Origin of the sequence: Pseudomonas sichuanensis (genome assembly GCF_024749065.1) — a bacterium.
Lineage (GTDB): Bacteria > Pseudomonadota > Gammaproteobacteria > Pseudomonadales > Pseudomonadaceae > Aquipseudomonas > Aquipseudomonas sichuanensis.
On record NZ_CP087185.1, the window covers coordinates 1,703,718 to 1,759,775 of the forward strand.

Annotated in this window: 52 protein-coding genes and 7 tRNA genes (2 of these 59 running past the window's edge); 48 read left to right on the forward strand and 11 right to left on the reverse strand. The window is 64.1% G+C overall.

The genetic code is table 11. The features are described 5' to 3' along the window. Together LOY51_RS07915 and LOY51_RS07920 are read left to right on the forward strand one after the other, a co-directional pair. Window positions 1–905, forward strand: the 3' portion of a protein-coding gene (locus LOY51_RS07915) for an ABC transporter ATP-binding protein (protein ID WP_125857883.1). It extends 28 nt beyond the left edge of the window; 905 of the gene's 933 nt are visible here — the last part of the coding sequence; its start codon lies off the left edge, out of view; it ends in the stop codon at window positions 903–905. Further along, window positions 902–1,681 (forward strand): ABC transporter permease, encoded by a 780-nt coding sequence (locus LOY51_RS07920; protein ID WP_125463214.1) that lies wholly within the window; start codon window positions 902–904, stop codon window positions 1,679–1,681. Before LOY51_RS07915 ends, LOY51_RS07920 begins: the two co-directional genes overlap by 4 nt. Here LOY51_RS07920 and LOY51_RS07925 read toward each other — a convergent pair. After that, a complete protein-coding gene (locus LOY51_RS07925) occupies window positions 1,565–2,191 on the reverse strand; it encodes a DUF2062 domain-containing protein (protein WP_258645595.1) in 627 nt (208 codons plus the stop codon). The two genes, LOY51_RS07920 and LOY51_RS07925, sit on opposite strands and share 117 nt — an antisense overlap. Before the next feature lie 144 nt (window positions 2,192–2,335). Between LOY51_RS07925 and LOY51_RS07930 the strand changes: the two genes are divergently transcribed. From LOY51_RS07930 to murB, 8 genes are all read left to right on the forward strand, one after another. Next, entirely contained in the window at window positions 2,336–4,555 is a 2,220-nt protein-coding gene (locus tag LOY51_RS07930) for a DNA internalization-related competence protein ComEC/Rec2 (protein ID WP_258645597.1), read from the forward strand. 413 nt (window positions 4,556–4,968) lie between these two features. Continuing rightward, window positions 4,969–5,604: a flagellar polar localization protein PocA gene (gene pocA / locus LOY51_RS07935; protein ID WP_138221286.1), complete on the forward strand. Its 636-nt coding sequence runs from the start codon at window positions 4,969–4,971 to the stop codon at window positions 5,602–5,604. Beyond that, on the forward strand, window positions 5,601–6,035 hold the full coding sequence (pocB, locus tag LOY51_RS07940; RefSeq protein ID WP_258645599.1) for a flagellar polar localization protein PocB: 435 nt from the start codon (window positions 5,601–5,603) through the stop codon (window positions 6,033–6,035). The genes pocA and pocB overlap by 4 nt, the downstream gene beginning before the upstream one ends. Beyond that, window positions 6,035–7,039 carry a tetraacyldisaccharide 4'-kinase gene (gene lpxK / locus LOY51_RS07945; protein WP_125857887.1) on the forward strand — a complete coding sequence of 335 codons (1,005 nt, stop codon included), beginning with the start codon at window positions 6,035–6,037 and terminating at the stop codon, window positions 7,037–7,039. Before pocB ends, lpxK begins: the two co-directional genes overlap by 1 nt. A gap of 40 nt (window positions 7,040–7,079) precedes the next feature. Beyond that, window positions 7,080–7,265, forward strand: coding sequence for a Trm112 family protein (locus LOY51_RS07950; protein ID WP_125463219.1), 186 nt, complete (start codon window positions 7,080–7,082; stop codon window positions 7,263–7,265). Continuing rightward, window positions 7,262–8,026, forward strand: a complete 765-nt coding sequence (gene kdsB, locus LOY51_RS07955; protein WP_125857888.1) for a 3-deoxy-manno-octulosonate cytidylyltransferase — start codon at window positions 7,262–7,264, stop codon at window positions 8,024–8,026. Before LOY51_RS07950 ends, kdsB begins: the two co-directional genes overlap by 4 nt. Further along, on the forward strand, window positions 8,026–8,490 hold the full coding sequence (locus LOY51_RS07960) for a low molecular weight protein-tyrosine-phosphatase (RefSeq protein ID WP_125857889.1): 465 nt from the start codon (window positions 8,026–8,028) through the stop codon (window positions 8,488–8,490). Before kdsB ends, LOY51_RS07960 begins: the two co-directional genes overlap by 1 nt. Beyond that, window positions 8,487–9,506 carry a UDP-N-acetylmuramate dehydrogenase gene (murB, locus tag LOY51_RS07965; protein WP_125857890.1) on the forward strand — a complete coding sequence of 340 codons (1,020 nt, stop codon included), beginning with the start codon at window positions 8,487–8,489 and terminating at the stop codon, window positions 9,504–9,506. The genes LOY51_RS07960 and murB overlap by 4 nt, the downstream gene beginning before the upstream one ends. A 187-nt stretch (window positions 9,507–9,693) precedes the next feature. Here the strand turns inward: murB and rne are convergent, their stop codons facing one another. Continuing rightward, complete coding sequence (gene rne / locus LOY51_RS07970; RefSeq protein WP_258645602.1) at window positions 9,694–12,924, reverse strand: ribonuclease E; 3,231 nt, start codon at window positions 12,922–12,924, stop codon at window positions 9,694–9,696. 808 nt (window positions 12,925–13,732) lie between these two features. Here rne and rluC point away from each other — a divergent pair. Genes rluC through sppA form a run of 3 tightly spaced genes read left to right on the forward strand, consistent with a single transcriptional unit; the run spans window position 13,733 to window position 16,359 of the window. Beyond that, window positions 13,733–14,689: a 23S rRNA pseudouridine(955/2504/2580) synthase RluC gene (gene rluC, locus LOY51_RS07975; protein WP_110995687.1), complete on the forward strand. Its 957-nt coding sequence runs from the start codon at window positions 13,733–13,735 to the stop codon at window positions 14,687–14,689. A gap of 3 nt (window positions 14,690–14,692) precedes the next feature. Continuing rightward, entirely contained in the window at window positions 14,693–15,373 is a 681-nt protein-coding gene (locus LOY51_RS07980) for an HAD family hydrolase (protein WP_258645604.1), read from the forward strand. A 2-nt stretch (window positions 15,374–15,375) separates the two neighbouring features. Next, the gene (gene sppA, locus LOY51_RS07985) at window positions 15,376–16,359 is read left to right on the forward strand and encodes a signal peptide peptidase SppA (RefSeq protein ID WP_125857894.1); all 984 of its coding nucleotides are present in this window, start codon (window positions 15,376–15,378) and stop codon (window positions 16,357–16,359) included. A 66-nt stretch (window positions 16,360–16,425) separates the two neighbouring features. Here the strand turns inward: sppA and LOY51_RS07990 are convergent, their stop codons facing one another. Beyond that, window positions 16,426–17,004, reverse strand: coding sequence for a Maf family protein (locus LOY51_RS07990; protein WP_258645605.1), 579 nt, complete (start codon window positions 17,002–17,004; stop codon window positions 16,426–16,428). Window positions 17,005–17,099: 95 nt separating this feature from the next. On the opposite strand from LOY51_RS07990, the gene LOY51_RS07995 reads away from it, so the two are divergent. From LOY51_RS07995 to LOY51_RS08050, 12 genes are all read left to right on the forward strand, one after another. Beyond that, the gene (locus LOY51_RS07995) at window positions 17,100–17,627 is read left to right on the forward strand and encodes a YceD family protein (RefSeq protein WP_110995683.1); all 528 of its coding nucleotides are present in this window, start codon (window positions 17,100–17,102) and stop codon (window positions 17,625–17,627) included. Between the two features lie 13 nt (window positions 17,628–17,640). Further along, window positions 17,641–17,823 carry a 50S ribosomal protein L32 gene (rpmF, locus tag LOY51_RS08000; protein WP_008096416.1) on the forward strand — a complete coding sequence of 61 codons (183 nt, stop codon included), beginning with the start codon at window positions 17,641–17,643 and terminating at the stop codon, window positions 17,821–17,823. A 3-nt stretch (window positions 17,824–17,826) separates the two neighbouring features. Next, window positions 17,827–18,837, forward strand: coding sequence for a phosphate acyltransferase PlsX (gene plsX, locus LOY51_RS08005; RefSeq protein ID WP_125463228.1), 1,011 nt, complete (start codon window positions 17,827–17,829; stop codon window positions 18,835–18,837). Between the two features lie 188 nt (window positions 18,838–19,025). Continuing rightward, window positions 19,026–19,964, forward strand: coding sequence for an ACP S-malonyltransferase (gene fabD, locus LOY51_RS08010; protein WP_125857897.1), 939 nt, complete (start codon window positions 19,026–19,028; stop codon window positions 19,962–19,964). Between the two features lie 16 nt (window positions 19,965–19,980). Then, window positions 19,981–20,721, forward strand: coding sequence for a 3-oxoacyl-ACP reductase FabG (gene fabG, locus LOY51_RS08015; RefSeq protein ID WP_125463230.1), 741 nt, complete (start codon window positions 19,981–19,983; stop codon window positions 20,719–20,721). A gap of 204 nt (window positions 20,722–20,925) precedes the next feature. Further along, window positions 20,926–21,162, forward strand: coding sequence for an acyl carrier protein (gene acpP / locus LOY51_RS08020; protein ID WP_125857898.1), 237 nt, complete (start codon window positions 20,926–20,928; stop codon window positions 21,160–21,162). A 174-nt stretch (window positions 21,163–21,336) separates the two neighbouring features. Next, window positions 21,337–22,581, forward strand: coding sequence for a beta-ketoacyl-ACP synthase II (gene fabF, locus LOY51_RS08025; protein WP_125857899.1), 1,245 nt, complete (start codon window positions 21,337–21,339; stop codon window positions 22,579–22,581). Continuing rightward, on the forward strand, window positions 22,581–23,396 hold the full coding sequence (gene pabC / locus LOY51_RS08030; RefSeq protein ID WP_125857900.1) for an aminodeoxychorismate lyase: 816 nt from the start codon (window positions 22,581–22,583) through the stop codon (window positions 23,394–23,396). Before fabF ends, pabC begins: the two co-directional genes overlap by 1 nt. 3 nt (window positions 23,397–23,399) lie before the next feature. Further along, the gene (gene mltG / locus LOY51_RS08035) at window positions 23,400–24,569 is read left to right on the forward strand and encodes an endolytic transglycosylase MltG (protein WP_258645614.1); all 1,170 of its coding nucleotides are present in this window, start codon (window positions 23,400–23,402) and stop codon (window positions 24,567–24,569) included. A 9-nt stretch (window positions 24,570–24,578) separates the two neighbouring features. Then, window positions 24,579–25,211, forward strand: a complete 633-nt coding sequence (tmk, locus tag LOY51_RS08040) for a dTMP kinase (protein WP_125857902.1) — start codon at window positions 24,579–24,581, stop codon at window positions 25,209–25,211. Continuing rightward, a complete protein-coding gene (locus tag LOY51_RS08045; RefSeq protein WP_258645616.1) occupies window positions 25,204–26,190 on the forward strand; it encodes a DNA polymerase III subunit delta' in 987 nt (328 codons plus the stop codon). Before tmk ends, LOY51_RS08045 begins: the two co-directional genes overlap by 8 nt. A 30-nt stretch (window positions 26,191–26,220) precedes the next feature. Then, window positions 26,221–27,003, forward strand: coding sequence for a TatD family hydrolase (locus LOY51_RS08050; RefSeq protein WP_125463236.1), 783 nt, complete (start codon window positions 26,221–26,223; stop codon window positions 27,001–27,003). Between the two features lie 238 nt (window positions 27,004–27,241). Here the strand turns inward: LOY51_RS08050 and LOY51_RS08055 are convergent, their stop codons facing one another. After that, complete coding sequence (locus tag LOY51_RS08055) at window positions 27,242–28,375, reverse strand: aminotransferase class V-fold PLP-dependent enzyme (protein ID WP_258645621.1); 1,134 nt, start codon at window positions 28,373–28,375, stop codon at window positions 27,242–27,244. 73 nt (window positions 28,376–28,448) lie between these two features. Here LOY51_RS08055 and LOY51_RS08060 point away from each other — a divergent pair, with 73 nt between their 5' ends. The 5 genes from LOY51_RS08060 (at window position 28,449) to LOY51_RS08080 (ending at window position 31,947) form a co-directional block, all read left to right on the forward strand. Continuing rightward, window positions 28,449–29,084, forward strand: coding sequence for a TetR/AcrR family transcriptional regulator (locus tag LOY51_RS08060; RefSeq protein ID WP_110995672.1), 636 nt, complete (start codon window positions 28,449–28,451; stop codon window positions 29,082–29,084). A 129-nt stretch (window positions 29,085–29,213) separates the two neighbouring features. Further along, entirely contained in the window at window positions 29,214–30,182 is a 969-nt protein-coding gene (locus LOY51_RS08065; protein WP_125463238.1) for a GTP 3',8-cyclase MoaA, read from the forward strand. A 66-nt stretch (window positions 30,183–30,248) separates the two neighbouring features. Next, complete coding sequence (locus LOY51_RS08070; protein WP_125463239.1) at window positions 30,249–30,854, forward strand: DUF4823 domain-containing protein; 606 nt, start codon at window positions 30,249–30,251, stop codon at window positions 30,852–30,854. An 11-nt stretch (window positions 30,855–30,865) separates the two neighbouring features. Further along, a complete protein-coding gene (locus tag LOY51_RS08075) occupies window positions 30,866–31,426 on the forward strand; it encodes a DUF1285 domain-containing protein (RefSeq protein WP_258645625.1) in 561 nt (186 codons plus the stop codon). A gap of 98 nt (window positions 31,427–31,524) precedes the next feature. Further along, a complete protein-coding gene (locus LOY51_RS08080) occupies window positions 31,525–31,947 on the forward strand; it encodes a cupin domain-containing protein (RefSeq protein WP_258645628.1) in 423 nt (140 codons plus the stop codon). Between the two features lie 22 nt (window positions 31,948–31,969). Here LOY51_RS08080 and LOY51_RS08085 read toward each other — a convergent pair whose 3' ends face one another. The 3 genes from LOY51_RS08085 to LOY51_RS08095 all read right to left on the reverse strand — a co-directional run bounded on the left by LOY51_RS08085 (window position 31,970) and on the right by LOY51_RS08095 (window position 34,826). Beyond that, entirely contained in the window at window positions 31,970–33,226 is a 1,257-nt protein-coding gene (locus tag LOY51_RS08085; protein ID WP_125463242.1) for a cytidine/deoxycytidylate deaminase family protein, read from the reverse strand. A 266-nt stretch (window positions 33,227–33,492) separates the two neighbouring features. After that, a tRNA-Asn gene (locus LOY51_RS08090) sits at window positions 33,493–33,568 on the reverse strand. A gap of 61 nt (window positions 33,569–33,629) precedes the next feature. Then, a complete protein-coding gene (locus LOY51_RS08095) occupies window positions 33,630–34,826 on the reverse strand; it encodes an amino acid aminotransferase (protein WP_125857908.1) in 1,197 nt (398 codons plus the stop codon). Window positions 34,827–35,115: 289 nt separating this feature from the next. Between LOY51_RS08095 and uvrB the strand changes: the two genes are divergently transcribed. Next, window positions 35,116–37,131, forward strand: coding sequence for an excinuclease ABC subunit UvrB (uvrB, locus tag LOY51_RS08100; RefSeq protein WP_125857909.1), 2,016 nt, complete (start codon window positions 35,116–35,118; stop codon window positions 37,129–37,131). A 135-nt stretch (window positions 37,132–37,266) separates the two neighbouring features. Here uvrB and LOY51_RS08105 read toward each other — a convergent pair whose 3' ends face one another. Together LOY51_RS08105 and LOY51_RS08110 are read right to left on the reverse strand one after the other, a co-directional pair. Beyond that, a complete protein-coding gene (locus tag LOY51_RS08105) occupies window positions 37,267–38,817 on the reverse strand; it encodes an MDR family MFS transporter (protein ID WP_508134342.1) in 1,551 nt (516 codons plus the stop codon). After that, the gene (locus LOY51_RS08110) at window positions 38,807–39,862 is read right to left on the reverse strand and encodes an HlyD family secretion protein (protein ID WP_125463247.1); all 1,056 of its coding nucleotides are present in this window, start codon (window positions 39,860–39,862) and stop codon (window positions 38,807–38,809) included. Before LOY51_RS08110 ends, LOY51_RS08105 begins: the two co-directional genes overlap by 11 nt. 143 nt (window positions 39,863–40,005) lie before the next feature. Between LOY51_RS08110 and gltX the strand changes: the two genes are divergently transcribed. The 12 genes from gltX (at window position 40,006) to LOY51_RS08170 (ending at window position 46,267) form a co-directional block, all read left to right on the forward strand. Further along, entirely contained in the window at window positions 40,006–41,487 is a 1,482-nt protein-coding gene (gltX, locus tag LOY51_RS08115; RefSeq protein WP_125857910.1) for a glutamate--tRNA ligase, read from the forward strand. Window positions 41,488–41,766: 279 nt separating this feature from the next. Continuing rightward, window positions 41,767–41,842: transfer RNA gene (locus LOY51_RS08120), tRNA-Ala, on the forward strand. Window positions 41,843–41,913: 71 nt separating this feature from the next. Continuing rightward, window positions 41,914–41,989: transfer RNA gene (locus tag LOY51_RS08125), tRNA-Glu, on the forward strand. A gap of 53 nt (window positions 41,990–42,042) precedes the next feature. Then, window positions 42,043–42,118 (forward strand) — tRNA-Ala (locus LOY51_RS08130). Between the two features lie 41 nt (window positions 42,119–42,159). Then, window positions 42,160–42,235, forward strand: a tRNA-Glu gene (locus tag LOY51_RS08135). Between the two features lie 66 nt (window positions 42,236–42,301). Then, window positions 42,302–42,377, forward strand: a tRNA-Ala gene (locus LOY51_RS08140). 41 nt (window positions 42,378–42,418) lie between these two features. After that, window positions 42,419–42,494, forward strand: a tRNA-Glu gene (locus LOY51_RS08145). A gap of 171 nt (window positions 42,495–42,665) precedes the next feature. After that, window positions 42,666–43,205: a TetR/AcrR family transcriptional regulator gene (locus LOY51_RS08150; RefSeq protein WP_110996448.1), complete on the forward strand. Its 540-nt coding sequence runs from the start codon at window positions 42,666–42,668 to the stop codon at window positions 43,203–43,205. A 25-nt stretch (window positions 43,206–43,230) separates the two neighbouring features. Then, on the forward strand, window positions 43,231–44,064 hold the full coding sequence (locus LOY51_RS08155; protein ID WP_125463249.1) for an alpha/beta fold hydrolase: 834 nt from the start codon (window positions 43,231–43,233) through the stop codon (window positions 44,062–44,064). Between the two features lie 44 nt (window positions 44,065–44,108). Continuing rightward, entirely contained in the window at window positions 44,109–44,543 is a 435-nt protein-coding gene (locus LOY51_RS08160; RefSeq protein WP_125463250.1) for an acyl-CoA thioesterase, read from the forward strand. 52 nt (window positions 44,544–44,595) lie between these two features. After that, on the forward strand, window positions 44,596–45,567 hold the full coding sequence (locus LOY51_RS08165; protein WP_125463251.1) for a tRNA dihydrouridine synthase: 972 nt from the start codon (window positions 44,596–44,598) through the stop codon (window positions 45,565–45,567). 256 nt (window positions 45,568–45,823) lie between these two features. Then, window positions 45,824–46,267 carry an Hsp20 family protein gene (locus LOY51_RS08170; protein ID WP_110996452.1) on the forward strand — a complete coding sequence of 148 codons (444 nt, stop codon included), beginning with the start codon at window positions 45,824–45,826 and terminating at the stop codon, window positions 46,265–46,267. Window positions 46,268–46,444: 177 nt separating this feature from the next. Here LOY51_RS08170 and LOY51_RS08175 read toward each other — a convergent pair whose 3' ends face one another. Both LOY51_RS08175 and LOY51_RS08180 read right to left on the reverse strand, forming a co-directional pair. After that, window positions 46,445–49,741, reverse strand: coding sequence for a PAS domain S-box protein (locus tag LOY51_RS08175; RefSeq protein WP_125463252.1), 3,297 nt, complete (start codon window positions 49,739–49,741; stop codon window positions 46,445–46,447). A gap of 62 nt (window positions 49,742–49,803) precedes the next feature. Continuing rightward, window positions 49,804–50,682 carry a LysR family transcriptional regulator gene (locus tag LOY51_RS08180; protein ID WP_125857912.1) on the reverse strand — a complete coding sequence of 293 codons (879 nt, stop codon included), beginning with the start codon at window positions 50,680–50,682 and terminating at the stop codon, window positions 49,804–49,806. A gap of 130 nt (window positions 50,683–50,812) precedes the next feature. Here LOY51_RS08180 and leuC point away from each other — a divergent pair, with 130 nt between their 5' ends. The 5 genes from leuC to asd form a co-directional block, all read left to right on the forward strand. Continuing rightward, on the forward strand, window positions 50,813–52,246 hold the full coding sequence (leuC, locus tag LOY51_RS08185) for a 3-isopropylmalate dehydratase large subunit (protein WP_125463254.1): 1,434 nt from the start codon (window positions 50,813–50,815) through the stop codon (window positions 52,244–52,246). Then, window positions 52,243–52,887, forward strand: coding sequence for a 3-isopropylmalate dehydratase small subunit (gene leuD / locus LOY51_RS08190; protein WP_258645638.1), 645 nt, complete (start codon window positions 52,243–52,245; stop codon window positions 52,885–52,887). Before leuC ends, leuD begins: the two co-directional genes overlap by 4 nt. A gap of 149 nt (window positions 52,888–53,036) precedes the next feature. Beyond that, the gene (locus tag LOY51_RS08195) at window positions 53,037–53,801 is read left to right on the forward strand and encodes a class I SAM-dependent methyltransferase (RefSeq protein WP_258645639.1); all 765 of its coding nucleotides are present in this window, start codon (window positions 53,037–53,039) and stop codon (window positions 53,799–53,801) included. Between the two features lie 53 nt (window positions 53,802–53,854). Further along, window positions 53,855–54,937: a 3-isopropylmalate dehydrogenase gene (leuB, locus tag LOY51_RS08200; protein ID WP_110996458.1), complete on the forward strand. Its 1,083-nt coding sequence runs from the start codon at window positions 53,855–53,857 to the stop codon at window positions 54,935–54,937. A gap of 60 nt (window positions 54,938–54,997) precedes the next feature. After that, a protein-coding gene (gene asd / locus LOY51_RS08205) for an aspartate-semialdehyde dehydrogenase (RefSeq protein ID WP_125463257.1) crosses the window boundary here: on the forward strand, window positions 54,998–56,058 show its 5' portion. Its footprint extends 52 nt past the window's final position; the window shows 1,061 of its 1,113 coding nt (coding positions 1–1,061); its start codon is at window positions 54,998–55,000; its stop codon lies off the right edge, out of view.

Here is a 56,058-nt window from a genome sequence, read left to right on the forward strand (position 1 = left end):
TGACCAAGACCTACGGCAACGGCTTCCAGGCCCTCAAGGGCATCGACCTGGACGTCGCCGAAGGCGACTTCTTCGCCTTGCTGGGCCCCAACGGCGCCGGCAAGTCCACCACCATCGGCATCCTCTCGACCCTGGTTAACAAGACCAGCGGCACGGTCAACGTGTTCGGCCACGACCTGGACCGCGAGCCGGCTGCGCTCAAGCGCTGCCTGGGCGTTGTACCCCAGGAGTTCAACTTCAACCAGTTCGAGAAGACCTTCGACATCGTCGTCACGCAGGCGGGCTACTACGGCATCCCGCCGAAGCTGGCCAAGGAGCGTGCCGAGCAGTATCTGACCCAACTGGGGCTGTGGGACAAGCGTGACGTGCAGTCGCGCTCGCTGTCCGGGGGCATGAAGCGCCGCCTGATGATCGCCCGGGCGCTGATCCACGAACCGCGCCTGCTGATCCTCGACGAGCCGACCGCGGGGGTGGACATCGAGCTGCGCCGTTCGATGTGGAGCTTCCTCACCGAGCTCAACCAGAAGGGCATCACCATCATCCTCACCACTCACTACCTCGAAGAGGCCGAGCAGCTGTGCCGCAATATCGGCATCATCGACCACGGCACCATCGTCGAGAACACCAGCATGCGCCAGCTGCTGGGCAAGCTGCATGTCGAGACCTTCGTGCTCGACCTCAAGCACGACCTGCCCGCTGCGCCTGAGCTGCATGGCTACCCGTGCCGGCTGATCACCCCGCACACCCTGGAAGTGCAGGTGGAGAAGGAAATCGGTATCACCGCGCTGTTCGGCCAGCTGGCGCTGAAGAACATCGAGGTGCAGAGCCTGCGCAACAAGACCAACCGACTCGAGGAGCTGTTCGTGTCCCTGGTGGAAAAAAACCTGTCGAAGGTGGCCGTATGAGTGTGGAGCTGCGCACCAACTGGGTGGCCCTGAACACCATCGTCTACCGCGAAGTGCGGCGCTTCCTGCGTATCTGGCCGCAGACCCTGCTGCCGCCGGCGATCACCATGGTTCTGTACTTCGTGATCTTCGGCAACCTGATCGGCCGGCAGATCGGCGACATGGGCGGTTTCACCTACATGGAGTACATCGTGCCAGGGTTGATCATGATGTCGGTGATCACCAACTCCTACGGCAACGTGGTGTCGAGCTTCTTCGGCAGCAAGTTCCAGCGCTCCATCGAGGAGCTGATGGTGTCGCCGGTGTCGCCGCACATCATCCTGGTCGGCTACGTATTGGGTGGTGTGCTGCGTGGTTTGGCGGTGGGGGTGATCGTCACGATCCTGTCGCTGTTCTTCACCCACTTGCAGGTGCATCACCTGGGCGTGACCGTGGTGGTGGTGTTGCTTACCGCGACCATCTTCTCGCTGCTGGGCTTCGTCAACGCGGTGTTCGCGCGCAATTTCGACGATATCTCGATCATCCCGACCTTCGTGTTGACGCCGCTGACCTACCTGGGTGGGGTGTTCTACTCGATTACCCTGTTGCCGCCGTTCTGGCAGACCGTGTCGTTGGCCAACCCGGTGCTGCACATGGTCAACTCGTTCCGCTACGGCATCCTAGGGGTGTCGGACATCAGCATTGGCACCGCGATCACCTTCATGCTGGTGGCCACCGCGCTGCTCTACCTGCTGTGCATCCGCCTGCTGGTCAGTGGCCGCGGCATGCGGGCGTAGGCAGCGGCACTGGCGCCGGCGCCACTGCCGGCCCACCCACCAGCGCCAGTAGAACTGGGTGGTGAAGTAGGCGAGTACGCCAAGCACCACCCCGCACACCACCGAGCCCAGCAGGAAGGGTTGCCACAGCGTTGCCAGCTGGTCGGTGACCCAGTCGACGGTGATCTCTTCGGGCAGCGTGCGCGGCGGTACCTGCATCAGCCAGGCGCCGGTCATGTAGGTGACGAAGAACACCGGCGGCATGGTCAGCGGGTTGGTCAGCCACACCAGGCTCACCGCGATGGGCAGGTTGCCGCGCACCGGGATCGCCAGGGCGGCGGCCAGCAGCATCTGCATGGGGATGGGGATCAACGCCGCGAACAGCCCGACGCCCATGGCCCGCGCCACCGAGTGACGGTTGAGGTGCCAGAGGTTGGGGTCGTGGAGCAGCTTGCCGAAAAAGCGTAACGACTTGTGTTCCCGGATGCTGGTCGGGTCCGGCATGTAGCGTTTGAACAGACGGCGCGGCATGTGGGCTCCCGGCGGGGTTGAAGGGCGTCAGTATGCCTTGATTGAATCGCAGCCTCGTTCAGAGTTTGTGACAATTGTTTAGCAGGATTTCCCTCTTGATCAGCTAAGCCTCAGGGGCGTTTTTCGCTTCTGGAGCTCTATCTCATGCGCACAGGGATGCTTGCGCTCGTGCTCGGGCTGTTGAGCCTGCGCTTTCTGCCTGCTCTGCCACCGGTCGGGTGGTTGCTTGCACTGCTATTGCTGGGGCTGGCCTGCCTGCGTACGCGGGGCTGGCCGCTTGGCTGTTACCTGTTGGGGCTGTGCTGGGCGTGCTGGTCGGCGCAGCAGGCACTGGATGATCGGCTGGCCGTGGCACTGGACGGGCGCACCTTGTGGCTGGAGGGGCGGGTGGTCGGCCTGCCGGCGCGCACCGAGCACGGTGTGCGCTTCGAGCTGGAGCAGACCAGCTCGCGTCGGGCCGAGTTGCCGCAGCGGTTGCAACTGAGCTGGTTCGATGGCCCTGGGTTACGCGGCGGGGAGCGCTGGCGGCTGGCGGTCAACTTGCGGCGCCCGCATGGGTTGCTCAACCCCCATGGCCCGGACCGCGAGGCTACCCTGCTGGCACGGCGGACCGGCGCGAGCGGCACGGTCAAGGCGGGTGAGCGGCTGGGCGCTCCCGCCCATGACTGGCGTGACGGTATCCGCCAACGCTTGCTGGCAGTCGATGCCCATGGGCGTGAGGCGGCCCTGGCGGCGCTGGTGCTGGGCGATGGCGCGGGGCTGGCGCGCCAGGACTGGCAGGCCCTGCAAGCCACCGGCACGGTCCACCTGCTGGTGATCTCCGGGCAGCATATCGGGCTGCTGGCCGGGTTGGTCTATGGCGGGGTGGCCGGGCTGGCCCGCCTGGGCGCCTGGCCGCGACGCCTGCCTTGGTTGCCCTGGGCCTGCGGCCTGGCCATGGGGGCGGCGCTGTTGTACGGCTGGCTGGCGGGCTTTGGCGTGCCGGTACAGCGTGCCTGCCTGATGCTGGCGGTGGTACTGCTGTGGCGCCTGCGCTTTCGCCAGCTGGGCGTGGGGCTGCCCTTGTTGCTGGCGCTGCTGGGGGTGTTGCTGGTCGAGCCGCTGGCCAGCCTGTTGCCGGGCTTCTGGCTATCGTTCGCCGCCGTGGCGGTGTTGGCGCTGTGTTTTTCTGCCCGGCTGGGTGCCTGGCGGCCTTGGCGGGCCTGGACGCGGGCGCAGTGGGTGATCGCCGTGGGCCTGCTGCCGGTGCTGCTGGCGCTGGGCCTGCCGATCAGCCTTACGGCGCCGCTGGCCAACCTGCTGGCGGTGCCGTGGCTGAGCCTGGCGGTGCTGCCCTTGGCCTTGCTCGGTACCGCGCTGTTGCCGCTGCCCTGGCTGGGGGAGGGGCTGTTGTGGCTGGCGGGCGCTTCGCTGCACGGCCTGTTTGGCTGGCTTACCCAGGTGGCAAGGCTTGTGCCGGCGTGGATTGCCGAGCCACTGCCGCTGTGGGCCGGGCTGCTGGTGGGGCTTGGCGCGTTGCTGGTGCTGTTGCCTCGGGGCGTGCCCTTGCGTGCGCCGGGTGCGGTCCTGATGCTGGCCCTGTGGGCGCCACGTGAGCAGGTGCCGCATGGCCAGGTCGAAGTCTGGCAACTGGACGTTGGCCAAGGGCTGGCGGTGTTGCTGCGCACCCGCCAGCACAGCCTGTTGTATGACGCCGGCCCCGCGATGGGGGCAAGCGACCTTGGGGAAAGCGTGGTGCTGCCGACCTTGCGCAAGCTCGGGGTGCGGCAGTTGGACCTGATGCTGATCAGCCATGCCCATGCCGACCATGCCGGGGGCGCCGTAGCCGTTCATCGTGGGCTGCCGGTGAAACGGGTGTTGGCCGGCGAAGCGACGGCGTTGGCGGCAGGCTTGCGTGGCCAGCCCTGCAAGAGTGGCGAGCGCTGGCAATGGGATGGTGTCGATTTCGAGCTCTGGCAATGGCCGGCCGGGCCCAATAGCAACGAGCGGTCCTGTGTGCTGCGGGTCGAGGCCAATGGCGAGCGGCTGTTGCTGGCAGGCGACATGGAGGCCGGGGCCGAGCGGGCCTGGCTGGCCGCGACGGAGGATCCGCGCATCGACTGGCTGCAGTCGCCGCATCATGGCAGCCGCACGTCGTCCAGCGAGGCGCTCATCAGGGCCATGGCCCCGCGCGGGGTGTTGATATCGCGCGGGCGGCACAATGGGTTCGGGCATCCTCATCCGCAGGTTATCGAGCGCTATCGGCGGCAGGGTATGAGCATTCATGACACGGCCTTGGAGGGCGCACTGCGGTTGTGGTTGGGGCGCCATGGTGGGGTGGAAGGGGGGCGGGGGCAGCGGCGGTTCTGGCGCGATCAGGAATGAATATTTGCTGGATGTTTGGGGTGCATGCCTTGGGTGTTGTGGTGGGGCACAAATCGAGCGCCGCCCGCGCGGCGCATCGCTGGCAAGCCAGCTCCCACATCTGTTTCGGGCCAATGAGTCCTGTGAAAGTACCGCTGCCCGTTTTGGCGCATGTCTTGAGTCATGTGAAGCAGCGTTAGCGACCACGCCAGAACCGCGTCGTACCAACAAGGCGGACCAGGTAATGGCACAGGAGAGACTGGCCCGAAACAAATGTGGGAGCTGGCTTGCCAGCGATGCGCCGCGCGGGCGGCGCTCGATTTGCGCCACCTCGCAAGTCCCAAGTCGAACCCTGCGATTTCCCTGACCTCCGGCAGATGAGCCCCCCGCGTGCGTATGGTAGAGTGGCGGCCTTTTCCGAGGGGATGCTTACTGTGTGGGAATTGGTCAAGTCCGGTGGCTGGATGATGCTGCCGATCATCCTGAGTTCCATCGTTGCCATGGCAATCGTCGTCGAGCGCCTGTGGACCCTGCGCGCCAGCCGTGTCACCCCGCCGCACCTGCTGGGCCAGGTGTGGATGTGGATCAAGGACAAGCAACTCACCAGTGACAAGCTCAAGGCCCTGCGCGCCGATTCGCCGCTGGGCGAGATCCTCGCCGCAGGCCTGGCCAACTCGCGCCATGGCCGCGAGATCATGAAAGAGTGCATCGAGGAAGCCGCCTCGCGGGTCATCCACGAGCTGGAGCGCTATATCAGCACCCTCGGCACCATCGCTGCCATGGCCCCGCTGCTCGGCCTGCTGGGCACGGTGCTGGGCATGATCGACATCTTCAGCGCCTTCATGGGCTCGCAGATGACCGCCAACGCCGCAGTACTCGCCGGGGGTATTTCCAAGGCCCTGGTGACCACGGCCGCCGGCCTGATGGTCGGTATCCCGGCGGTGTTCTTCCACCGTTTCCTGCTGCGCCGCATCGATGAGCTGGTGGTGGGCATGGAGCAGGAAGCGATCAAACTGGTGGAAGTGTTGCAGGGCGATCGTGAAGTGGAAGTGGCCGGAGGCAAGGCGTGAAGTTCCGGCGCAACCGTCAGCGCGAGAACGTCGACATCAACCTGGCGTCGTTGATCGACGTGGTGTTCGTGCTGCTGCTGTTCTTCGTGGTCACCACCACCTTCACCCGCGAGACGCAACTGCGCGTCGAACTGCCCGAGGCCACCAGTGCCGAGCAGGCGCCGGCCGACCAGGGCAAGCTGGTGGAAATCTCCATCAGCGCCGAGGGTGTGTATTCGGTGAACAATCACCTGCTGCCCAAGAGCGACCTGGACACCCTGACCGAGGCGATCGAGAAGGAATCCGGCGGTGACATCACCCTGCCGCTGGCGATCAGCGCCGACGGCAAGACCCCGCACCAGGCTGTGATCACCGCAATGGATGCGGCCGGCAAGCTCGGCTTCAGCAAGTTGCGCATGACCACCGTCGAGGCTGCGCAGGGTAAACACTGATGGCCTTCGCCGATCGCCTGCTCGCGGCCTGGTACAACGGTCATCCAGCCCTGGCGCTGCTACGCCCGCTGGAGGCGCTGTACCGCCGGGTGGTGATGCGCAAGCGCGCGCGCTTCCTCAGTGGTCAGAGCACCAGCTACCGGGCTCCGGTGCCAGTGATAGTGGTGGGCAACATCACCGTTGGCGGTACCGGCAAGACGCCGATGATCCTCTGGCTGATCGAGCACTGCCGAAAGCGTGGGCTCAAGGTTGGCGTGGTCAGCCGTGGTTATGGTGCCAAGCCGCCTGAATACCCCTGGCGCGTCGCCGCCGAGCAGAGCGCCGAACAGGCTGGCGACGAGCCGTTGCTGATCGTCCAGCGTACTGGCGTGCCGCTGATGATCGACCCTGACCGATCTCGCGCCGTGCAGGCGCTGCTGGCCAGCGATGCGCCCGACCTGATCCTCTGCGATGACGGCATGCAGCACTATCGCCTGGCCCGTGACCTGGAGCTGGTGCTGATCGACGCCGCCCGTGGCCTGGGCAACCGCCGCTGCCTGCCCGCCGGGCCGCTGCGTGAGCCGGCCGAGCGCCTGCACGAGGCCGACGCGGTGTTGTTCAATGGCGCCGCGGCCGACCGTGACCAAGGCTTCGCGTTTCGCCTGCAGCCCACCGCGCTGATCAACCTGCGCAGCGGCGAGCGCCGTGGCCTTGACCTGTTTCCTGCTGGCCAGGCACTGCATGCCGTGGCCGGCATCGGCAACCCGCAACGTTTCTTCAATACCCTGCAGGGGCTAAACTGGCAGCCGCTGCCGCACCCGTTCGCCGACCATGCGCCGTACAGCCGTGAGCTGCTGTCGTTCAGCCCGCCGCTGCCGCTGGTGATGACCGAGAAGGATGCGGTGAAGTGCCGGCCCTTCGCCGCCGACGACTGGTGGTACCTGGCGGTCGATGCGCTGCCTTCGGCGGCCTTTGCCGCCTGGTTCGACGCACAGCTGGACCGCCTGCTGCCCGGCCGCCCCTGAGCCTTTTTCATTTTCCGGCCACTGGCCTCAAGGAAACCCCATGGACACCAAACTGCTCGATATCCTGGCCTGCCCGATCACCAAGGGCCCGCTCAAGCTCAGCGCCGACAAGACCGAGCTGATCAGCAAGGGCGCGGGCCTGGCCTACCCGATCCGCGACGGCATCCCGGTGATGCTGGAAACCGAAGCGCGCACCCTGACCGATGAAGAGCGCCTGGACAAATGAGCCTGGATTTCACCGTGGTGATCCCCGCCCGGCTGCGCTCCACGCGCCTACCGGGCAAGCCGCTGCTGGCGATTGCCGGCAAGCCGATGGTCCAGCATGTGTGGGAGCAGGCGCGCAAGAGCGGCGCCAAGCGCGTGGTCATCGCCACCGACGATGCCAGCATCGTCGAGGCCTGCCAGGCGTTCGGCGCCGAGGTGCTGTTGACCCGCGCCGACCATGAGTCGGGCACCGATCGCCTGGCCGAAGTTGCCGCCCAGCTCGGGCTGGCGGCCGATGCCATCGTGGTCAACGTGCAAGGTGACGAGCCGCTGATCCCGCCGGTGATCATCGACCAGGTGGCGGCCAACCTCGCCGCGCACCCCGAAGCCGGCATCGCGACGCTGGCAGAGCCGATCCACGAGCCGGAAACCGTGTTCAACCCCAACGCGGTCAAGGTCACCAGCGACAAGCATGGCCTGGCGCTGACCTTCAGCCGTGCACCCTTGCCCTGGGCCCGCGATGCCTTTGCCAAGGCGCGTGACGTGCTGCCCGAGGGTGTGCCGTACCGTCGCCATATCGGCATGTATGCCTACCGCGTCGGTTTCCTCCAGGACTTCGTCGGCTGGGGCCCATGCTGGCTCGAGCAGACCGAAGCGTTGGAGCAGCTGCGCGCGCTGTGGCATGGCGTGCGTATTCACGTGGCCGATGCCATCGAAGCCCCGGCCGTGGGCGTCGACACCCCTGAAGACCTGGAGCGCGTGCGGCGCTTGCTGGAGGCCTGATGCGCGTTCTGTTCGTCTGCCTCGGCAATATCTGCCGTTCACCCACTGCCGAAGGCGTATTGCGCCACCAGCTGGAGGCCGCAGGCCTGGCTGAACAGGTGCAGGTGGCGTCTGCCGGCACCGGTGACTGGCATGTGGGCAAGGCCCCCGACAGCCGTACCTGCAAGGCCGCGCTGGCGCGTGGCTACGACCTGTCGCGCCAGCGCGCCCAGCAGGTCAAGGCGGCGCATTTCGCTGAATACGACCTGATCCTGGCCATGGACAACAGCAACCTGGCCAACCTCAAGGCACTGCGCCCGCACAACGCCAAGGGCGAGTTGGACCTGTTCCTGCGCCGCTACGGCGCGGCGCTGGATGAAGTGCCCGACCCTTATTACGGCGGTGCCGAAGGTTTCGAGCAGGTCCTGGACCTGATCGAGGCGGCCTGCCGCGAGCTGGTGGTGGAAATCAAGGGGCGGTTATGACGGTGGCGTGGCAGCAACAGGTATCGCTCAAGCCCTACAACACCTTCGGCATCGATGTGCGTGCGCGTTACTTCACCCAGGCCCATGACGATGAGGAAGCGCGTCAGGCCCTGGCCGAGGCCGCCGAGCGGCAGGTGCCGGTGCTGGTGATCGGCGGTGGCAGCAACCTGCTGCTGACCCGCGACATCGACGCCCTGGTGCTGCACATGGCCAGCCGTGGCCGGCGCCTGCTCAGCGATGACGGCGAGCGGGTGGTGGTGGAGGCCGAGGCCGGTGAGCCCTGGCATCCCTTCGTGCAGTGGACCCTGGCACAAGGCCTGAGCGGGCTGGAGAATCTCAGCCTGATCCCTGGCACCGTGGGGGCCGCGCCGATGCAGAACGTCGGCGCCTATGGGGTCGAGATCAAGGACGTGTTCGCCGGCCTGACCGCGCTCGACCGAGAGACCGGCGAGCTGCGCGATTTCACGCTGCAGGAGTGCGCGTTCGGCTACCGGGACAGCCTGTTCAAGCGCAACCCCGGGCGTTGGTTGATCCTGCGCGTACGTTTTGCCCTTGACCGGACGTTGCGGGCGCACCTGGATTACGGCCCGGTGCGTCAGCGTTTGACCGAGCAGGGTGTCGGGCAGCCGACTGCCCAGGCCATCAGTGATGCGATCTGCAGCATTCGCCAGGAGAAGCTGCCGGACCCGGCCGAGCTGGGCAATGCCGGGAGCTTCTTCAAGAACCCGGTGGTGACGGTGGAGCTGGCAGACAAGATTCGTAGCGCTTACCCGACCGTGGTGGCATACCCGCAGGCCGGTGGCCAGGTGAAGCTGGCGGCGGGTTGGTTGATCGAGCAGGCGGGGTGGAAGGGCCACCGTGATGGCGACGCCGGTGTGCATCGCTTGCAGTCGTTGGTACTGGTGAACTATGGCCAGGCGAGCGGGGCGCAGATGTATGCGCTGGCGCAGAAGATCCAGGCGGATATCCTCGAACGGTTCGGCGTGGAGTTGGAGATGGAGCCGAACCTGTACTGATTGTGCAGGTATGTGCTGGCCTGATCGCTGGCAAGCCAGCTCCCACATTGACCGCGCTGGTCTCAAGCGATTCGCAATCATGTGGGAGCCGGCTTGCCGGCGATGAGGCCAGATCAGGCGATACATGATGCAAAGAAAAAGCCCCGCCAGTTCGCACTGGCGGGGCTTTTTCATTCAGCGACCGGAATCAACCGTGATGAGGCTTGTGCTCGTCTTCGGTGGTTTCCAGGGCTGGGGCGGCCTGGGCGGCAGCCAGGGCAGCAGCGGCTGCTTCGGCTTCGCGCTTGCGGCGGCGCACTTCACGCGGGTCGTTCGGCGCGCGGCCGTTCGGCAGCATGACAGGGGCCTGCTCGACCACCGCTTCGACTTCGGCAGGTGCCTGCTCGGCAACCACTGGAGCCGGTTCGGCAGCTGGCGCTTCGACCACTTCGGCCTGTACTTCAACAGCCTGGGCCTCGACTGCCGGAGCCGCTTCGAAGGCAACCGGAGCCTGAACTTCAGCCGCTTCGGCGACCGGCGCTGGTTCGATCTCGGCGGCTGCCACTGCTGGAGCCTCTACGACCGGTTCAGCTTCGATCACGACAGCCACCTGCTCGGCAACCGCTTCTTCGATCACTGGCTGTGGTGCCGCTTCAACAGCAGGCTCGAAGCTCGGCTCGGCGGCAACTACGGGCTCGCTGACCGGCTGCTCGACCACTGGAGCGATCGCGATGGCCTCGGCTTGCTCGGCAACCTGGACCACTTCGCTGTTTTCAACCTGGGCTTCGGCGACAACGGCGCTGGCGCGTTCGGCCTGCTCGTTGGCCTGGGCTTCGGCGTCGGCGCTGATGTTGCTGGTGGCGACGGCGGCGGTGACAGCGATGCCGGCGGCCAGTTCGGCGCCCAGCGCGGTGGCCTGGTGCTGTTGTGGCTGCTGCTCTTCGCCGGCTTCGTCTTCGCCGCCTTCGATCAGCTCGCCATCGGCGTTGCGCTGACGTTCACGACGGTTGCTGCGACGGCGCTGGCCGCGGGAGCGACGGCGCGGACGCTCGCCATCGGCGCCTTCCTGCTCGTCCTGCAGCAGCTCTTCGTTCGGCAGTTGCTCCTCGTTGAGCTCGGCAGCTTGTTCAGCAACCTGCTCGTCAGGGCGCGGCTGGCGCTCTTCACGCGGTGGGCGTGGTTGGCGTTCTTCGCGTGGCGCACGTTCTTCGCGTGGTGCGCGTTCTTCACGCGGTGCACGTTCTTCGCGTGGGGCGCGCTCTTCACGCGGCGCACGTTCTTCGCGTGGGGCACGCTCTTCACGTGGAGCGCGCTCTTCACGGGCTACGCGCTCTTCGCGTGGTGCACGCTCTTCACGCGGCTGGCGCTCTTCGCGGGCAGCTGGTGCGGCGTCCAGTGGCTCGCGCAGTTCGCGTACACGTTCTTCACGGTTGCCGCGGCGGTCATCGCGCGGCTGGCGTGGTGCGCGTTCTTCACGCGGCGCACGCTCTTCACGTGGGGCGCGCTCCTCGCGAGGGGCACGTTCTTCGCGTGGCTGGCGCTCTTCACGCGGGGCACGCTCGGCGCGTTCCTCACGCGGCTTGCGCTCCTCGTCGCGACGGCCATTGCGGTTGCGGCTCTGCTGGCGACCGTTGCGGCGCTCCTCGTTGCGCGGCGTGCGCTCGGCGGCCGGCTTCTCGGTGGTGGCGACCGGGGCGGCGACAGGCTCTTCCTTGCCGGCGAACAGGCTGACCAGCGACTTCACCAGGCCTTTGAACAGGCTTGGCTCTGGCACGCTAGGGGCGACAGCGGCTGCCGGTGCAGCGGCAGGCTGTGCTTCTTCTGTGCTCGGTACAGGAGCGTTGGCGCGGGCCGGAGCAGTCTTGACCGCGGCTTCCTGGCGAACCAGGGTGCGGGTGGCGGTCGGCTGCGGCGCTTCTTCGGTTTCGGTGGCTGCGATCTCGTAGCTGGACTGGTTGTTCAGCACTTCCGGGTTGTCGTCGCGCAGGCGCTGGACTTCGAAGTGCGGCGTTTCCAGGTGATCGTTCGGCAGGATGATGATGCGCGCGCGAGTGCGCAGTTCGATCTTGGTGATCGAGTTGCGTTTCTCGTTGAGCAGGAAGGCAGCGACCGGGATCGGGACCTGGGCACGTACCTCGGCGGTACGGTCTTTCAGCGCTTCTTCTTCGATCAGGCGCAGGATGGCCAGCGACAGCGACTCGACGTCACGGATGATGCCGGTGCCGGAGCAGCGTGGGCAGACGATGCCGCTGCTTTCGCCCAGCGATGGGCGCAGGCGCTGACGGGACATTTCCAGCAGGCCGAAACGCGAGATGCGGCCAACCTGCACGCGGGCGCGGTCGGCTTCCAGGCATTCACGCACGCGCTCTTCGACGGCGCGCTGGTTCTTGGCCGGGGTCATGTCGATGAAGTCGATGACGATCAGGCCGCCGATGTCACGCAGGCGCAGCTGGCGGGCGATTTCTTCGGCCGCTTCCAGGTTGGTCTGCAGGGCGGTTTCTTCGATGTCGCTGCCTTTGGTGGCGCGCGCCGAGTTGATGTCGATGGACACCAGGGCTTCGGTCGGGTCGATGACGATCGAGCCGCCGGACGGCAGGTCGACAACGCGCTGGAAGGCGGTTTCGATCTGGCTTTCGATCTGGAAGCGGTTGAACAGTGGGACGCTGTCTTCGTACAGCTTGACCTTGCTGGCGTACTGCGGCATCACCTGGCGGATGAAGGTCAGTGCTTCTTCCTGGGCGTCGATGCTGTCGATCAGCACTTCGCCGATGTCCTGGCGCAGGTAGTCGCGGATCGCGCGGATGATGACGTTGCTTTCCTGGTAGATCAGGAACGGCGCGGAGCGGTCCAGCGAGGCTTCCTTGATGGCGGTCCACAGCTGCAGCAGGTAGTCGAGGTCCCACTGCATTTCTTCGCTGCTGCGGCCAAGGCCGGCGGTGCGCACGATCAGGCCCATGTCGCCTGGAACGGTCAGGCCGTTTAGGGCTTCACGCAGTTCGTTGCGCTCTTCGCCTTCGATGCGACGGGAGATGCCGCCGGCACGCGGGTTGTTTGGCATCAGCACCAGGTAACGGCCAGCCAGGCTGATGAAGGTGGTCAGGGCGGCGCCTTTGTTGCCGCGCTCTTCCTTCTCGACCTGGACGATGACTTCCTGGCCTTCGCTCAGTACTTCCTTGATGTTGACCCGGCCTTCGGGGGTCTTCTTGAAGTATTCGCGGGAAATTTCCTTGAGTGGCAGGAAGCCGTGACGTTCGGAACCGAAGTCGACGAAGGCGGCTTCGAGGCTTGGCTCGATGCGGGTGATCTTGCCTTTGTAGATGTTGGCCTTTTTCTGCTCGCGCGCGCCGGACTCGATGTCCAGGTCGTAGAGGCGTTGGCCGTCTACCAGGGCTACACGCAACTCTTCGGGTTGAGTTGCGTTAATCAGCATTCTTTTCATGTTGTACCGTCGGTTTCCGGGCTGCCGGAAACGGCGTTCGGCACACACGACGTATCGGGGTCGGTGCCAAGGTGCGCAAAGGGTGGCGGGCCACCCCCGTGTCGAGCAACGTTCGGCACCAGCCGGTTGCCCAGCCTGCCGTTGTCGCGACGACGCGTCCTGTTCGCTGTGGTGTCAACGAGCCCCTTAGGTGTTCGAATCGACGTTCATCGATAGCCGAATCAGCCAGACAGGCCTCGTGCACTCATGACAGGAGGAGGAATCAACCGTCAGCCGTGGACGCCGCTAGAGCGTCTGTTCAGGACCTTATCCGCTCATCGCCCGTTCAGTGGGGCGGTGGCCGGACGCGGTGCTACACGGTCCGAGGGCTGTGCATCTCCACCCTGCACGTATCCCTGATAATTCGGGTGCTGCCGCGCGCTGAATCCGCAACGGGTTGCATTTTTCGTCAGCGCGGGTACCGCGCTGGCGCCATTTATGTCCAAGGCAGGTATTTCCGAAGCATTCGCCGGGCGTTACGTGGAAGCGACTGGCGGGCAGAGGTGCGGCGAAAAAGGTTCGGTAAGCAGGTGGAACACCGCGCTTGTCGTTTTTCTTCGGTCTTCTCTACACAGCGCTGGTGGCGATTCCAGGCATTTGTTTAAACTGGCGAAAACCCCGTAGGACGGCCTCGCGTCCTGGAGAATTGCGAAGGTCAGGAACCGGCGTAGAGCCTGGTATCACTGGCCTGCCGCTTTTGGCGGCGTTCGCGACTATAGCAGTTATGATTAAGTGCTTCAATTCCATAAAAAATTGTTATGATCCCGCCATGACGACCAATACCCCTCCGACTTCCGGCGTACAGCTGATCGAAGTCGCGCCGGAGCTTGCCGGCCAACGCATCGACAATTTCCTCATCACGGCCCTCAAGGGCGTGCCCAAAACCTTGGTCTACCGCATCCTGCGCAAGGGTGAGGTGCGGGTCAACAAAGGGCGGATCAAACCGGAATACAAGCTGCAGGCTGGCGATATCGTCCGCGTGCCGCCTGTGCGCCTGCCTGAACGCGACGAGCCAGCGCCTGTGGCCCAGGGGCTGCTGCAGCGCCTGGAAGCCGCCATCGTCTATGAAGACAAGGCGCTGATCGTGATGAACAAGCCATCCGGCATTGCCGTGCATGGCGGCAGTGGTTTGAGTTTCGGGGTGATCGAGGCGCTGCGTCAGTTGCGCCCTGATGCCAAGGAGCTGGAGCTGGTGCATCGCCTGGATCGCGACACTTCTGGCCTGCTGATGATCGCCAAGAAGCGCAGCATGCTGCGCCACCTGCATGCCGCCCTGCGCGGCGATGGCGTGGACAAGCGCTACATGGCGCTGGTGCGCGGCCATTGGCCGACCGCGAAGAAACAGGTCAACGCGCCGTTGCTCAAGAGCAACCTGCGCTCGGGCGAGCGCATGGTCGAGGTGAATGACGAAGGCAAGGAGGCGCTGACGATGTTCCGCGTGCTGCGCCGTTTCGGCGAATTCGCCACCATCGTCGAGGCCCGGCCGATTACCGGTCGCACCCACCAGATTCGTGTGCACACCCTGCATGCCGGGCACATGATCGCCGGTGACAGCAAATACGGCGATGAAGATTTCAGCCGCGAGATTCGTGAGCTGGGCGGCAAGCGCCTGTTCCTGCATGCCTATCAACTCACGGTGCCGCTGCCGGACGGCGGTGAGCTCAAGCTCGAGGCGCCGGTGGATGAAGTGTGGGCCAAGACCGTGGAGCGCCTGAGCGCGACCTGACCTATGAACAAGCGTTACGAGCTGCTGATCTTCGACTGGGACGGCACCTTGGCCGACTCCATCGGGCGTATCGTCGAGGCCATGAATGTGGCGGCCGGGCGCGCCGGTGAGGCGCCAAGCAGCGATGAGGCCATCAAGGGCATCATCGGCCTGGCATTGGACGAGGCGATCGCCACGCTGTACCCGCACCTGGATAACGTGCAGGTGCAGGCTTTTCGTCAGCATTACGCCGATGTCTACACGGCGCTGGATCAGCAGCCTTCGCCGCTGTTCGAGGGGGTGGTCGAATCCCTCGAGGCTTTCCGTGCCGAGGGCTATCGCCTGGCGGTGGCCACCGGCAAGGCGCGTCGCGGGCTGGATCGCGTGCTCAAGGCCAATGGCTGGGAAGGCTACTTCGATATCACTCGCGGCGCCGACGAGACCCGTGGCAAGCCGCACCCGTTGATGCTCGAAGAAATCCTCGCCCATTGCCGGGTCGAACCCGGGCGGGCGCTGATGGTCGGCGATTCGGCATTCGACCTGCAGATGGCCAGCAATGCGGGCATGCACTCGGTGGCGGTCGGCTATGGCGCGATGCCGCTGCTGGCCTTGGCTGAGTTCGGGCCGCAAGTGTGCATCGAGCATTTCTCTCAATTGCGCGAATGGCTGGCGAGTGGCGCGCAACTCAATTTCCAGGGTAGGTGAGCATGGCTGACGAGTGGAAGGCACCCGAGTCCGAAGACAACGAAGAGCGCAAGAGCTGGAAGCTGCTGGAGAAGACGCTGCTGGCGGGCGTCCAGGAACAGCGTCGGGCGCGGCGTTGGGGCATCTTTTTCAAGTTGCTGACTTTCGTCTACCTGTTCGGCATGCTGGTCCTGTTCACGCCGCTGATGGACGTGGACAAGGCTGCGTCACGCAGTGCCAGCCACACGGCGCTGGTCGAAGTGCGCGGGGTGATCGCCGATCAGGAGCCGGCTGGCGCCGACAATATCGTCAAGAGCTTGCGTGAAGCATTCAAGGACTCGAAAACCAAGGGTGTGGTGCTGCGTATCAACAGTCCGGGCGGCAGCCCGGTGCAGTCGGGCTATATCTATGACGAAATTCGCCGCCTGCGCGCCGAATACCCAGCCATCAAGCTGTATGCGGTGATTACCGATCTGGGTGCCTCCGGCGCTTATTACATCGCCAGTGCCGCCGATGAGATCTATGCCGACAAGGCCAGTCTGGTCGGCTCCATTGGCGTGACGGCCGCCGGTTATGGTTTCGTCGGCACCATGGACAAGCTGGGCGTCGAGCGTCGCACCTACACCGCGGGTGAGCACAAGGCCTTCCTCGATCCGTTCTCGCCGCAGAAACCGGAAGAGACCGCGTTCTGGCAGGGGGTGCTGGATACCACGCATCGCCAGTTCATCGCCATGGTCAAGCAGGGTAGGGGCGAGCGCCTGAAGGACAAGGATCATCCTGAGTTGTTCAGTGGTTTGATCTGGTCCGGCGAGCAGGCCAAGGAGCTGGGCCTGGTGGATGGCCTGGGCAGTGCCAGCTATGTGGCTCGCGAGATCATCGGTGAGAAGGAATTGGTGGATTTCACCGTGCAGGAGTCGCCGTTTGATCGTTTCTCCAAGCGTATCGGTGCCAGTGTGGCCGAGCGGTTGGCCATGTACATGGGCTTCCAGGGGCCTTCGTTGCGTTGATCTGATATCGGCGTGGCATTCATCGCGGGGCAATTCGTGGGAGCGGGCTTGCCCCGCGATGCGTTCTCAAGGCACCTGCACGCCTTCCTTGTGCAGCATATCCACCAGGCGAATCAGCGGCAGCCCGATCAGGCTCGTGGCGTCGCAGCCGTGGGTGCTTTGGAACAGGCTCACCCCCAGCCCCTCCGCTTTGAAGCTGCCTGCGCAATCCAGCGGCTGCTCGGCCTGCACGTAACGCTCCACACTCTCCCGATCCAGTTCGCGCATGGTCACCGTGAATGGCACGCAATCGACCTGGCACTGGCCGCTGGCGCTGTTGAGCATTGCCAGGCCGGTGAGGAAGGTGACCTGCTGGCCGCTCGCTTCCAGCAGTTGCTCGCAGGCGCGCTCGAAGGTGTGAGGTTTGCCGAGGATCTGCTCGCCGAGCACCGCCACCTGGTCGGAACCGATGATCAGGTGTCCCGGATAGCGGCCTGCGAGCGCTTCGGCTTTTTGCCGGGCCAGGCGGCGAACCAGTTCGACGGCGGGCTCATCGGCCAGCCGCTGCTCGTCTAGATCGGGGCTTGCCCAGCTGAAGGGCAGGCGCAGGCGGGCGAGCAGTTCGCGCCGGTAGGGGGAGCTGGAAGCCAGTAACAGAGGAAGCATGATAGACTCCTGGTCAATTGCCCCGAATTCTAACATGCGAGATGTGCCGAATTTCCTTTGACAGGGAGGGGGTGCATCCCTAGAATGCTGCGCCTATGTTGAATGACCCGATTCCACCTCACGTTGACCCGCGCAAATTAGCCGATCGAGGCGTAACCCTTAGTGGTTCGCTGCAACTCGCTGATTTGGAAAGACTCTGCGACCCGCTTTCCGACACTGTCGGTATGGTGCAGGCGAAGTTCGATTTTGAACGAGACGAACAGAAAGTTGTGGTTATCCACAGCGAGCTGGATGTCGAAGTCAAAATGGTTTGCCAGCGTTGTCTTGAGCTGGTCACCCTTCCAATCCACAGCGAATCTACTTACGCCGTGGTGAAGGAGGGTGCGAATACCCAGTCGTTGCCGAAAGGCTATGACGTGCTGGAACTGGGCGAAGATCCTTTGGATCTGCAGGCCCTGGTCGAGGAAGAGCTGCTGCTTGCCCTGCCGATCGTGCCTGCTCATCATCCGGAAGAATGCCAGCAGCCGGCGGGCGCAGATGAGCCCGAACCGAGCAAGGACGAGGTAACGCGGTCCAACCCGTTCAGTGTATTGGCGCAGTTAAAGCGTGACCCAAACGTTTAGGAGTTAATCAATTATGGCTGTTCAGCAGAACAAAAAATCCCGCTCTGCCCGTGACATGCGCCGTTCGCACGACGCCCTGTCGGAAAACGCCCTGTCGGTAGAGAAGAGCACCGGTGAAGTACACCTGCGTCACCACGTTTCGCCAGAAGGCGTATACCGTGGTCGCAAAGTGATCGACAAGGGCGCTGACGAGTAATCCTTGTCCGCTCAGATCATCGCGATCGACGCAATGGGCGGGGACTTCGGTCCCCGCAGCATTGTCCAGGCTAGCCTAGCCTGCCTTTCGGCTACTCCCTCGCTGCACCTGACCCTCGTCGGTCAACCCTCCCTTCTTGAAGAGCTTGTCAGCGGCCAATCGGCTGCGGATCGCGCGCGCCTGCAAATTGTTGCGGCCAGTGAAGTGGTGGGCATGGACGAGCGGCCGTCGCAGGCGTTGCGCGGCAAGCCCGACTCGTCGATGCGCATCGCCCTCGAACTGGTGCGGGACGGCAAGGCCCAGGCCTGCGTCAGTGCCGGCAATACCGGCGCGCTCATGGCGTTGTCGCGTTTCGTGCTCAAGACCTTGCCCGGTATCGATCGCCCGGCGATGGTGGCGGCGATCCCGACCCAGGCAGGCTACTGCCAGTTGCTCGACCTGGGCGCCAATGTCGACTGCAGTGCCGAAAACCTCTACCAGTTTGCGGTGATGGGTTCGGTGGCTGCCCAGGCGCTTGGCGTTCATCGCCCGCGGGTGGCGCTGCTCAATATCGGCACCGAAGACATCAAGGGCAATCAGCAGGTCAAGCTGGCCGCCAGCTTGTTGCAGAATGCGCGAGGCCTGAACTACATCGGTTTTGTCGAGGGCGACGGCCTGTACCGCGGCGAGGCGGACGTGGTGGTGTGCGACGGTTTTGTCGGCAACATCCTGCTCAAGTCCAGCGAAGGCCTGGCGACCATGATCGCCGCGCGCATCGAGGCGTTGTTCCGTGGTGGTGTGCTGGCGCGGGCTGCCGGGGCCATGGCCATGCCATTGCTCAAGCGCCTGCAGGCCGACCTGGCGCCGGCGCGGCACAATGGCGCAAGCTTCCTCGGGCTCCAGGGTATCGTCATCAAGAGCCATGGTTCGGCGGGTGTGCAGGGTTTCCAGAGTGCGATCCAGCGTGCGCTGATCGAGATCCAGGAGAACCTGCCGCAGCGCCTCCATGGTCGGCTCGAAGACTTGCTGCCGTGAAACCTCGTGAGGGCGGGCTTGCCCTGCGATGAGGCGAGTGCTGGAAAAACAAAGACTTTGGGCATATCGCCCATGAAGTGCTTAAATGTGACCGCTTGGTCCGCCGTTCCATCCAAGCTTTCAGATTTCGCGCTAGGCCTGTGGCCTGGCGCACCCTATCCGACGACAAGATCATAAGGGCTTGTTCAATGTCTGCATCCCTCGCATTCGTCTTTCCCGGTCAAGGTTCCCAATCGCTGGGCATGCTCGCCGAGCTCGGTGCTGAAAAGCCGGTAATCGTCGAAACCTTCAAGGAAGCTTCCGAGGCTCTGGGCTACGACCTGTGGAAACTGGTCCAGGAAGGTCCGGAAGAACAACTCAACCAAACCGACAAGACTCAGCCGGCCATCCTGACCGCCTCCATCGCCCTGTGGCGCCTGTGGCTGGAAGAGGGCGGCGCGCACCCGGCCTTCGTTTCGGGCCACAGCCTGGGTGAGTACAGTGCCCTGGTCGCTGCTGGCAGCCTGTCGCTCAAAGACGCCGTCCGCCTGGTCGAGCGCCGTGGCCAGCTGATGCAGGAAGCCGTGCCGGCCGGTCATGGCGCCATGGCTGCCATCCTGGGCCTGGACGATGCCGTTGTGGTCGAGCTCTGCGCCAAGGCCGCTGAAGATGAAGTGGTCAGTGCGGTGAACTTCAACTCGCCGGGCCAGGTGGTGATTGCCGGTAACAAGGCTGCGGTCGACCGCGCCATGGCGCTGTGCAAAGAGGCCGGCGCCAAGCGTGCCCTGCCGCTGGCGGTCAGCGTGCCGTCGCACTGTGCGCTGATGAAGCCCGCTGCCGAGCGCTTCGCCGAGTTCGTCAACGCCATCGAGTGGAAGGCCCCGCAGATTCCAGTGGTGCAGAACGTCACCGCCGCCATCGCCGCCGACCTTGATGCGCTCAAGCAGGACTTGCTGGCACAGCTGTACCAGCCTGTGCGCTGGGTTGAATGCGTGCAGGCCCTGGCCGAGCGCGGCGCGGTGAATTTGGTCGAGTGTGGCCCGGGCAAGGTGCTGGCTGGCCTGAACAAGCGTTGCGCCGATGGTGTGACCACCTACAACCTCAATACCCCTGACGCCGTCGCCGCCACCCGCGCGGCGCTGGCCTGAATCTGGAGACGCTTGCATGAGCCTGCAAGGTAAAGTTGCACTGGTTACCGGCGCCAGCCGTGGCATTGGCCAGGCCATCGCCCTTGAGCTTGGCCGCCAGGGCGCCATCGTCATCGGCACCGCCACTTCGGCCTCCGGTGCCGAGCGCATCGCCGCCACGCTCAAGGAGCATGGCGTTGCCGGTACCGGCATGGAATTGAACGTGACCAGCGCAGAATCCGTGAATGCGGTGCTGAGCGCCATCGGTGAGCAGTTCGGCGCTCCGGCTATCCTGGTCAACAACGCTGGCATCACTCGCGACAACCTCATGCTGCGCATGAAGGATGACGAGTGGTTCGACGTGATCGACACCAACCTCAACAGCCTCTACCGTCTGTCCAAGGGCGTGCTGCGTGGCATGACCAAGGCCCGTTGGGGTCGTATCATCAGCATCGGCTCGGTGGTTGGTGCCATGGGTAACGCCGGGCAGGCCAACTATGCGGCCGCCAAGGCTGGCCTGGAAGGCTTCAGCCGCGCGCTGGCCCGTGAAGTGGGTTCGCGTGGCATCACCGTCAACTCGGTCACCCCGGGCTTCATCGACACCGACATGACCCGTGAGCTGCCGGAAGCGCAGCGCGAAGCCCTGCAGAAAGAAATTCCGCTGGGCCGCCTGGGCCAGGCCGACGAAATCGCCAAAGTGGTTTCGTTCCTGGCCTCTGACGGCGCAGCCTATGTCACTGGCGCCACCGTGCCGGTGAACGGCGGGATGTACATGTAAAAACCGCAATGCGATGTGACGGATTGCTTCAAAAAAGAGTCATACTCCGAGCTTAAAATCCGTTATAAAGCTGCAACCAGATTCCGGGCAGAGGGTTGGGCGACTTAGCTGAAGGCGTGTTCCGCTTGAAAAGCAGGCGTCTTTCTATAAACTTGGTCACCGGCCAGCTGCCTGACATATGTCCATTAGGAGTGAAAACTAGGTATGAGCACCATCGAAGAACGCGTCAAGAAAATCGTCGCCGAGCAACTGGGCGTCAAGGAAGAGGAAGTTGTGAATGCTGCTTCCTTCGTTGAAGACCTGGGTGCCGACTCGCTTGACACCGTTGAGCTGGTGATGGCTCTGGAAGAGGAATTCGAGACCGAAATCCCTGACGAAGAAGCCGAGAAGATCACTACCGTTCAAGCTGCCATCGACTACGTCAACGCCCACCAGGCCTAAGACGCTTTAGTCGACGCTTCTTGTCGGGGAAAACCGCACTGCCTTCGCTGGCGTGCGGTTTTTTCTTTGCAAGACGCCAGTGTCGAGCCGCGAGCCTTCAGAGCTTGTTGCCATTTCATTCCATTGCCTTGAATGCAATGGCAAGAAACTCTGTTATTGGAAAAGGAGAGTACTGTGTCGCGTAGACGCGTCGTGGTCACCGGTATGGGTATGCTGTCGCCATTGGGTACTGATGTACCGAGCACCTGGCAGGGCGTTCTGGCTGGCCGCAGTGGCATTGGTCCGATCGAACACACGGATCTGTCTGCCTACTCCACCCGTTTTGGCGGCTCGGTGAAGGGCTTCGAGGTCGAGCAGTACCTGTCGGCCAAGGAAGCTCGCAAGCTCGACCTGTTCATTCAGTACGGCCTGGCAGCCGGTTTCCAGGCGGTACGCAATGCCGGCCTGGAGGTCACCGACGCCAACCGTGAGCGCATTGGCGTGGCCATGGGCTCGGGGATCGGCGGCCTGACCAACATCGAAGAAACCAGCCGGACCCTGCACGAGCAGGGCCCGCGCCGCATTTCGCCGTTCTTCGTGCCGGGCTCGATCATCAACATGATCTCGGGCTTCCTGTCGATCCACCTGGGCCTGCAGGGGCCGAACTACGCGATCGCCACCGCCTGCACCACGGGTACCCATTGCATCGGCATGGCCGCGCGCAATATCGCCTACGGTGAAGCGGACGTGATGATTGCCGGCGGTGCCGAAATGGCCGCCTGTGGCCTGGGCATGGGTGGCTTCGGGGCCTCGCGCGCGCTGTCGACCCGCAACGATGAGCCAACCCGCGCCAGCCGTCCGTGGGACAAAGGCCGTGACGGTTTCGTGCTGTCCGACGGTGCCGGTGCCCTGGTGCTCGAAGAACTGGAGCACGCCAAGGCGCGTGGTGCGACCATTTATGCCGAGCTGGTCGGTTTTGGCATGAGCGGCGACGCCTACCACATGACCTCGCCACCCGACTCGGGTGAAGGTGCTGCGCGCTGCATGGCCAACGCCCTGCGCGATGCCGGCATCGAGCCGCAAGCGGTCAGCTACATCAATGCCCACGGCACTTCGACCCCGGCTGGCGATATCGCCGAGGTGGCGGCGATCAAGCGCGTGTTTGGCGAGCACGCCTACAAGCTGGCAGTCAGCTCGACCAAGTCGATGACCGGTCACCTGCTGGGTGCCGCTGGCGCGGTGGAAGCGATCTTCAGCGTGCTGGCGATCAACAGCCAGATGGCGCCGCCGACCATCAACCTGGACGAGCCGGACGAAGGTTGCGACCTGGACTTCGTACCGCACCAGGCGCGCAGCATGCCGATCGACGTGGTGCTGTCCAACTCGTTCGGCTTCGGCGGAACCAACGGTTCGCTGGTGTTCCGCCGGTTCGCCGACTGATGCACTGCTGGATCGATGGCCAGGAAGCGACTGCGGTCAATTTGCAGAATCGCGGCCTGGCCTACGGTGATGGTCTGTTCGAGACCATTGCCGTGCATGGCGGCAAGCCCAGCCTGCTAACCCGGCATCTCGACCGCCTGGCGCTGGGTTGCCAGCGCCTGGCGATCGATGTTGACCTGATGCTGGTTCGCAATGAGCTGATGCAATTCGCTCAGTTGCTGGGGGAGGGCGTCGCCAAGCTGATCCTGACCCGCGGCGACAGCCAGCGCGGTTATGCCCCGGCGCCTGGCGCCCAGGCGCGACGTATTCTTCAGGGCAGCCCCTTGCCCGTCTATCCTGCACAACACGCCGAGCTGGGTGTGCGCCTGTTCCCCTGCCAGACACGGCTGGCGGAACAACCGCTGCTGGCCGGACTCAAACACCTCAACCGCTTGGAGCAGGTGCTGGCCCGAGCCGAATGGCAGGACAGTGCGTATGCCGAAGGCTTGATGCGCGACAGCCAAGGGCGAGTGATCGAAGGGGTGTACAGCAACCTGTTCCTGGTGCGTGGCAAGGTGCTGCTGACCGCCGACCTGAGCCGTTGTGGCGTGGCTGGCGTGATGCGTGGCGCATTGCTCGAACAGGCGCCGTTGTCGGGCCTTGCCGTCGAGGTGCGTGACCTGACCCTGGAAGACCTGCAGCAGGCCGACGAGGTGTTTGTCTGCAACAGTGTCTACGGTATCTGGCCTGTACGTGAATTCGCTGCACTGAACTGGCCGCCGGGCCCGCTCACCCTTAAACTGCAGGCCGTTGCCCGTACGTTACTGGATACCTGATTCGTGAGACGCAAATTCCTGCTGCTGCTGGAAATGGGTTTGATCCTCGCCGGCCTGGCATTGGGTTGGGCTGCCTGGAAGGTCAACTCAGTCCTGGAGCAGCCCCTGCAAGTGGCGCAGGAGCGCCTGCTCGATGTGCCTGGCGGCACCACGCCCAATCGCATGTTCTACCGCATGGAGGGCGAGGGGCTGCTCGACGATGCGCTGTGGCTGCGCCTTTACTGGCGCTTCAACATGGCCGGCACCCCGCTGCATACCGGTGAATATCGCCTGACCCCCGGCATGACCGTGGGGCAGTTGTTCGATGCCTGGCAGCGCGGCGATGTGGTGCAGTACAACCTCACCCTGGTCGAGGGCTGGACCTTCCGCCAGGTGCGTGCCGCAGTGGCCAGGCACGACAAGATCAAGCACACCCTCGATGACCTGAGCGATGCGCAGGTGATGGACAAGCTCGGTCACACCGGCGTCTTCCCCGAGGGCCGCTTCTTCCCTGATACCTACCGCTTCGTGCGCGGCATGAGCGACGTCGAACTGTTGCAGCAGGCCTATATGCGCCTGGACGAAGTGCTGGCCAAGGAGTGGGCCGAGCGCAGCACCGGCTTGCCGTATCGCGACCCTTACCAGGCGCTGATCATGGCCTCGCTGGTGGAGAAGGAAACCGGCATCCCGCAGGAGCGTAACCAGATCGCCGGTGTGTTCGTGCGCCGGCTGCGCCTGGGGATGATGCTGCAGACCGACCCGACCGTGATCTACGGCATGGGCGAGCGCTACAACGGCAAGATCACCCGGGCCGACCTGCGTGAGCCGACGCCCTACAACACCTACACCATCAGCGGCCTGCCGCCGACGCCGATCGCCATGGTCGGTCGCGAGGCGATCCATGCCGCGCTCAACCCCAGCGATGGCAGCAGCCTGTATTTCGTCGCCCGTGGCGATGGCAGCCATGTGTTCTCCGATGACCTGGACGATCACAACAGCGCAGTGCGTGAGTTCCAGCTCAAGCGGCGGGCAGACTATCGCTCCAGCCCCGCACCTGCGGCGCAGCCGGGAGCAGGCGAGCAGCCGGCGCCCGACCAGGAGGCCCCTGCCGAGGCAGCCCCGCCTGACAGTGACGCTGCTGCGCCTACCGATGAATCCGTGCCGGCCGAGGCGCCGGTACCCGAAAAACAGTAAGGAACACCCGTGAGCGGTTTGTTTATCACCCTGGAAGGCCCCGAAGGCGCGGGCAAGAGCACCAACCGCGACTACCTGGCGGCGCGCCTGCGTGAGCAGGGTGTCGATGTGGTGATGACCCGCGAGCCCGGTGGCACGCCACTGGCCGAGCGCATCCGCGAGCTGCTGTTGGCCCCCAGCGACGAGCCCATGGCGGCCGATACCGAGTTGCTGCTGATGTTCGCTGCCCGTGCCCAGCACCTGGCAGAAGTGATCCGTCCGGCCCTGGCGCGTGGCGCCGTGGTGCTCTGCGATCGCTTCACCGATGCTACCTACGCCTATCAGGGCGGCGGCCGTGGCTTGTCGGTGGAGCGCATCGCCATCCTCGAATCCTTCGTCCAGGGCGAACTGCGCCCGGACCTGACCCTGGTCTTCGACCTGCCCGTCGAGGTCGGCCTGGCCCGTGCTGCTGCCCGTGGCCGCCTGGACCGCTTCGAGCAAGAGGGCCAGGCCTTCTTCGAGGCGGTGCGCCAGGCCTACCTGCAACGCGCCGCCCAGCAGCCGCAACGCTACAGCCTGCTGGATGCCGCTCAGCCGCTGGATGCGGTGCAACGGGCAATCGATGCGCTGCTGCCGGGCCTTGTGGAGCGTTGCCGTGGCTGAAGCCTACCCCTGGCAACAGGCGCTTTGGCAGCAACTGGCCGGGCGCAGCCAGCATGCCCATGCCTACCTGCTGCATGGGCCCCAGGGTATCGGCAAGCGTGCCCTGGCCGAGCGGCTGATGGCGCGGCTGCTGTGCCAGACGCCCCAGGGGCTGGATGCCTGCGGGCAGTGCAAGGCGTGCCTGCTGCTCAAGGCCGGCAGCCATCCGGACAACTTCGTGCTGGAGCCAGAAGAAGCCGACAAGCCGATCAAGGTCGACCAGGTTCGCGAACTGGTGTCGTTCATCGTACAGACGGCCCAGCAGGGCGGGCGCAAGGTGGTGCTGATCGAGCCGGTGGAGGCGATGAACGTCAACGCGTCCAATGCCTTGCTCAAGAGCCTTGAGGAGCCTTCCGGCGATACCGTGCTGCTGTTGGTCAGTCACCAGCCCAGCCGCTTGCTGCCCACCATCAAGAGCCGTTGCCAGCAGCTCACCTGCCCGCAGCCGAGCCTGGCCCAGAGCCGTGCGTGGCTGGCCGATGCGCTTGCCGATAGCGGCGAAGACGAGCGCGAGGAGCTGCTGACTCTGGCCGCCGGCTCGCCGCTGATGGCTGTCAGCCTGCAGGCGAAGGGGGTGCGCGAGCAGCGCGCGCTGGTCACCGAGGGCGTGAAGAAGCTGCTCAAGCAGCAGCAGTCGCCCAGCCAGTTGGCCGAAGCCTGGAACAACGTGCCGTTGCTGTTGTTGTTCGACTGGTTCTGCGACTGGTCGCACCTGATCCTGCGCTATCAGCTGACCCAGGACGAGGACGGGCTAGGCCTGGCCGACATGCGCAAGGTGCTGCAGTACCTGGCGCAGAAGAGCCGCCAGGCCAAGGTGCTGGAGGTCCAGGCGTGGATCCTCGAGCAGCGTCAGAAAGTGCTGGGCAAGGCCAACCTCAACCGTGTGCTGCTGCTCGAAGCCTTGCTCGCCCATTGGGTGCAGCTGCCGGGCATGCGCTGATCTCCATCGTTCATTCATGTGTGTGTTCCCATGCTCGTAGATTCCCATTGCCACCTCGACCGTCTTGATCTCAGCGCCCATCAGGGTTCCCTCGATGCCGCCCTGCAGGCCGCGCGTGAGCGTGGCGTCGGGCATTTCCTGTGCATCGGCGTCAGCGCCGACAACGCCGGCGCGGTCAAGGCGCTCAGCGAGCAGTACGCCGACGTCGATTGTTCGGTGGGGGTGCATCCGCTGGACCTGGCGCCGGGTGAAACCCCGGCCCTGGAGTGGCTGCTGCGCGAGCTGGCCCATCCGCATGTGGTGGCCATCGGCGAGACCGGCCTGGACTATCACTACGAGCCCGAAGCCGCCGAGCTGCAGCAGGCTTCCTTCCGCCTGCACCTGGAAGCCTCGCGGCAGACCGGCAAGCCGGTGATCGTGCACACCCGTGCGGCCCGCGAGGACACCCTGGCCCTGCTGCGTGAAGCCAACCTGCCCCAGGCCGGGGTGCTGCACTGCTTCACCGAAGATTGGCCGATGGCCAAGGCTGCGCTGGACTTGGGTTATTACATCTCGTTGTCCGGCATCGTGACATTCCGCAACGCCGATGCCCTGCGTGAGGTGGCCCGGCAGGTGCCGGTCGATCGCCTGCTGGTGGAGACCGACTCGCCGTACCTGGCGCCGATCCCGCACCGCGGCAAGCCGAACCTGCCGCAGTACGTGCGGGAAGTGGCCGAATATGTCGCCTCGCTGCGCGGGGCCAGCTATGAGCAGCTGGCCGAGCAGACCACCGCCAACTTCAAGCGCCTGTTCCCGCTGGCACGGGTGGCCTGATCCGCAGTTCGTCGCTGGCGCCCGGGCAAAAAAAACCCGGGTTCTGGGGGGGGAATCCGGGTTAAGACCATTAGGAGTAAAACAAAGGTACGCGGTCCCTGGGCACCTTTATCGGCGCGCCACTTGGGGGGGATGCGCCGCGCCAACACTTCAAGTATTGGCCAGGATTGGCGCCCTGCCAGCGCTTGCTGATCGTTTTTTAAACAGATTTGGAATACGTCGGCGGTCCCTTGGGCGATCAGTGCATGGCGATTTGCCTGACCAGCCGCAGTGCTTCGTCGATCAAGCGCTCATCGGTATAGAAGTGTGGGGAAAAACGCACGCCGGGCCCGCGCAGGGCGCAGATCACTTGCTGGCTGCTGAGCGCCCGATAAATGTCGGCATTGGCGCGGCCAGCCACGGTGAAATTGATGATGCCTGCGCGGCGCCTTGGGTCTGCCGGGCTGTGCAACTGCACACCCGGGATCGCCGCCAGCCCCTGGTGCAGTTGCTCGACGCGATGCCCGAGTTGCTCTGCAACCACCTGCATGCCGACATCTTCCAGCAATGACAGGCTGGCCTCCAGCGCACAGGCGCCGAGCATGTTCGGGCTACCCGGCTCGAAGCGTCGGGCGCTGCGTGCCGGTTGCCAGGTACGGTGCTCGAAATCGCCCAGCTGTTCGAGCATGTGCCAGCCGTAGGCATGCAGTTTCAACTGCCTGCGCAGGGCGCTGCGGCAATAGAACACCCCCAGGCCTTCGGGGCCGAGCATCCATTTGTGGCCGTCGGCCATGGCGAAATCGCACTGGTATTGCTGCACGTCGAAGGGCAGGGCGCCAATCTGCTGGATGGCGTCGACGCAGAACAGCACGCCCTGTTCGCGACAGCCCTGGCCCAGGCGGGCAAGGTCCAGGCGCAGGCCACTGGCGAACTGCACGGCACTGACCGCCAGCAGCCGGGCACGCGGGCCGCAGGCCTGGAGCAGTGCGGCCTCTGGGTCATCCCCGGCCAGGCTGATCTCGATCACATCGACGCCTTGATCCGCCAGTGCCTGCCAGACCACACGATTGGAAGGGAACTCTTCGTCGCTGATGATCACCTGGTCGCCGCGTTGCCAGTCGAGGCCGAAGGCCACCAATGACAAGGCTTGCGAAGTATTGCCCAGCAAGGCGATATCGCCAGTTGACGGCGCGTTGAGCAGGCGCGCCAGGCGTTCGCGCAGGCGTCGCTCGGTGGCCAGCCAGGCCGGGTAGTCGCTGGCGCCCCGCTGCAGGTTGTCACGGGCGAAGCGCGCCACGGCATCAGTGGCCCGGCGCGGCCACGGAGCGATGGCCGCGTGGTTCAGGTAGCACAGGCCCGGAGCCTGCTCGAACTCATCAAGAAACACAGACATGCTTGGAAGATCCGTGCAATTTACCGCCAGTTAGGCATAATAATCCGCTTCGATTGTCATCCTAGTCCTACCTATGCACAAAGAACCTCGTAAGGTCCGTGAATTTCGCCGCCGCGAGCAGGAAATCCTCGATACGGCGCTCAAGCTGTTTCTCGAACAGGGTGAAGACAGTGTCACCGTCGAGATGATCGCCGACGCCGTCGGCATCGGCAAAGGCACGATCTACAAGCACTTCAAGTCCAAGGCGGAGATCTACCTGCGCCTGATGCTCGACTATGAGCGTGACCTGAACGAGCTGCTGCATTCCGCTGACGTCGACCGTGACAAAGAGGCGCTGTCGCGCGCCTACTTCGAGTTCCGCATGCGCGACCCACAGCGCTACCGGCTGTTCGACCGCCTGGAAGAAAAGGTGGTCAAGGGCAACCAGGTGCCGGAAATGGTCGAGCAGTTGCACAGCATCCGTGCCTCCAACTTCGACCGCCTTACGCAGCTGATCAAGGGCCGCATCAGCGAAGGCAAGCTCGAGGACGTGCCGCCGTACTTCCACTATTGCGCGGCGTGGGCGCTGGTCCACGGTGCGGTGGCGCTGTACCACTCGCCATTCTGGAGCAACGTGCTGGAAGATCAGGAAGGCTTCTTCCAGTTCCTCATGGACATCGGCGTGCGCATGGGCAACAAACGCAAGCGCGACCCAGAAACCGCGAACTGAAGCGGCCCGGGCGGTGCTTGCCGGCCCTCGGTGAGCATTGCGCGATTCAGCCTTCGACAGGAAGACTTGCAAAAACCTGATTTATGAGTCAGGTTTTGCCGGTCCGATTCTTCCATGCCGGAGTCACCCATGATCGTCGATCGTCAAGGCAGGCGCTTTCGCAACCTGCGCGTCAGCCTGACTGCTGCCTGCAACTACGCCTGTACCTACTGCGTGCCCGATGGCAAGCGCCTGGTGGCGGCGCAGGACGAGCTGGGGGCCGAGGCGCTGGGACGCGGCGTGGCCTATCTGGTCGAGGCCGCAGGTGTCGAGCGTTTGCGCATCACCGGCGGCGAGCCGCTGATCAGCCCGCGGCTCGAGGGCTTCCTGACGGCGGTGGCCGGGCTCGGCCTGGAGGACATCAGCCTCACCACCAATGGCCAACTGCTTGCACGCAAACTGCCGTTGCTGCGTGCAGCCGGCATCCGCAGGCTGAATGTCTCGCTCGATACCCTCGACCCCCTGGCGTTTCGCCGCATCGCCCGTGGCGGCGACCTGGCCAGCGTGCTTGACGGCATGGCCCAGGCCAGCGCTGCCGGCATGGCGATCAAAGTCAACATGGTGCCCATGCGTGGGCAAAACCTCGATCAGGTACTGCCGCTGCTCGACTACTGTCTGCAGAAAGGTTACGAGCTGCGCTTCATCGAGCTGATGCGCATGGGCCACCTGGCCCGAGACAGCAATGCCTTCGGGCAGCAGTTCGTGGGGCTGGAGCAGTTGCTCGCGCTGATCGGCGAAGCCTATGAATTCGAGCAGGCGCAGCGCCCGGTGGATGCTACCGCGCTACGTTATCGCATACCCGGCAAAGGGCACTTCGGAGTGATCGCCAACGAGAGCGTACCCTTCTGTCGCGCCTGCTCGCGGCTGCGCTTGTCGTCCACCGGCTGGCTGCATGGTTGCCTCTCTTCAGGCAACCGTCACTTTGTCGGCGACCTGCTGGATAAGCCGCGCCACCAGGCGCTGCCGGCGTTGCAGCGGCTGCTGGTGAAGGCGCTGGCGGACAAGCAGGACCTGGCGTTCTCCGGCGATGTGATGGTGATGAAGGTGATCGGCGGCTGACTCTGGCGCAAAAGCTGCATCTGGCGGCTATTCGCCGGTTTTTCGTCACCGGCCTTTGGAGGAAAGATGCGTAGCCTGGTCTTGCTGCTGGCGCTGATGGCGTTGGGCGGTTGCATGAAAGTCAGCGACATGGGGGAAGAGGTCCGTTACCAGATGAGCGACGTGGGCCTGCTGGATCACAGCAACACCACCCGTACCCTGTCCATCCGCTTGCAGCCCGATTCGTTCATCTTCATTGGTCAGGGCGCGTTCATGCCGCCGGGCAAGGGGCCGCAGCCGCGCCAGAACGCCGTGGCCGAGGAAGCCTTCAAGAGCTTCATCGAATACTTTCCGCTGGTGCGCCGCGCCCAGGGCCCGCTCGGCCTGGAAGACGCGATTGCCGAAGCCCGTTCGGTCGGCGCCGACTACGTGCTGTACACCCGCTTCGCCCGCACCGACGACCGTATCGGCAATGGCGATGAATGGTATGACGAACAGGCCGTCGACCGCCTGGGCTGGGACACTGGCGTGGTGCAGATGATGTTGATCGAGACCAGCACCCGCTACCTGATCGACACCGCCCGCATCAAGAGCCGTGGCGGTTTGTTGACGTTCCATGACAACAGCCCCCAGGATTTGCTTGCCGCGCCCATGCGCGAGTACGCTCGTAGCCTCTTGGGCATGAGCAAGTAAGCGAGCGTGATATGACCGACACCGGCAAAGCCAACGATCTCCTGGCGCAGATCCCCGCACACAAGGGCCTGCCACCGGTGCATCTGTGGAACCCGGATTTCTGCGGCGACATCGACATGCGCATCGCCCGTGACGGCACCTGGTACTACCTGGGTACGCCGATCGGGCGCAAACCGATGGTCCGGCTGTTTTCCACCATCATCCGCCGCGATGGCGACGACTACTTCCTGGTCACGCCGGTGGAAAAAGTCGGTATTCGCGTTGATGACGCGCCCTTCGTTGCGGTGCTGCTGGATGTGCAGGGGAGTGGCGAGCAGCAGGTGCTGCGCTTCACCAGCAACGTCGACGATCAGGTCGAAGCCGGCCCGGCCAACCCACTGCGGGTAGTGATCGACCCGATCACCCAGGAGCCTGCGCCCTATGTGCTCATGCGTGGCAACCTCGAGGCGCTGATTCACCGCAATGTGTTCTATCAGTTGGTGGAGTTGGCGGTGCCGCAGACCCTCGAGGGTGAGCAGTGGCTCGGGGTTTGGAGCCATGGCCAGTTCTACCCGATCGGGCGCGACGCCTGAGCGAAGATCGGCCTCCCGCTTTTTCCGCGAATTGGCCGTTTCCCCTATATCGGGCGGGGCATAACCTGAGGGCCACAGCCAATCAGGAGATCCCCGTCATGAGCATTCCCCGTCTTTCCCTCAGCGTGTTTGTCGCCTTCGGCGTGTTGGGCGCCAACGTGCCTGCCTGGGCGCATGGCGACGCGCAGCATCCCGACCAGGTGAAGATTCTCCAGGAGCAGTTGCCCAGCAATGCCCCGGGCAAGAAAGCGGTGATGCTCACCGTCAGCTACGCACCGGGCCAGGCATCGCCCGCCCATCAGCATCCAGGCGCGGTCATGGCTTATGTATTGGAAGGCGCGGTGGTCTCGAAACTCAACGACGAGCCGCAGAAAACCTACAAGGCCGGCGAGTTCTGGTACGAAGCGCCCGGCACCGTGCACAGTGTATCGAGCAACGCCAGCAAGACCGCGCCGGCCAAGCTGCTGGTGTGGAGCCTGGTGGACGAGGGGCGGCCAGTGACCGAACCCCTGTCCCGATGAGTCGCCCGTCAGGGCGTCGTGGCTACAGTTCGCGCTGCACGGCGCTGATCAGGGCCGTGTCCAGCACTTGGCTGGGTGCCACCTGGACGCTCTGGGTATAGAAGGGCGGCAGGTTCTGCGCCAGTTGCGCCACGGCCTGGGCACTGACGCCGGCAGGCAGTAGCACATACTGCAAGTTGGAGGGGAATGACTGCGGTACCGGCCCTTCCATGGTTGAGCCGTAAGCGCCAAATGTCATCACCGCCTGGCTGGTCGCCGGGTCAGGGATGTACAGGAACACGAAGGTGCCGTATTTGGGGTGCGTGAGGCATTGCTTCGCCTGGGCGCGTACAGCAGGGTCGTTGTCGTTCATCAGCTTCCAGCGCAGTTCGGCATAGCCACGCGTGGTCTCCATGAACGCGGTGCGGATTGGCGACTGCTTCTCCACGCCTCCCAAGCAGGCCAACAGGTTGCCGAATGGGTCGAGCAAGGCCACGGCGTTCATGGTGTCGGCCTGCCGGGCGGTTTCGATCAGTGGGCGGGCCAGTTCCTGCCCAGGCATGCGCGGGTTGGCGCTGCTGACCTTGAGGCTCCAGGGGCTCAGGGCGGCCAGGGCCTGCCGGACTTTGCTGTCGGCGGGCAGCGAACTTGGGTTGCGCAACTGGTCAGGTGGCAGGCCGCTGTTGTTGCTGGCGTCACGCACGTTGGACACGCTGGCGTCGAAGATCGAACCGGTGAGGCTGAAGGCTGCCGCGTCAATACCGCAGCCGGCATAGACCGGCCCGCTGCCTGCGCCTTGATAGGATCGGTTGATCGGCGCGGCAACCGCATAGTAGCCCCAACTGGCCTGCGCCTTCTGGCGTACGGCGGGCGGCAGGCTGGGGAAATCGAACTGGCTGTTGAAGTTGATCCCCGCGTAAGTATCGATGGCACTGACCGCCACGTTGAAGCCGGCAGTCAGCAGCGAGCCAGCGCACATGGCGCAGGGGTCGAGGGTGGTCACCACGGTCAGTTTTTCCGGCGCTGGCAGGCCCAGGCGTTCGCGATTGGCGAAGTACCAGTCCACCAGCTGTCGTTCACCGTGGGCGGTCGGGTCGTGGGGCAGGAACGGCGGTTGCGCGGCGCTGCCGGGGTAGGGCATCAGCACATTGTTGTGCAGGGCGGCGAGCACGTTGCCGGTGGCGTTTTCGATGATGCAGCCACCAACTGCGAAGGTGCCTTGTTGGCTGGCCAGAATGGCCTGGTTGGCAACGAGTTCCACCGCTTGCTGGGCATTTTGGGCGGTCTGCTTGGTGTCCATCTTGACTCCCTGTCGTTGAGGCGCCGGATGCGCATGCAGACGATAGTTCAGGGCAATTGGAAAACAAGGGGCGTGTGCAAAAGAACCTGTAGTGCCTGCCTGGTGGGCGAGACAGTGCAGGCGTTGCCACGGGCAAGCTGAATTGGGCCAGCCATCGAGAGCGTTCACACGGTGGCAGGCAGCTACACGCCAAAACGAAAAAACCCGCCAGGGGGCGGGTTCTTCGGGTGTTCAAAGACTGTGGAGACAATCTCTGCAACGCTGTTTGGCTCCGCGACCTGGACTCGAACCAGGGACCCAATGATTAACAGTCATTTGCTCTACCGACTGAGCTATCGCGGAATTTCGGCGTATCTTACCGATTGCCAGGGGGAAGTCAAGCTTCCCCTTGGCAATCAAGGAGTTACAGTACTTCTACGATGGCCTTGGTGACCACGTGGATGTTGCTCTGGTTCAGGGCAGCAACAGCGATGCGGCCGGTGTCCAGGGCATAGATGCCGAACTCGTTCTTCAGGCGTGCCACTTGCTCCACGCTCAGACCGGAGTAGGAGAACATGCCGGCCTGGCGACCAACGAAGCTGAAGTCGCGCTTGGCACCGTACTCGGCCAGCAGCTCGACCATCTGTTTGCGCATGCCATGGATGCGGGTGCGCATCTCGGCCAGTTCGGCTTCCCACATCTGGCACAGCTCAGGGCTGTTCAGCACGGTGGCGACGATGGTCGCGCCGTGGGTCGGCGGGTTGGAGTAGGTGGTGCGGATCACCCGTTTGACCTGCGACAGCACGCGGGTGCTCTCGTCTTTCGAGGCGGTGACGATCGACAGCGCGCCGACGCGCTCGCCGTACAGCGAGAACGACTTGGAGAACGAGCTGGACACGAAGAACTCCAGGCCCGACTCGGCGAACAGGCGCACGGCGAAGGCGTCTTCGGCGATGCCGTCACCAAAGCCCTGGTAGGCCATGTCGAGGAACGGCACGTGGCCTTTGGCCTTGACCACTTCCAGCACGTTCTTCCAGTCGTCCAGCGACAGGTCGACGCCGGTCGGGTTGTGGCAGCAGGCGTGCAGCACGATGATCGAGCCGGAGGGCAGGTTGTTCAGGTCTTCGAGCATGCCGGCACGGTTGACGTCATGGCTGGCGGCGTCGTAGTAACGGTAGTTCTTGACCGGGAAACCTGCGGTTTCGAACAGAGCGCGGTGGTTTTCCCAGCTCGGGTCGCTGATGGCAACCACGGCGCCCGGCGCCAGGCGCTTGAGGAAGTCGGCACCGATCTTGAGCGCGCCGGTACCGCCGACAGCCTGCACGGTCACTACACGGCCGGCGGCCAGCAGTGGCGATTGGGCACCGAAAATCAGCTTTTGCACGGCCTGGTCGTACTGGGCGATGCCGTCGATCGGCAGGTAGCCACGGGACGCGTGCTGGGCGGCACGGGTTGTTTCGGCTTCGATCACTGCGCGCAGCAGCGGAATGCGGCCTTCCTCATTGCAGTAGACGCCTACGCCCAGGTTGACCTTGTCGGTACGTGGGTCAGCGTTGAATGCTTCGTTGAGGCCCAGGATGGGGTCGCGGGGTGCCAGCTCGACAGCGGAAAACAGGCTCATTGTTACCTTGGCTCGGATAGGAGAGTGAAAGGGGTTGCCACGCTCCAGCCGAATGCACTGAAGCGGTGCACAAACGGGGAGTCAGTATAGTGATACCGACCGGTCACTGCGACAGTCTGGCGCAGCTTTTCCGGCTGTTTGCGCAAATATTTTTCGACCATTGGTCGAATTGCCCGGTCCATTGCCATAGGTGCTGCCGGGCCAGGCTTGAAAGCCGCGCCCGGCGGGCGCATTTGCGTATAGACTACTGGCTAAATTTACAGTTGCCGCGACATTCACGAGGTCCGTCATGTCCGAGTTCCAGCTCGTCACCCGATTCCAGCCGGCCGGCGACCAGCCCGAGGCCATCCGCCAGATGGTCGAAGGCATCGAGGCCGGGCTTTCGCACCAGACGCTGCTGGGCGTGACCGGCTCGGGCAAGACCTTCAGCATCGCCAACGTGATCCAGCAGGTGCAGCGCCCGACCTTGGTGCTGGCGCCGAACAAGACCCTGGCGGCGCAGCTTTACGGCGAGTTCAAGGCGTTCTTCCCGAACAACGCGGTCGAGTACTTCGTCTCCTACTACGACTACTACCAGCCCGAGGCCTACGTGCCGTCGTCGGACACCTTCATCGAGAAGGACGCCTCGATCAACGACCATATCGAGCAGATGCGTCTGTCTGCGACCAAGGCGCTGCTGGAGCGGCGCGACGCGATCATCGTCACCACCGTATCGTGCATCTATGGCCTGGGCAGCCCCGAGGCGTACCTGAAGATGGTCCTGCACGTCGACCGTGGCGACCAACTCGACCAGCGTGCGTTGCTGCGCCGCCTGACCGAGCTGCAGTACACCCGCAACGAGATGGACTTCGCCCGCGCCACCTTCCGTGTGCGCGGCGATGTGATCGACGTGTTCCCGGCCGAATCGGACCTGGAGGCCATCCGCATCGAACTGTTCGATGACGAGGTGGAGAACATCGCCGCCTTCGACCCGCTGACCGGCGAGGTGATCCGCAAGCTGCCGCGCTTCACCTTCTACCCCAAGTCGCACTACGTCACGCCGCGCGAAACGCTGCTCGAAGCGGTGGAGGGCATCAAGGAAGAGCTCAAGGAGCGCCTGGAGTACCTGCACAAGCACAACAAGCTGGTCGAGGCCCAGCGCCTGGAGCAGCGCACCCGCTTCGACCTGGAGATGATCCTCGAACTGGGCTACTGCAACGGCATCGAAAACTACTCGCGCTACCTTTCCGGGCGCCCGGCCGGAGCGCCGCCACCCACGCTGTACGACTACCTGCCGGCGGATGCACTGCTGGTGATCGACGAATCCCACGTTTCCGTACCCCAGGTCGGCGCCATGTACAAAGGCGACCGCTCGCGCAAGGAAACACTGGTGGAGTACGGCTTCCGCATGCCATCGGCATTGGACAACCGCCCCATGCGCTTCGACGAGTGGGAGGCGGTCAGCCCGCAGACCATCTTCGTGTCCGCAACGCCCGGCCCTTACGAAGCCGAGCACGCCGGGCGCGTGGTCGAGCAGGTGGTGCGCCCCACCGGCCTGGTCGACCCGCAGGTCGAAGTGCGCCCTGCGCTAACCCAGGTCGACGACCTGCTGTCGGAAATCGGCAAGCGCGTCGCCTTGGGCGAGCGGGTGCTGGCCACCACCCTGACCAAGCGCATGGCCGAAGACCTCACCGACTACCTGGCCGATCACGATGTGCGGGTGCGCTACCTGCACTCGGACATCGACACCGTCGAGCGGGTGGAGATCATCCGCGACCTGCGCCTGGGCACCTTCGACGTATTGGTGGGCATCAACCTGCTGCGCGAAGGCCTGGACATGCCGGAAGTGTCGCTGGTGGCCATCCTCGATGCCGACAAGGAAGGCTTCCTGCGTTCCGAGCGTTCGCTGATCCAGACCATTGGCCGTGCGGCGCGCAACCTCAACGGCAAGGCAATCCTCTACGCCGACAACATCACCGGTTCCATGCAGCGCGCCATCGACGAGACCGAGCGGCGCCGGGACAAGCAGGTGGCGTTCAACACTGCCAATGGCATCGTGCCCAAGGGGGTGGTCAAGGACATCACCGACATCATGGAAGGTGCCACCGTGCCCGGTGCGCGCAGCAAGAAGCGCAAGGGCATGGCCAAGGCGGCGGAGGAGGCCGGGCGTTACGAAGTCGAGTTGCAGACTCCGGCCGAGATCACCAAGCGTATCAAGCAGTTGGAAGAGAAGATGTTCCAGTTCGCCCGCGACCTGGAGTTCGAGGCTGCCGCGCAGTTGCGCGACGAGATCGGCAAGCTGCGCGAGCGCCTGATCGCTAGTTGAGCAGCCTGTATCGGTGTTGGCTTCTTCGCGGGTAAATCGGGGCGCCGAACCGCCGCTCCCACAGGTTATGTGCAAGGTGTGTGGGAGCGGGTTTACCCGCGAAGAAGCCAGCGCATTACCCATGTCTGGCGTCCGTCAGTGCGCTTCCCCTGCCTTCAACCCCTGCGGCAACTTGCGCGTCAACAACACCGCCAGCATGCTCACCGCCAGCCCGATCCCGACGAAGTGGAAGGCATCGTTGTAGGCCATGATCATCGCCTGCTGGTGGGTGATCTCACTGAGTTTGCCCAGCGCCGCGGTGTCGTTGCCCAACCGCTCGGTGAGTTGCGCCAGGCGCTCGGCCACTTGCGGGTTGCTCGGCACCAGTGCTTCACGCAAGTAGTCGAAGTAAACCTTGGCCCGCGCATCCAGCAAGGTCGCCAGCAAGGCGATGCCAATCGCGCCGCCGAGGTTGCGCAGGATGTTGAACAGGCTCGACGCCGAGCCCGCATCCTGAGGTTGGATGTAGGAGGTGGCGATCAGCGAGATGGTCACCATGATCATCGGCTGGCCAAGGGCGCGGATCACCTGGATCTGGTTGAACTGCGGCCCGGCGAAGTCAGGGTTGAGCACCCCCGAACTGAAACTGGCCACGCCAAACAGGCAAAAGCCCAAGGCGCACAGCAGCTTCGGCGAGATCACCTTCATCAGCAGCGGCACCAGTGGAATCAGGAACAGCTGCGGCACCCCCATCCACATGATCACCTCGCCGATTTGCAGGGCGTTGTAGCCCTGGATCTGTGCCAGATACAGCGGCAGCAGGTAGATCGAACCGTACAGCCCCACACCCATGCCCAGGCTGGCGATGCTGGATAAACCGAAGTTGCGGTTGCCGAGGATGCGCAGGTTGATCAGCGGGTGCGGGCGGGACAGCTGCAGGATCACGAACAGGATCAGGCTGACCAGGGCGACACTGCCCAGGCCGACGATCAGGCTGGATTCCAGCCAGTCCTTGCGGTGGCCCTCTTCAAGGAACACCTGCAGGCAGCCCAGGCCCAGGCCGAGGCTCACGATGCCGGCGTAGTCGGTGCTTTTCAGCAGCTCCCAGTGGGCTTCTTTCTTTTCCAGCCCGTACATCAGCCCGGCAATCATCAGCAGCCCTGGCGGGATGTTGATGTAGAAGATGTACTCCCAGCCCCAGTTTTCGGTCAGCCAGCCACCCAGGGTCGGGCCGATCGACGGGGCGAAGGTGGCGGTCATGGCGAACATGGCCATGCCCTTGGCGCGGTGATGTTCCGGCAGCTTGATCAACGTCAGGGTGAACGCCAGCGGGATCAGTGCGCCACCGGTGAAGCCCTGCAGGGCGCGGAACACGATCATGCTTTCCAGGTTCCAGGCCATCGAGCACAGCAGCGACGAGGCCAGGAAACCCAGCGACACCCACACCGCCAGGCGCCGGGCCGACAGCAGCTGCACCAACCAGGCGGTCAGCGGGATCATGATGATCTCGGCCACCAGGTAAGAGGTGGAAATCCACGAGCCTTCCTCCAGGGTGGCTGACAGCGCGCCCTGGATGTCCTTGAGCGAAGAGTTGGTGATCTGGATGTCCAGCACCGCCATGAAGGCGCCGAGCATCACGCTCATCACCGCGATCCAGTCGCGCCGGGTGGGCTCTGCGCTGGGCCGCAGCAGTTGGTCACCGGCCATCGCGGCTGTCGTCCTGGCTGCGCAGGTCGACGGTGGCCGTCACCGACATGCCCGGGCGGATGCGGCCATGCAGCGGATTGTCGGCGGCGAAGGTCAGCTTGACCGGGATGCGCTGCACCACCTTGGTGAAGTTGCCGGTGGCGTTGTCTGGCGGCAGCAGGCTGAACTGTGCCCCGGACGCGGCGAACAGGCTGTCGACGCGGCCTTCGATCGGGGTGTCGGGGTAGCTGTCGAACAGCAGTTCGGCACGCTGGCCGGGGTGCATCTTGCCGATCTGGGTTTCCTTGAAGTTGGCCTGCACCCAGATGTCCTGGTCCGGAACGATCGACAGCAGGTAGGCGCCGGCCTGCACCACTTGGCCGTTGCGCGCGCTGCGCTGGCCGATGGTGCCGCTGATCGGCGCGTGGATCTCGCAGCGGGTCAGGTTGATTTCGGCCTGCGCCAGGTCGGCGCGGGCATTGGCAATCTGCGCATCGAGGCGCTTGAGTTCGGCGCTCAGGGCATCGACCTGCTGGCGCTGGCCCTTGAGGTCGGCCTGGGCCTTGTCTACCTGGGAACGGGCGACATGGCTTTCCGCCGAGAGGGTGGTGACGCGCTCTTCGGAAACGAAGCCGGGCTTGCGCAGGGCCTGGGCGCGGTTGAGGTCGAGCTGCGAGCGGTCGAGGGTGGCCTGGTTGGCGGCCACCTGGGCCTGGCCGGCGGCAATCAGGCTGCCTTGCTGGGCCAGCCGGCTCTGCGCCTGCACCAGTTCCGCTTCGCGGGTGGCCAATGCGGCGCGGGCGCGGGCCACGGCCAGTTCGAAATCAGCGACTTCCAGGCGCACCAGCAGGTCGCCCTTGTCGACGTGCTGGTTGTCTTCCACCTTCACTTCATCGATGCGCGCGCCGAGCTGGCTGGATACGCGGGTGATCTCGCCCTGTACATAAGCGTTGTCGGTGCTCTCGAAGAAGCGCCCCTTGAAGTACCAGTGGGCGAGGAAGGCGAGGGCGATCAGCGCGACCAGGGTGATGAAGATCAGCAGGCGACGTTTGAGTTGGGCGGGCATGAGGACTATGGTTCCAGAAGTGTAAGCAAATTTAACAGCCGCAAGCGGCATCGTCACAAGTGACGAAAGCGCCATTGCTGGAGCCCAGTGCCCGCTCCCTGCTAACATCCCGCCTTTGTTTGAATCTTCGTTCGAGACTCTCCATGACCACCGTTCGCACGCGTATCGCGCCATCGCCCACTGGCGACCCCCATGTCGGCACTGCCTACATTGCCCTGTTCAACTACTGCTTTGCCAAGCAGCACGGCGGTGAGTTCATCCTGCGTATCGAAGACACCGACCAGCTGCGCTCCACCCGCGAGTCGGAACAGCAGATCTTCGACGCCCTGCGCTGGCTCGGCATCGAATGGAACGAAGGCCCGGACGTCGGCGGCCCGCACGGCCCGTACCGGCAGAGCGAGCGTGGCGAAATCTACGCCAAGTACGCCAAGGAGCTGGTCGATGCAGGCCACGCCTTCTACTGCTTCTGCACCGCCGAAGAGCTGGAGCAGATGCGTGCCGAGCAGATGGCCCGCGGCGAGACCCCGCGCTACGACGGTCGCGCCCTGCTGCTGAGCGATGAGGAAGTGCAGCGCCGCCTGGCGGCCGGCGAGCCGCACGTGATCCGCATGAAGGTGCCGAGCGAAGGCATCTGCGTGGTGCCGGACATGCTGCGTGGCGATGTCGAGATCCCGTGGGACCGCATGGACATGCAGGTGCTGATGAAGAACGACGGCCTGCCGACGTACTTCCTGGCCAACGTGGTCGACGATCACCTGATGGGCATCACCCATGTACTGCGTGGTGAAGAGTGGCTGCCCTCGGCGCCCAAGCTGATCAAGCTGTACGAGTACTTCGGCTGGGAGCAGCCCAAGCTGTGCTACATGCCGCTGCTGCGCAACCCGGACAAGAGCAAGCTGTCCAAGCGCAAGAACCCGACCTCGGTCACCTTCTACGAGCGCATGGGCTTCATGCCCGAAGCGATGCTCAACTATCTGGGCCGCATGGGCTGGTCGATGCCGGACGAGCGCGAGAAGTTCTCGCTGGCAGAGATGGTCGAGCACTTCGACCTGTCGCGCATCTCGCTGGGCGGCCCGATCTTCGACATCGAGAAGCTGTCCTGGCTCAACGGCCAGTGGCTGCGTGAACTGCCGGTGGAAGAGTTCGCCGCGCGCCTGCAGAAATGGGCCTTCAACAGCGACTACATGATGAAGATCGCCCCGCACGTGCAGGGCCGGGTTGAAACCTTCAGCCAGGTTGCCCCGCTGGGTGGCTTCTTCTTCGAAGGCGCGTTGAAGCTTGACGCCAAGTTGTTCGAAAGCAAGAAGCTGTCGTCTGATCAAGTACGCCAGGTGATGCAGCTGATCCTGTGGAAACTGGAAAGCTTGCGCCAGTGGGAGAAAGACCGCATCACCGCCTGCATCCAGGCAGTGGTCGAGTCGTTGGAGCTCAAGTTGCGCGATGCCATGCCACTGATGTTCGCCGCCATCACTGGCCAGGCCAGCTCGGTGTCGGTGCTCGACGCCATGGAAATCCTTGGCCCTGACCTGACCCGCTACCGTTTGCGCCAGGCCCTGGACCTGCTGGGCGGCGTGTCGAAGAAAGAAAACAAAGAGTGGGAAAAGCTGCTGGCGAATATCGCCTGATAGCGGCTTTTGCTTTCGTGGGAGCGGGCTTGCCCCGCGATTGCGATGTCGCATTGACCATCGCGATCGCGGGGCAAGCCCGCTCCCACGGGACTTTGTTTGCATCGAAGAGCAGGGCAGGGCGGTAAGTGATTGTTATCTGTGAAAAATTTTTTGAATAATTTCAAAAATTCGTTTGACAGCCCTGCAATCGGAACTTAATATGCGCCCCGTCCACAGCGATGAACGAAAACGAAACGCCAGGCACCCAGCCAGCGCTTCGGTTCAAAGCGACATTGTGGGGCTATAGCTCAGCTGGGAGAGCGCCTGCATGGCATGCAGGAGGTCAGCGGTTCGATCCCGCTTAGCTCCACCAAATTCCGCTTAACGGCAATGCCGGTAAGCAAGACCGGGTCCAGCAACCGGGTCTTGAAGGTAAGAAGGTTCGTCCCCTTCGTCTAGTGGCCTAGGACACCGCCCTTTCACGGCGGTAACAGGGGTTCGAGTCCCCTAGGGGACGCCAGTTTTGCACAAGCGATGTTTGATCATGTCGCTGGGCCGAGAGGCTAGAAATCTGGGGCTATAGCTCAGCTGGGAGAGCGCCTGCATGGCATGCAGGAGGTCAGCGGTTCGATCCCGCTTAGCTCCACCAATTTGCCGCGGTTCGTGAAAACGGATCGGCACGAAGGTTACGTCCCCTTCGTCTAGTGGCCTAGGACACCGCCCTTTCACGGCGGTAACAGGGGTTCGAGTCCCCTAGGGGACGCCACTTTTACCCGCGTTTTGCGGGAGTTGAAAGGCTCATCATAATTGGGTGAGCCTTTTGTTTTACCTCGGGGCTATAGCTCAGCTGGGAGAGCGCCTGCATGGCATGCAGGAGGTCAGCGGTTCGATCCCGCTTAGCTCCACCAATTCGCCGCGATTCGTGAATACGGATCGGCACGAAGGTTACGTCCCCTTCGTCTAGTGGCCTAGGACACCGCCCTTTCACGGCGGTAACAGGGGTTCGAGTCCCCTAGGGGACGCCATTTTTTTACCCGCGTTTTGCGGGACTTATAAGGCTCATTCGATTATTGAATGGGCCTTTTGTTTTTTCTGCTCCTTGAGAATTTGCTGCCGGCCGCTTGCTCGCCGCAGATTTTGCTTGCCTTGAAATATGATAGGCATAATATGTCGATCATAATATTTTGAGGTGAGCCATGAGCGACAAGAAGAGCAAGACACGCGAACGCATTCTTGAAGCGGCGCGTGGCGCGTTGATCCAGCACGGGCCGGCCGAGCCCAGTGTGAGCCAGGTCATGGGCGCCGCCGGGCTGACCGTGGGTGGCTTCTACGCCCATTTCGACAGCAAGGATGAGCTCATGCTGGAGGCCTTCAGCCAGTTGCTGGCCGAGCGCCGGGCCTTGCTCGCCGGGGTCGACCCGAGCCTGGACGGTGCTGGCCGTCGTGCGCTGGTTGCCGCTTTCTATCTTTCGCGCAAGCACCGTGACGCAGAAGTGGCGGCCTGCCCGCTACCCAATGCACTCAGCGAAATGCAGCGCCTGCCAGAGGCTTTCCGTGAGGTTCTGGTGGAGCACATCGAGCTGATGACCGCGCAGATGGTCGACCGCCCCGAAGACATGGACAAGGCCCTGGCCGACTTCGCCCTGATGGTGGGTGGTCTGGCAGTGGCGCGGGCCTTGGGCACTGGCGAGCTGTCCGATCGTATCCTGCGTGCCGCCAAATCGGCGGTGATCTGAGCACGTTCATTCCTGGAGCATGGCGATGAATACCCTGAGCTGGATTCGTGGTGTCAACGGCACCCTCGGCCACCTGGCCCCTGAGCACGTTGCCGGCAAAATGCGCCGCGCCTTCATGAGCCCACGCACCCTGCCACCGAGGGACTGGGAACTGCCGCTGTTGGCTCGCGCCGAGCGCATCACTCTGCGCTTCGGGCTGTCGGCGCTGCGCTGGGGGCAAGGGCCGACCGTGTTGCTGATGCACGGTTGGGAAGGGCGGCCAACCCAGTTCGCCGCACTGATCGAAACCCTGGTCGCTGCCGGGCATACCGTGGTGTCGCTGGAGGGCCCGGGCCATGGACGCTCGCCAGGGCATCAGGCCCACGTGGTGCTGTTCGCCCGCGCCTTGCTGGAGGCCGCAGCCGAGTTGCCGCCGCTGCGCGCGGTGATTGGGCATTCCATGGGTGGCGCCAGCGTGCTGCTGGCGCTGCAGTGGGGGTTGCGTGCCGAAGCGGCGGTGAGTATTGCCGCGCCAGCCCGGTTGCTGGGGGTGATGCGCGGCTTCGCCCGGCATCTGGGGTTGCCGGCACGGGCCAGGGCGGCCTTCATTCGCCAGGTCGAGCGTGATATCGGCGTGCAGATTGCGCGCCTGGATGTCACCGGTTATCAGTTGGACCTGCCGGGCCTAGTGGTGCATGCCAGTGATGATGTGCTGGTGCCGGCTGGTGAATCGCAGGTCATTCACAAGGCCTGGTTCGACAGCCGCCTGCTTTTGCTCGAAGAAGGTGGCCACGTGCGCGTGCTGGCCGACCCGCGGCTGGGTGAAGCGGTACTCGAACTGCTGGCGCGCACCAATGAGCGCGCCCGACAAAGCGCCTGAGCATCCGTTACACTCTGCCCGTTCACGAACAACCAGGAGCGGGCATGAGCTGGGATCTGGCGGCACCATTCACCATCGACCTTCGCGTCGGCAATGAGGACATCGATGGCCTCGGCCACGCCAACAATGCGGTCTACGTCACTTGGCTCGAACGCTGCGCCTGGCGCCATTCCCAGCGCCTGGGGCTGGACCTGGCCGAATACCGTCGCCTGGACCGGGCCATGGCCGTGGTGCGCCACGAGATCGACTACCTCGCTGCCGCCTACGAGGATGACGAGCTGCAACTGGCCACCTGGATCGTCGACTGGGACCAGCGCCTGCGCATGACCCGGCGTTTCCAGCTCAAGCGCCCGAGCGACGGCGTCACCCTGTTACGCGCGCACACCACCTTCGCCTGCATCGAGCTGTCCACTGGCAAACCCAGGCGCATGCCGGCGGAGTTCCTCGACGGCTATGGCGCGGCGCTGATCGGCAACTGAAAAGCGGCGGATTTTTGCTAGACTGCCGCCTTTTGCGCCCTGAGACCCTCACATGCAAATTGCCCTGGCCCCGATGGAGGGGCTGGTCGACAACATCCTGCGCGACGTCCTGACCCGGGTGGGTGGCATCGATTGGTGCGTCACCGAGTTCATCCGCGTTTGCGATCGCCTGTTGCCGGAATCCTCGTTCGACAAACTGGCCCCGGAACTGCGCCAGGGAGCGCGCACCGCGGCCGGCGTGCCGATGCGTGTGCAACTGCTCGGCTCGGACCCGGTGTGCCTGGCCGAGAACGCGGCGCTGGCCTGCGAGCTGGGGGCGCCGGTGATCGACCTGAACTTCGGCTGCCCGGCCAAGACCGTCAACAAATCGCGTGGCGGGGCGGTGCTGCTCAAGGAGCCGGAGCTGCTGCATGCCATCGTGCGTGAGGTGCGCCGCGCCGTGCCGGCGCATATCCCGGTGACCTCCAAGATGCGCCTGGGCTTTGACAGCCCGGATGGCGCGCTGGAGTGCGCCACGGCGTTGGCCGAAGGCGGCTCGGCGCACCTGGTGGTGCATGCGCGGACCAAGGTCGAGGGCTACAAGCCACCGGCCCACTGGGAGTGGGTGGCGCGGGTGCAGGATGTGGTCAAGGTGCCGGTGTTCGCCAATGGCGAGATCTGGACAGTCGACGACTGGCGACGCTGCCGCGAAGTGAGCGGCGCCGAGGACATCATGCTTGGTCGCGGCCTGGTGTCGCGCCCGGACCTGGCCCTGCAGATCGCGGCTGCCCGCGATGGCCGTGACTACCAGCCGATGAGCTGGGACGAGCTGCTGCCGTTGCTGCGCGAGTTCTGGCGACAGGCGCAGGCCAAGCTGTCGCCGCGCTATGCGCCGGGGCGCATGAAACAGTGGCTGGCGATGCTGACCCGGGGTTATCCCGAGGCGGTGCTGCTGTTCGCCGAGTTGCGGCGTGAGGATGATTGCCAGCGGATCAGTGGCTTGTTGGGGTGTCAGGCGTCGTTTGCCGAAGCCTGCGTCGCCTGATCCGCCCCTATCGCGGGGCAAGCCCGCTCCCACGAGGGATACTTTGGACTGCCCCCAAGAAGTTGGACACCAATCCAACCCTTGGGGGCAGTCCACTTAGTGGGAGTGGGCTTGCCCCGCGATTGCGTTTGCACGTCAGCAAAATTTTTTTGAAGGGCCCTTGAAAGCGTTTTGCCCGGCCATATCTCTTTGAGTACGCGATGCCGAAGTCGGGTCGCGTAGTGACTTACTTGCTGAATCTCAGGAGTTTATGACCATGACTACCGCTTTCTCTCTCGCACCCCTTTTCCGCAACTCCGTCGGCTTCGACCGTTTCAACGACCTGTTTGAAGCTGCAGCACGCAACGAGGCCGGTAGCAGCTACCCGCCCTACAACGTGGAAAAGCATGGTGAAGACCACTATCGCATCGTGGTTGCCGCTGCCGGTTTCCAGGAACAGGACCTCGACCTGCAGGTCGAAAAAGGCGTCCTGACCGTGTCCGGTGGCAAGCGCGATAACGGCAATGAAGGCGTCACCTTCCTGCATCAGGGCATCGCCCAGCGCGCCTTCAAGCTGTCGTTCCGCCTGGCCGACCACATCGAGGTCAAGGGCGCAGGCCTGGCCAACGGCCTGCTCAGCATCGAACTGCTGCGCGTGGTGCCGGAAGAAGCCAAGGCCAAGCGCATCCCGATCAATGGCGACAAGCCTGCGCTGAACTGAGTTCGGACGGGATGAACGAAAGGGCACCTTCGGGTGCCCTTTTTGCTGTGCCCTGCATAGCGCAATCAAAAGGCCCTGTGGGAGCGGGCTTGCCCCGCGATTGCGATGTTGGATCTCATACCGCAATCGCGGGGCAAGCCCGCTCCCACGGCGTTAGATGAACCTCGGGTGCACCACTCAATAATCCGCCGGCGCCTCCAGCAGCATCTGCCGGAACTCCGGCAGCGGCAGCGGCCGGCTGTGCAGGTAGCCCTGGTACAGGTGGCAGCCGAGCCGTTCCAGAAACTCCAGTTGCTCGGTCAACTCGACACCTTCGGCGATAACTGCCAAGCCCAGGCTGCGCGCCATGGCGACGATGGCGCGAACGATCTCGGCATCATTCGGGTCAACCGGCGCGTCGCGCACGAAGGTCTGGTCGATCTTCAGTGCATCCACCGGCAGGCGCTTGAGGTAGGTGAGTGACGAGTAGCCCGTGCCGAAGTCGTCCATGGCGAAGCTGACGCCAAAGCGTTTGAGCTCGCGCATCTTGCTGATGGTGTCTTCCAGGTTCTGGATGACGATGCCTTCGGTGATCTCCAGCTTGAGCATGTGCCGCGGCAGGCGGTAATCGTCGAGGCTGCGCAGCACCCGTGCGACAAAGTCGTTCTGGCGGAACTGCCGGGGGCTGATGTTGACGCACAGGCTGAAATCGTCGGCGTCGATCAGCCCGTCCTCGAGCATGCGCGCGCAGGCGTCGCAGGCTTCGTCGAGGATCCAGCTGCCCACTTCCAGGATCAGCCCGCTCTCCTCGAGCACCTGGATGAACTGTGCCGGCGGCTGCTGGCCCAGTTGCGGGTGGTGCCAGCGCAACAGCACTTCAGCGCCGACGATGTGGTTGTCACGGGCATCGACCTGGGGCTGGAAATGCAGGGCCAGCTCGCCGCGGGCCAGCGCCAGGCGCAGGTCGTTCTCCATGCGCAGGCGCTCGCTGGCGGCCTTCTGCATGGTGGTGTGAAACAGTTGGGTGGTATTGCGCCCGGAATCCTTGGCCCGGTACAGGGCGATGTCGGCGCGCTTGAGCAGGTCGGCGGGGGTAGCGCCGTGGTCCGGGATCAGCGCCACGCCGATGCTGGGTGTCACCTGCAGGCGCTGGCCATCCAGCGACATGGGTTCGGCCAGCAGTTCGCGCAGGGTGTCGGCCAGCTCGCGGACCTTGCTTTCCACCAGTTCGCGGCTGCCTTCCAGGCCGCTGATCAATACCACGAACTCATCGCCGCCCAGGCGTGCCACGGTGTCCTCGAGGCGCACGCTGGCCTCCAGGCGGGCCGTGATGATCTTCAGCACGGCGTCGCCCACCGGGTGGCCGAGCGAATCGTTGATGTGCTTGAAATGGTCGAGGTCGAGGAACAGCAATGCGCCGCGCAGGTTGTGGCGCTTGAGCAGGGCGATCTGCTGGCTCAGGCGGTCCATCAGCAGGGCGCGGTTGGGCAGGTTGGTCAGCGGGTCGTGGTAGGCCAGGTGGCGAATCTGCGCCTGGGCGTTTTTCAGCAGGCTGACATCCCGTGCAGTGAGCAACAGGCAGTCGACTTCGTTGAGGCTGATAGGCTCCACCGACACTTCCACGGTGAGAATGTCGCCGCGCTTGTTGCGCCCGAGCATCTCGCGGTGATGGACCCGGCCGCGTGCCTTGAGCTCGTTGAGCAGGGCGCTGCGTTGCTTGTCGTCTGCCCAGATGCCCAGTTCATAGACCGTGCGGCCCACCACCTCGCTGGCGCTGTAGCCGGTCAGCCGGCAGAATCCATCGTTTACTTCCAGGTAGCGGCCGCTGCGCCGCTCGGTGATGGTGATGGCGTCGGGGCTGGAATGGAACGCCTTGGCGAATTTCTCCTCGCTGGCCTTGAGCGCCGCCTCGGCCCGCTGCTGCTGAGTGATGTCGCGCAGGGTGGTGACGCTGCAGGCCTGGCCGTCGACACTGATCAGGCGGCTGGAAATGACGCAGGTCAAGGGCCCGCCGTTGCGGTGGTTGACCCCGATCGCCACATTGCTCAGGGCCTGGTCGCGGATCACCCGTTCGATGCGCTGGGCGCGCTCGGCCGACTCGGCCCACAGGCCCAACTGCTCGGCGGTACGGCCCAGCACCTGCTCGGCGCTCCAGCCGAAGGTCTGGCTGAAGGCCGGGTTGATCTCGATGAACTGCCCGGTGTCCTGGCGGGTCACGCAGATCGGGTCCGGGCTGACCTGGAACAGGCTGGCGAATTTTTCTTCCGAGGCCGTGAGGCGTTGTTCGCGTTCTACCTGGTCGGTGATGTCCAGCAGGGTGCCGGCCATGCGCAGTGGTTTGCCCTGCTCGTCACGGTACAGCCGCGCGCGGCTTTCGATAAAGCGCGTGGCGCCGTTATCCAGCTGCACCTGGTAGGTGATCTGGTAGTTGCCGGCCGGCCCCTCGCGCAGGCTGCGGTAAGCCTGGCGCATGGAGTTGCGTTCGTGTTCGGGCACCCCTTCGAAGAACGCATCGAAGGACTCGTGGAACGGCACCGGGTCGAGCCCGTGCAGTTGGGCGGCGCGGGCCGAGCCATAGAGCATGCCGCTGGGAATGTGCCAGTCCCAGGTGCCCAGCTGGGCCGAGTCCAGCGCCAGGTCGAGGCGCTCCTGGCTGTCCTTGAGCGCCTGCTCGGCGCGTTTGCGCTCGGTGGTGTCGACAAAGGTACTGATCAGGTAGGTGATGCCTTCCAGTTCTATGCCCTGGGTGCACAGGATGCCGTCATGGACCTTGCCGCTGGTGGCGCGGAACTGCACCTCCATGGTCAGCGGGCCGCTGCCGGCGCGGGTGGCCTCCAGCACCTGGTGGCGCTGCTCGGGGTTGACCCACAGGCCCAGCTCGACACTGGTCTTGCCGACCACGTGGGCGCCGGGCCAGCCGAACATGTCTTCGAAGTGCTGGTTGACCTCGATGATCAGGCCGTCATGGCGGCGGGTGAGCAGGATGGCGTTGGGGCTGAGGTGGAAGAGGGTGGCGAAGCGCTTTTCCGAGTTGATCAGTGCGGTTTCCCGCTCGCGCTGGCGGGTGATTTCGCGGATCACCCCGATCATCTGCCGCCGACCGTGGACGTCGTGGGTCAGGCTGCCGTTGATCTCCAGCCAGTGCACGCTGCCGTCCGGCCAGCGGATGCGGTGGCGCATGGCCTGCTCGATGGGTTCGCCATTGACCACGGCCTGGAACGCCTGGCGCGTGCGGGCACGGTCTTCATCGGGCAGCAGGTCGAGGTAGTCGACATCGTTGGGCAGTGGGCGCTGGGGGTCGAAACCGAACAGCGCCTGGGTGCCCCGTGACCAGCTGACCCGGCCGCTCTCGATATCCCAAAGCCAGGCGCCCAGCTTCGCGCCGTTGAGTGCGGCCAGCAGTTGCGGGGCATTCTGCCAGGCCTGCTCCGATTCCTGGGGATCGACCGCAGGGATGCGCGGCAGGCGCGGAAAGCGGTTTGCTGATTTGGGCATCGGTACCAGACCTTTGGCGGATGTCGCGTCCTTGGGAAGTGTACTGCCGTACTGACGACCGGTCAGGCGGGCCCCGCGTGGCTGTCGAGCAGGGCCATGAAGGCCCTGGCCGCGTTCGATAGCGTGCGTTCTGTGTGCAAAATGTAGCCTAGCTGGCGCGACAGCTGTATGCCGGGCAGGGCGATGGACGCCACCTGCTCATCCAGCATAGTACGCGGCAGCACACTCCACGCCAGGCCGATGGAAACCATCATCTTGATGGTTTCCAGGTAGTTAGTGCTCATGGCGATATTCGGCGTCAGGCCCTGGCTTTCGAACAGGCGCTGGACGATGTGATGGGTGAAGGTGTTACCGCCGGGGAAAACCGCCGGGTGTCGGGCCACGTCGGCCAGGCTGACCTGGCCGCTGCTGGCCAGCGGGTGTTCGGGCGCGGCGACGAAGTCCAGGGCGTCCTCCCAGACCGGGGTCGCCCTGACCAGGTGATGCGGCTCGGGAGCCAGGGTGATCACGGCAATTTCGGCGCGGCCATGGAGGATTTCATCGTAGGCGGCTTCCGAATCCATGAACTGGATATCCAGCGCCACTGCCGGGTGTAGCCGGGTGAACGCCCGCAGCACCGGTGGCAAGCGGTGCAGGCCAATATGGTGGCTGGTGGCCAGGGTCAGGCGACCGCTCACCTCCCCGGTCAGGTTGGTCAGCGCGCGGCGAGTATCATCGAGCACGTTGAGGATCTGATAGGCACGGGGCAGCAGGGCGCGGCCGGCTTCGGTCAGGCTCACTTCCCGCCCCAGCCGGTCGAACAGGCGTACGTCCAGTTGCTGCTCGAGCCCGGCGATGCGTTTGCTGATGGCCGGCTGGGTCAGGAACAGGCGTTCAGCCGCGCCAGAGAAGCTGCCGGTTTCGGCAATCGCGATAAATGCGCTGAGGTTGGCCAGGTCCACGATTCAGATTCCTGATGGTTATGCAAAGCATGAAAATTATGAATTTGAGTTATTCAATCTATCGCCATAGCATCGTCCGTACAAGCCAAGGGGTCTTTGGCATAGAAAGACGCTGATGAGGAACAGTCTGATGGCTGGCAAAACGCTCTACGACAAACTCTGGGAAGCCCATGAGGTCAAGCGCCGCGATGACGGCTCGTCCTTGATCTACATCGACCGCCACATCATCCACGAAGTGACGTCGCCCCAGGCCTTCGAAGGCCTGCGCCTGGCCAATCGCAAGCCGTGGCGCATCGATGCCAACATCGCCACGCCCGACCACAACGTGCCGACCACGCCAGAGCGCAAGGGCGGTATCGAGGCCATCGTCGACCAGGTGTCGCGCCTGCAGGTGCAGACCCTCGATGAAAACTGTGACGAATACGGCATCGTCGAATTCAAGATGAACGACGAACGCCAGGGCATCGTCCACGTCATCAGCCCCGAGCAGGGCGCGACCTTGCCGGGCATGACCGTGGTCTGCGGCGACTCGCACACCTCCACCCACGGCGCCTTTGGTGCCCTGGCCCACGGCATCGGTACCTCCGAGGTCGAGCACGTGCTCGCCACCCAGTGCCTGGTCGCCAAGAAAATGAAGAACATGCTGGTGCGCGTCGAGGGCCAATTGCCTGTCGGCGTCACCGCCAAGGACATCGTCCTGGCCGTGATCGGCAAGATCGGTACCGCCGGCGGCAACGGCCATGCCATGGAGTTCGCCGGCAGCGCCATCCGCGAGCTGTCGATGGAAGGCCGCATGACCATCTGCAATATGTCCATCGAAGCCGGCGCCCGTGTGGGCCTGGTGGCCACCGATGCGACCACCGTCGCCTATGTCGAAGGCCGCCCGTACGCACCGAAAGGCGAGCAGTGGAAGCAAGCGGTCGAGTCGTGGAAAGACCTGGTATCGGATGAAGACGCCGTGTTCGACACCGTGGTCGAGCTGGATGCCAGCCAGATCAAACCGCAAGTCAGCTGGGGCACCTCGCCCGAGATGGTCCTGGCCGTCGATCAGCGCGTGCCGGACCCGGCCGCCGAGGCCGACCTGATCAAGCGTGGCTCGATCGAACGTGCCTTGAAGTACATGGGGCTCAGTGCCAACCAGGCGATCACCGATATCCAGCTGGATCGCGTGTTCATCGGCTCGTGCACCAACTCGCGCATCGAAGACCTGCGCGCCGCGGCCGAAATCGCCAAGGGGCGCAAGGTCGCCTCCAGCGTCAAGCAGGCGATCGTCGTGCCGGGCTCGGGCCTGGTCAAGGCCCAGGCCGAGCGTGAAGGCCTGGACAAGATCTTCCTCGAAGCCGGCTTTGAATGGCGTGAGCCTGGCTGCTCGATGTGCCTGGCGATGAACCCGGATCGCCTGGAGAGCGGCGAGCACTGCGCGTCTACCTCCAACCGCAACTTCGAAGGCCGCCAGGGCGCCGGTGGTCGTACCCACCTGGTCAGCCCGGCCATGGCCGCCGCCGCCGCGGTGACCGGCCACTTCATCGATGTCCGCGAGTTGATCCAAGGGAGCGCAGCATGAAAGCCTTTACCCAGCACACTGGCCTCGTTGCGCCGTTGGACCGTGCCAACGTCGATACCGACCAGATCATCCCCAAGCAGTTTTTGAAGTCGATCAAGCGCACCGGCTTTGGCCCCAACCTGTTCGACGAGTGGCGCTACCTGGACGTGGGCCAGCCCTACCAGGACAACAGCAAGCGCCCGGTCAACCAAGAGTTCGTGCTCAACCACAAGCGCTACCAAGGTGCCAGCGTGCTGCTGGCGCGTGAGAACTTCGGTTGCGGCTCCAGCCGCGAGCACGCGCCATGGGCGCTGGACGAGTACGGCTTCCGCAGCGTGATCGCGCCGAGCTTTGCCGACATCTTCTTCAACAACAGCTTCAAGAACGGCCTGCTGCCGATCATTCTCGATGCCGCTGAAGTCGACGAGCTGTTCAAGCAGGTCGAAGCCAACCCAGGCTACCAGCTGACCATCGACCTCGATGCCCAGGCCGTGACCCGTCCGGATGGCAAGGTGCTGAAGTTCGAGATCGACGCGTTCCGCAAGCACTGCCTGCTCAACGGCCTCGACGACATCGGCCTGACCCTGCAGGACAGCGACGCGATCAAGGCATTCGAAGGCAAGCACCGCGCCAGTCAGCCTTGGCTGTTCCGTGATGCCTGAATGATGTAACCGGGTTTGCTGGCCTCATCGCCGGCAAGCCGGCTCCCACAGGTACTGCACAGGTCTTGGAGCATGTGGGGTCGGTGTGGGAGCCGGCTTGCCGGCGATAGCGGCCGTAGAGTCAACCCAAAATCAAAAGGAATGCGCCCATGACCAGCACCACCCACACCGACGTGGTTCAGCGCCAGTTCGGCGAACAGGCCAGCGCCTACCTCAGCAGCGCCGTGCACGCCCAGGGCAGCGAATTTGCCCTGCTGCAGGCCGAGCTGGCCGGGCAGGGTGCGGCCCGGGTACTGGACCTCGGCTGTGGTGCCGGCCATGTCAGTTTCCACGTCGCGCCGCTGGTCGGTGAAGTGGTGGCCTACGACCTCTCGCAGTCGATGCTCGACGTGGTGGCCGCTGCGGCAGCCGAACGCGGCCTGGCCAATATCACCACCGAGCGCGGCGCCGCCGAACGCCTGCCGTTCGCCGATGCCAGCTTCGACCATGTGTTCAGCCGTTATTCGGCGCACCACTGGAGCGACCTGGGCCTGGCCCTGCGTGAAGTGCGCCGGGTGCTGAAACCGGGCGGGGTGGCGGCCTTCATCGATGTCATGTCGCCTGGCAGCCCGCTGCTCGATACCTACCTGCAGACGGTCGAAGTGCTGCGCGACACCAGCCACGTACGCGACTACAGCGCCGCCGAATGGCAGCGCCAGGTCAGCGAGGCTGGCCTGCATGTGCGCAGCCACACTCGTCAGCGCCTGCGCCTGGAATGGCACTCCTGGGTCGAGCGCATGCGTACCCCCGACCCACTGCGCGTGGCTATCCGCCAGTTGCAGCAAGCCATGGGCGAGGAAGTGCGGCAGTATTACCAGATTGAGGCCGATGGCTCGTTCAGCACCGATGTGCTGGTACTCTGGGCCGAACGCTGATTATTCACGACGGGGCCGAGGCGGCCGCGTCGCTTTGATGGATAGAGGAAAGCATGAGCAAGCAGATTCTGATTCTCCCAGGTGATGGCATCGGCCCGGAAATCATGGCCGAGGCGGTCAAGGTGCTGGAGCTGGCCAACGACAAGTTCCAGCTCGGCTTCAGCCTCGCCCACGACGTGATCGGCGGCGCTGCCATCGACAAGCACGGTGTGCCGCTGGCCGACGAGACCCTGGAGCGTGCACGCCAGGCCGACGCCGTGCTGCTGGGCGCCGTGGGTGGCCCGAAGTGGGACAAGATCGAGCGTGACATCCGTCCTGAGCGCGGCTTGCTGAAGATCCGTTCGCAACTGGGCCTGTTCGCCAACCTGCGCCCGGCCATCCTCTACCCGCAACTGGCCGATGCCTCGTCGCTGAAGCCGGAAATCGTCTCCGGCCTGGACATCCTCATCGTCCGCGAACTGACCGGCGGCATCTACTTCGGTGCTCCGCGCGGCCAGCGCGAACTGGAGGGTGGCGAGCGCCAGGCCTACGACACCCTGCCATACAGCGAAAGCGAAGTGCGCCGCATCGCCCGCGTCGGTTTCGACATGGCCCGCGTGCGTGGCAAGAAGCTGTGCTCGGTGGACAAGGCCAACGTCCTGGCGTCCAGCCAGCTGTGGCGTGAAGTGGTCGAGGACGTGGCCAAGGGTTACCCGGACGTCGAACTGAGCCACATGTACGTCGACAACGCCGCCATGCAGCTGGTGCGCGCGCCCAAGCAGTTCGACGTGATGGTCACCGACAACATGTTCGGCGACATCCTGTCGGATGAAGCTTCCATGCTCACCGGTTCTATCGGCATGCTGCCTTCGGCATCGCTGGATGCCAATAACAAGGGCATGTACGAGCCGTGCCACGGTTCGGCGCCGGACATCGCCGGGCAGGGCATCGCCAACCCGCTGGCGACCATCCTCTCGGTGTCGATGATGCTGCGCTACAGCTTCAATCAGCAGGCAGCGGCCGAGGCCATCGAGCAGGCGGTCAGCCTGGTCCTGGACCAGGGCCTGCGCACCGGTGACATCTGGTCTGCCGGTTGCACCAAAGTCGGTACGCAGGAAATGGGCGACGCAGTAGTCGCAGCGCTGCGGAATCTGTAATCTCTCTGGCCCGCCACCAAAACCTGGTGGCGGCCCACTTTTAGCAAAGGTGTAGTTGCGATGAAACGTGTAGGTCTGATCGGTTGGCGTGGAATGGTCGGTTCCGTGCTCATGCAGCGGATGCTCGAAGAGCAGGACTTCGACCTGATCGAGCCAGTGTTCTTCACCACCTCCAATGTGGGTGGCCAGGGTCCGAACGTGGGCAAGGATATTGCCCCGCTGAAGGACGCCTACAACATTGAAGAGCTCAAGACCCTCGATGTCATCCTGACCTGCCAGGGCGGCGACTACACCAACGAAGTCTTCCCCAAGCTGCGTGAAGCGGGCTGGCAGGGCTACTGGATCGACGCCGCCTCGTCGCTGCGCATGCAGGACGACGCCGTGATCATCCTCGATCCGGTCAACCGCAAGGTCATCGACCAGCAGCTGGATGCCGGCACCAAGAACTACATCGGCGGCAACTGCACCGTCAGCCTGATGCTGATGGGGCTGGGCGGCCTGTTCGAAGCCGGCCTGGTCGAGTGGATGAGCGCCATGACCTACCAGGCGGCCTCGGGTGCCGGCGCGCAGAACATGCGTGAACTGATCAAGCAGATGGGCGCCACCCATGCGGCCGTGGCCGATGACCTGGCCAACCCGGCCAGCGCCATCCTCGACATCGACCGCAAGGTTGCCGAAGCCATGCGTGGCGAAGGCTACCCGACCGAGAACTTCGGCGTGCCGCTGGCCGGCAGCCTGATCCCGTGGATCGACAAGGAACTGCCGAACGGCCAGAGCCGCGAAGAGTGGAAGGCCCAGGCCGAGACCAACAAGATCCTCGGCCGCTTCAAGAGCCCGATCCCGGTTGACGGTATCTGCGTGCGCATCGGTGCCATGCGTTGCCACAGCCAGGCGCTGACCATCAAGCTGAACAAGGATGTGCCGCTGGCCGATATCGAAGGCATGATCAGCCAGCACAACCCTTGGGTGAAGCTGGTGCCGAATCAGCGTGAGATCAGCATGCAGGAGCTGAGCCCTACCAAGGTGACTGGCACGCTGAATATTCCGGTTGGGCGTCTGCGCAAGCTGAACATGGGGTCGCAGTATCTGGGGGCCTTCACTGTGGGTGACCAGCTGCTGTG

Coding starts and splice junctions, on each gene's coding strand:
- leuC (WP_125463254.1), top strand. CDS start 50,813: ATGGCTGGCAAAACGCTCTACGACAAACTCTGGGAAGCCCATGAGGTC.
- LOY51_RS07960 (WP_125857889.1), top strand. CDS start 8,026: ATGCGCGTTCTGTTCGTCTGCCTCGGCAATATCTGCCGTTCACCCACT.
- fabG (WP_125463230.1), top strand. CDS start 19,981: ATGAGCCTGCAAGGTAAAGTTGCACTGGTTACCGGCGCCAGCCGTGGC.
- LOY51_RS08085 (WP_125463242.1), bottom strand. CDS start 33,226: ATGGACACCAAGCAGACCGCCCAAAATGCCCAGCAAGCGGTGGAACTC.
- rpmF (WP_008096416.1), top strand. CDS start 17,641: ATGGCTGTTCAGCAGAACAAAAAATCCCGCTCTGCCCGTGACATGCGC.
- LOY51_RS08055 (WP_258645621.1), bottom strand. CDS start 28,375: ATGTCTGTGTTTCTTGATGAGTTCGAGCAGGCTCCGGGCCTGTGCTAC.
- LOY51_RS08160 (WP_125463250.1), top strand. CDS start 44,109: ATGAGCTGGGATCTGGCGGCACCATTCACCATCGACCTTCGCGTCGGC.
- LOY51_RS08075 (WP_258645625.1), top strand. CDS start 30,866: ATGACCGACACCGGCAAAGCCAACGATCTCCTGGCGCAGATCCCCGCA.
- pabC (WP_125857900.1), top strand. CDS start 22,581: ATGCACTGCTGGATCGATGGCCAGGAAGCGACTGCGGTCAATTTGCAG.
- LOY51_RS08195 (WP_258645639.1), top strand. CDS start 53,037: ATGACCAGCACCACCCACACCGACGTGGTTCAGCGCCAGTTCGGCGAA.
- acpP (WP_125857898.1), top strand. CDS start 20,926: ATGAGCACCATCGAAGAACGCGTCAAGAAAATCGTCGCCGAGCAACTG.
- uvrB (WP_125857909.1), top strand. CDS start 35,116: ATGTCCGAGTTCCAGCTCGTCACCCGATTCCAGCCGGCCGGCGACCAG.
- LOY51_RS08110 (WP_125463247.1), bottom strand. CDS start 39,862: ATGCCCGCCCAACTCAAACGTCGCCTGCTGATCTTCATCACCCTGGTC.
- murB (WP_125857890.1), top strand. CDS start 8,487: ATGACGGTGGCGTGGCAGCAACAGGTATCGCTCAAGCCCTACAACACC.
- LOY51_RS07990 (WP_258645605.1), bottom strand. CDS start 17,004: ATGCTTCCTCTGTTACTGGCTTCCAGCTCCCCCTACCGGCGCGAACTG.
- rne (WP_258645602.1), bottom strand. CDS start 12,924: ATGAAAAGAATGCTGATTAACGCAACTCAACCCGAAGAGTTGCGTGTA.
- rluC (WP_110995687.1), top strand. CDS start 13,733: ATGACGACCAATACCCCTCCGACTTCCGGCGTACAGCTGATCGAAGTC.
- LOY51_RS08150 (WP_110996448.1), top strand. CDS start 42,666: ATGAGCGACAAGAAGAGCAAGACACGCGAACGCATTCTTGAAGCGGCG.
- leuD (WP_258645638.1), top strand. CDS start 52,243: ATGAAAGCCTTTACCCAGCACACTGGCCTCGTTGCGCCGTTGGACCGT.
- LOY51_RS07920 (WP_125463214.1), top strand. CDS start 902: ATGAGTGTGGAGCTGCGCACCAACTGGGTGGCCCTGAACACCATCGTC.
- LOY51_RS08105 (WP_508134342.1), bottom strand. CDS start 38,817: ATGGCCGGTGACCAACTGCTGCGGCCCAGCGCAGAGCCCACCCGGCGC.
- kdsB (WP_125857888.1), top strand. CDS start 7,262: ATGAGCCTGGATTTCACCGTGGTGATCCCCGCCCGGCTGCGCTCCACG.
- LOY51_RS08095 (WP_125857908.1), bottom strand. CDS start 34,826: ATGAGCCTGTTTTCCGCTGTCGAGCTGGCACCCCGCGACCCCATCCTG.
- LOY51_RS08165 (WP_125463251.1), top strand. CDS start 44,596: ATGCAAATTGCCCTGGCCCCGATGGAGGGGCTGGTCGACAACATCCTG.
- fabD (WP_125857897.1), top strand. CDS start 19,026: ATGTCTGCATCCCTCGCATTCGTCTTTCCCGGTCAAGGTTCCCAATCG.
- LOY51_RS08050 (WP_125463236.1), top strand. CDS start 26,221: ATGCTCGTAGATTCCCATTGCCACCTCGACCGTCTTGATCTCAGCGCC.
- gltX (WP_125857910.1), top strand. CDS start 40,006: ATGACCACCGTTCGCACGCGTATCGCGCCATCGCCCACTGGCGACCCC.
- LOY51_RS07930 (WP_258645597.1), top strand. CDS start 2,336: ATGCGCACAGGGATGCTTGCGCTCGTGCTCGGGCTGTTGAGCCTGCGC.
- LOY51_RS08080 (WP_258645628.1), top strand. CDS start 31,525: ATGAGCATTCCCCGTCTTTCCCTCAGCGTGTTTGTCGCCTTCGGCGTG.
- LOY51_RS07995 (WP_110995683.1), top strand. CDS start 17,100: ATGTTGAATGACCCGATTCCACCTCACGTTGACCCGCGCAAATTAGCC.
- sppA (WP_125857894.1), top strand. CDS start 15,376: ATGGCTGACGAGTGGAAGGCACCCGAGTCCGAAGACAACGAAGAGCGC.
- LOY51_RS08065 (WP_125463238.1), top strand. CDS start 29,214: ATGATCGTCGATCGTCAAGGCAGGCGCTTTCGCAACCTGCGCGTCAGC.
- LOY51_RS07980 (WP_258645604.1), top strand. CDS start 14,693: ATGAACAAGCGTTACGAGCTGCTGATCTTCGACTGGGACGGCACCTTG.
- LOY51_RS08170 (WP_110996452.1), top strand. CDS start 45,824: ATGACTACCGCTTTCTCTCTCGCACCCCTTTTCCGCAACTCCGTCGGC.
- LOY51_RS07950 (WP_125463219.1), top strand. CDS start 7,080: ATGGACACCAAACTGCTCGATATCCTGGCCTGCCCGATCACCAAGGGC.
- LOY51_RS08070 (WP_125463239.1), top strand. CDS start 30,249: ATGCGTAGCCTGGTCTTGCTGCTGGCGCTGATGGCGTTGGGCGGTTGC.
- LOY51_RS08175 (WP_125463252.1), bottom strand. CDS start 49,741: ATGCCCAAATCAGCAAACCGCTTTCCGCGCCTGCCGCGCATCCCTGCG.
- LOY51_RS07925 (WP_258645595.1), bottom strand. CDS start 2,191: ATGCCGCGCCGTCTGTTCAAACGCTACATGCCGGACCCGACCAGCATC.
- LOY51_RS08155 (WP_125463249.1), top strand. CDS start 43,231: ATGAATACCCTGAGCTGGATTCGTGGTGTCAACGGCACCCTCGGCCAC.
- leuB (WP_110996458.1), top strand. CDS start 53,855: ATGAGCAAGCAGATTCTGATTCTCCCAGGTGATGGCATCGGCCCGGAA.
- LOY51_RS08060 (WP_110995672.1), top strand. CDS start 28,449: ATGCACAAAGAACCTCGTAAGGTCCGTGAATTTCGCCGCCGCGAGCAG.
- lpxK (WP_125857887.1), top strand. CDS start 6,035: ATGGCCTTCGCCGATCGCCTGCTCGCGGCCTGGTACAACGGTCATCCA.